Origin of the sequence: Mesorhizobium sp. Cs1299R1N1 (assembly GCF_037179655.1) — a bacterium.
Taxonomy (GTDB): Bacteria; Pseudomonadota; Alphaproteobacteria; order Rhizobiales; family Rhizobiaceae; genus Mesorhizobium; species Mesorhizobium salmacidum.
The window spans coordinates 334,488-390,299 of sequence record NZ_JAPYKR010000005.1; the positions used below are offsets into that span (position 1 = coordinate 334,488).

Consider the following 55,812-nt stretch of genomic DNA (forward strand, 5'->3'; position numbering starts at 1 on the left):
GCGCAGCGCATCCGCGGTCTCGATCTGGCCGCGATGCTTTCTCAACATATGGATGCGCGGATCGAAGGGCGCGTCGGAACCTTTCGCCGCGTCGGTCGAGAGCGCTCCGGCGACAAGCGCCGACTGGTAGAGCACTTCGGCCTCGAACAGGGCGGCCAGCGCATAGGCCGTCGAAAACTGCGTGCCGTTGAGCATCGCCAGGCCTTCTTTGGCGCCCAATGTCACGGGCTCCAGCCCGTGCGAGACGAACGCGACCTTCGCCGGGAAGCGGCCATGCGGAGTAAAGCATTCGCCGACGCCGATCATCACCGCCGTCATGTGCGATAGTGGCGCAAGGTCGCCGGAGGCGCCGACCGAGCCTTGCGCCGGCACCACCGGGATGACGTCATTGGCCAGCATCGCTTCGAGCAACTCGATGGTTTGCGGGCGCACACCGGAGGCACCCTGCGCCAGGCTCGCAAGTTTCAGCGCCATCATCAGCCGGGCAACGGCAACAGGCATCGGCTCGCCGACGCCCGCGGCATGCGAAAGCACGATGTTGCGCTGCAGGGTCTCGAGATCCTCGGCGGGAATGCGCACGCTGGCCAGCTTGCCGAAACCGGTATTGATCCCATAGACCGGCTCACCCTTGGCGACGATGCGCGCGACAGCTTCGGCGCTTGCCTTGATTTTTGGGCGGCAGGCACCGTCCAGTTTCGGCACGGCGCCACGGTAGATGGCGCGCCAGTCGGCCAGCGTCGCATCGCCGGGCTTCAGCGTCAGTTCTGTCATTGTCCTCTCCAGATGCGGGCATGCAGCGGGTTGAAGCCCATGCGGTAAACGAGTTCGGCGGGACGCTCGATGTCCCAGATCGCCAGGTCGGCGGATTTGCCCAGTTCCAGCGTGCCGGTCTCGTCGAACAGCCCCAGCGCACGCGCGGCTTCGCGGGTGACGCCGGCAAGACATTCGTCGACCGTCATGCCGAACAGGGTCGCCGCCATGTTCATGGTCAGAAGCAGCGAGGTCAGCGGCGAGGTGCCGGGATTGTTGTCGGTGGCCACAGCCAATCTGACGCCATGCTGGCGGAACAGGCCGATCGGCGGCTTCTTGGTCTCGCGGATGAAATAATAGGCGCCGGGCAGGATCGTCGCCACTGTTCCCGCCTTGGCCATCGCCATGGCGCCAGCCTCGTCCGTGTATTCGAGATGATCGGCCGACAATGCGCCATAATGGGCGGCGAGTTCAGCGCCATGCAGGTTGGACAGCTGGTCGGCGTGGAGTTTTACGGGCAAGCCGAGCGCCCTGGCCTTGTCGAACACGCGAGACATCTGCTCGGGCGAAAAGGCGATGCCTTCACAGAACCCGTCGACGGCGTCGGCCAAGCCTTCCTCGACGACGCCGGGAAGGATCGTTTTGGCGACGAGATCGATGAAAGCGTCCTTGTCGCCCTTGGCTTCGGGTGGCAGCGCGTGGGCTGCGAGACATGTGGTGCGAACCGTCACCGGGCGTTCATTGCCCAGTTGCCGCGCGCCGCGCAGCGATTTCTTCTCGTTTTCAAGATCGAGACCATAGCCCGACTTTATTTCAACGGTGGTGACGCCTTCGGCCATCAGCGCATCGAGGCGCGGCAGCGTCTGGGCAACCAGGTCGTCCTCGCTGGCGGCACGCAAGGATTTGACCGAGGAAACGATGCCACCGCCGGCCCTGGCGACCTCTTCATACGTGGCTCCGGCCAGCCGCATCTCGAACTCGTTGGCGCGGTTCCCGGCATGAATAAGATGGGTGTGGCAGTCGATCAGGCCGGGCGTGATCCAGCGGCCCTCGCAATCGATGATCTCGCCCTCGGCAAACGCCGACGGCATCTCGGATTGCGAACCCGCATAGACAATGCGGCCGTCGCGCGCGGCGAGCGCGCCTTGCTCGACGATACCCAGTCCGGCAGAATTTTCAGCCATGGTCGCCAGACGGGCATTGCGCCACAGGCGAAGCCCCCCTGCCGAGTTTTTGCTCTCTACGGCCATCATCTTTTCCGTTTCAATCGGTGGCGATTATGTATATACATATCGAAACGCACTGCAAGTGTCATCATCGCACACGAGACCGGGAAGCGGAGAGAAAAGTGACCGATATCTTTGCGGAACAGGCGGTTCTTCCCAACGGCTGGCACGACAATGTGCGGATCACTTTCGCCAATGGGCGCATTGCGGCCGTAGAGCCTGGGAGCACCGCGTCGCCTGGTGACGAACGCCATGCCATTCTCCTGCCAGGCATGGCCAATCTGCACAGCCACGCCTTCCAGCGCGGCATGGCCGGGCTTGCCGAGTTGCGCGGGCCCTCCGCCGACAGTTTCTGGAGCTGGCGCGAGGTGATGTACCGCTTCGCGCTGTCGATGACTCCCGACCAGGTCGAGGCGGTGGCGGCGCAGCTCTACGTCGAAATGCTGGAGGCCGGTTTTTCGCGCGTCGGCGAATTTCATTATCTGCACCATGACCGCGATGGACAACCCTATGCCAACCCAGCCGAGATGGCCGAGCGCATCGCTGCCGCGGCCGGCGAAACGGGGATCGGCCTGACGCTGCTGCCGGTGTTTTACGCACATTCCTCCTTCGGTGGTTGCGCGCCAAACGAAAGCCAGCGCCGATTCATCAACGATGTGAATCGGTTCGCCCGGCTTGTTGAGAAAAGCCGGGAATCTGTTCGCTCTTTGAATCAAGCGATTGTCGGCGTTGCCCCGCACAGTCTGCGGGCCGCGACGCCTGAGCAACTCACGGCGGTTGCGGCCATGGCGCCAAACGGGCCGATCCACATCCATGTCGCCGAGCAGGTGAAAGAAGTCGAAGACTGCCTTGCCTGGTCCGGCGCGCGTCCGGTCGAATTTCTGCTTGGGGCTGCCGCTGTCGATCAGCGCTGGTGCCTGATCCACGCCACCCATATGACCGATGCTGAAACCATCCGCATGGCCAGGAGCGGCGCCATTGCCGGCCTTTGCCCGATCACGGAGGCCAATCTCGGCGACGGCACCTTTGCCGCGCCTTTGTTCAGGGAGCATGGCGGCCGCTTCGGTGTCGGCTCCGATTCCAACGTGCTGATCGGCCTGCCCGACGAATTGCGCCAGCTCGAATATTCGCAGCGCCTCGCGCACCGCGCCCGCAATGTGCTGGCCGTGGCTGGCGGCTCGACCGGCCGCGCGCTGTACGACGCAGCGCTTGACGGCGGCAGCGTCGCGCTTGGCGCCGGTGCATCGCAAATCGCGCCTGGTGCATCCGCCGATCTCGTCTCGCTCGACGCCGGCAACCCCTCGCTGGCCGGCAAGACCGGCGATGCGATCCTCGACGCCTGGATTTTCGCCAATGGCAGCAAGGTCGATTGTGTCTGGGTGCATGGCAAGAAACAGGTCAGTGATGGCAGACATGCCAAGCGCGAGGCCATCGCTGAGCGGTTTCGCGGCGTGATGACAGCGCTTTCCGAGGGTTCAACCAGATGAGCATGGCTGAACCGACGGAGATAGACGACAGCGAGACCGTCTCGCTGCATCAGCGTATCCTTTCCGATATCCGGGAAAAAATCCTGTCCGGCACCTGGGTGCCCGGCCACCGTATCCCGTTCGAACATGAGCTGACCGCCGAATACAAATGCTCACGCATGACGGTGAACAAGGCTCTGTCGCAGTTGGCCAAGGCAGGTTTGATCGAACGCCGTCGCCGGTCGGGCAGTTTTGTCCGCCAGCCGCAATCGCAGGCAGCCGTGCTGGAACTTCACGACATCAGGATCGAAGTCGAGGCGCTCGGCCTGCCCTATCGCTACGAGCGGCTGGAACGCCTGAAACGGCGCAGCAATGGGGAGGACAGGACGTTGCTCGAACTGTCCGCCGCAGGTCCAGTGCTATGGCTCGAAGGTCTTCATTTTGCCGGCGAGCGGCCATTCGCGCTCGAGCAACGTCTGATCAATCTTGCGGCGGTTTCGGAAGCCGGGGACGAAGAGTTTCTGGAAATCGCCGCCGGGCCTTGGCTGATCGACCGCGTGCCGTGGAGCGAGGCCGAGCATCGGATACGCGCCATGAGCGCTGACGACGCCATCGCCGATGCGCTCGACATCGATCCCGGGGCACCTTGCCTGGTGGTCGAACGCCGCACCTGGAGTGCCGAGCACCCGGTCACCCACGTGCGCTTCATCTATCCGGCGGAAAGCCATACGCTGGTGGCAAGGTTCACGCCGTCGCAGGGGTGAGCGATCTCCCCCTCGTCGTGGGGGAGATCGGCAGTTCTGACGTCGCGCCTTTACAGCGCCGCGGTGATAATAATCTCGACCAGATATTCCGGGCCGGCGAGCTTTGCTTCGCCGGTGGCGCGGGCGGGCGTGTGACCCTGCGGCACCCACTTGTCCCATTCGGTATTCATCTCGGCGAAGGTGCCCATGTCGGCCAGCCAGATGATCGCCTGGACGATCTTGGTCTTGTCGGTACCGGCCTTGGCCAGCAATTCGTCGATGGTCGCCAGAATATCGCGGGTCTGCGCGGCGACGTTGCCGCCGGGTTCGCCGACCTGGCCGGCCAGGTAGACGGTGTTGCCGTGGATGACGATCTGGCTCATGCGCGGGCCAACATCGATGCGACGAATGCTCATTGCGAGTTCCTTCCGTTGTGATCGCGCCTCTTTAGAGTCGCCGCCCGCTTCGGGCAAGGCCGGCTGAACCGAAACCGCTTGAGCCAATTGCTCCATCCAGGGCCAGGCGCCTACACGGCGAGTTGACCACCGCGACGCAATTCCGCCGGATTGGCTTGTTGACTAATGTAATAACATCACATATCCAAACGGCCGCACCTTAGCCGGATTTGGTTTCCCACGGAACGATATGACCCAGACCTGCCTGACATTCCGTGACCTGACGTTGGGCTACAACAGCCATCCCGCGATCCATCACCTCGATGGCGCGATCCGCAAGGGCTCGCTGACGGCCGTGGTTGGGGCCAACGGCTCTGGCAAGTCGACGCTGATGAAGGGTATTGTCGGGGTGCTGAAGCCGATGGCAGGCGAGGTCATTCGCGCGCCGGGCGTGCGGGCGGCCTACCTGCCGCAGCAATCGGAACTCGATCGCTCCTTTCCCGCCCGCGTTGTCGATCTGGTCTCGCTCGGCCTGTGGCCGAAGCGCGGCATGCTTGGCCGCTATACCGGGGAAGATCGTGAGGCCGTCAGCCAGGCTTTGATGGCCGTCGGCCTCGGCGGCTTCGAGAAGCGGCCGATCGACACGCTGTCGGGCGGCCAGTTGCAGCGCACGCTGTTTGCCCGCGTGCTGTTGCAGGATGCCGACCTGATCCTGCTCGACGAACCGTTCAACGCCGTCGACGCCAAGACCGTCGGTGATCTCATTGCCTTGATCAAGCGTTGGCACGGCGAAGAGCGCACCATCATGGTCGTGGTCCATGATCTCGATCTGGTGCGCCAGAATTTTCCCGAAACACTGCTGCTTGCCCGTCAGCCGGTTGCCTGGGGCGAGACCCGGGAGACGCTGAAACCGGAGAACCTGCTGCGTGCGCGCCGCTTCCACGAAGCCTGGGAAGAGAACGCGCCCTGGTGCGAGCCTGACGAGCACGCTCATGACCATGACCATCATGGCCACGACCACGATCATCACCACGGCGCCGGACCGAGGGCTGCCTGATGGATGCGCTCTACAGCCTTTTCATCGCCCCTTTCGCCGATTTCGGCTTCATGCAGCGGGCGCTGTTCGGCTCGCTGATGCTGTCGCTCGGCGCCTGCCCGATCGGCGTCTTCCTGATGCTGCGGCGCATGAGCCTGTCGGGCGACGCGATGGCGCATGCCATCCTGCCGGGTGCGGCCGCGGGTTTCCTGTTCTACGGGCTGGAAATCCTGCCGATGACCATTGGCGGCCTGATCGCCGGCATCATCGTGGCGCTCGGCGCCGGTGCCGTGTCGCGCTTCACCATCCAGCGCGAGGACGCCTCGATGGCGGCCTTCTACCTGATTTCGCTCGCCATCGGCGTGCTGATGGTGTCGATCCGCGGTTCCAGCGTCGACCTCATGCATGTGCTGTTCGGCACGGTGCTGGCGCTCAACAACGAGGCTTTGACGCTGATTGGCGGCATCGTCGCGGTGACGCTGGTCAGCCTTGCCATCTTCTGGCGGGCGCTGGTGGCCGAATGCCTCGACCCGCTGTTCCTGCGTTCGGTCAGCCGCATGGGCAGCCCGGTGCATTTCATCTTCCTCGGCCTCGTCGTGCTCAATCTGGTCGGCGGCTTCCAGGCGCTCGGAACCTTGCTTTCCGTCGGACTGATGATGCTGCCGGCGGCAGCCGCGCGCTTCTGGACGACGCGCGTCGAACCGATGTGCGTGCTGGCCGTACTGATCGGCTTTGCCTCCTGCATCGCCGGACTGCTCCTGTCCTATCATGCGTCACTGCCATCCGGCCCTGCCATCATCCTGTCGGCCGGCGTCGTCTATTTCGCCTCGATCCTGTTTGGCACGCGCGGCATCCTGCGCGCCCGCATCATCCATCACCGTCACAGAACGGCCTGATCCCCCGCCCTAAAAGGAGACCCGCTTATGCTCAAATCGATCCGTGCCGCCCTGACGATGAGCGTTATAACATTTGCCGCCTTTAGCGCGTCATCGGCTTTCGCCGCGCCGCTGAAAGTGGTCGCCAGCTTCACAGTCATTGCGGATTTCGCCAAGAATGTCGGCGGCGACCGCATCGCGATCACCACGATCGTCGGTCCAGACGGCGACGCCCATGTCTACGAGCCGAGCCCTGCCGACGCGGTGGCCATGGCCAAGGCCGATATCGTGCTGGTCAACGGCCTGCACTTCGAAGGTTTCCTGCAGCGCCTGGTCGATGCCAGCGCCACCAAGGCCTCCATTGTCACCTTGACCAAGGGGGTGACGCCGATCGACTTCAAACCTGAATTCGCCGACGCCGATGCGGCCGAGGGTGCCGGTACCGGCGGCGGCAAGACCGTCGCCGATCCGCACGCCTTCCAGTCGATCGCCAATGCCAAGATTTATGTGAAGAACATCGCCGAGGCCTTCTGCGCGGCCGACAGCGACGGCTGTGTCAGCTACCAGACCAATGCCGCCGCCTACACCAGGAAGCTCGATGCGCTGGAAGGCGAAGTGAAGGCGGCGATCCAGTCGATCCCCGAGGCAAAGCGCGTCGTCATCACCTCGCATGACGCCTTCGGCTATTTCGAACACGAATACGGCCTGACCTTCCTCGCTCCGCAAGGCATTTCGACCGATTCCGAACCGTCGGCCGCCGATGTCGCCAAGCTGGTAGAGCAGGTGAAGCAGGACAAGGCCGCGGCCATCTTCGTCGAGAACATCACCAACCCGCGCCTGATCGAGCAGATCGCCAGCGAGACCGGTATCAAGGTCGGCGGCACGCTCTACTCGGACGCGCTGTCGCAGCCCGACGGCCCAGGCTCGACCTATATCGACATGATGCACAACAACATCCGTCAGATCAAAGGTGCCATTCTGGGCAGCTGAATTTGATCCGCACCCAAACCGGGTCGTATCGGCCTGGTTGGATTTTCTGGCGTGCCGTGTCTATTTGGCAGAGAATTCCGTCGATGCGGATTGCCGTGCCCACCGGGCAATGGCAAGACTGCCGCCAAACCAGATTGCGAGGATATGAGCCATGGAATATCGCCAGATCAGCGAGGACTATTCGGTCTCGGGTCAGATCCAGCCCGAAGATGTCGCCACCATCAAGGAAGCCGGCTTCAAGAGCGTGATCTGCAACCGGCCGGACGATGAGCAGCCCGGCCAACCTTCGGCGGACACGCTCAAGGCAACGGTCGAAGCCGCTGGCCTCGCCTTCCGCTACATCCCGGTGATCAGCGGCCAGATGACCGCCGAAAATGTCGAGGACCAGGCAGAGGCGCTCGACGAACTGGAGGGCCCGGTGTTTGCTTATTGCCGCTCTGGCGCGCGCTGCACCAATCTGTTCCTGGCGATACAACAGTCGAAGGGTTAGATCGGCAGCGCCCCGGTTTCCTTCAGCGTCTCCAGCACGATCGCCGTCTTCACATGCTGTACCGATTCGTGCGGCAGGAGCACGCCGTTGACGAATTCGGACAATGATTTGAGATCGGGCGTCACCACCTTCAGGATGTAATCCATCTCGCCGGTCAGCGCGTGCGCCTCCTGCACTTCCGGCAGGCGCGCCACCAATTCGCCGAAGCGCCGCGCATTGTCGCGGTTGTGGGTGGCCAGCGTCACTGAAATGACATTGACCAGCGAGAAGCCGAGCCTGTCGCGGTCGAGCACGGCGCGATAGCCCTTGATATAGCCATCCTCCTCCAGCCGCTGCCGGCGGCGCGAGCATTGCGATGCCGACAGGTTCACCCTTTCGGAAAGGTCGTTGTTGGTGAGCCGCGCGTCGCCCTGCAAGAGCGCCATTATCTTGCGGTCAAACTGATCAATGCGCGCATTGTCCATGGTTTTCTCCCATATCATGCATGTTTCACGCATAACATCACCATTTCAAGCGTTTGAATGCAAGCACCATGCACAGGCTCCGCGCTATGATGACGTTGGATGGCCTTTTTAGGCCAAGCAGCTTCCGGAGGAATTATCATGGGTCCCTTCCCACACGACGCCCCGCCCGCCACGATCAGCAAGGACAACCCTGCCGGCACCGATGGTTTCGAGTTCGTCGAATTCGCGCATCCGGAGCCCAAGAAGCTAGCCGAACTGTTCACCCGCATGGGTTATATGGCGGTAGCCAGGCATCGCACGAAGGACATCACCGTCTGGCGCCAGGGCGACATCAACTATGTCGTCAATGCCGAGCCCGGCTCGCACGCGATGAAGTTCGCCGACAAGCACGGCCCTTGCGCGGCCTCGATGGCCTGGCGGGTGGTTGATGCCAAACATGCCTTCGAGCATGCGGTGTCGAAGGGCGCCACGCCTTATGACGGCGACGACAAGGCACTCGACGTGCCGGCCATATCAGGCATTGGCGGTTCGCTGCTCTATTTCATCGAGGCCTATGGCAAGAAGGGCTCGGCCTATGAGGCCGAGTTCGAATGGCTGGGCGAACGCGACCCGCGACCGCAGGGCGTCGGCTTCTATTACCTCGACCACCTGACCCACAATGTCTATCGCGGCCAGATGGACAAATGGTGGGACTTTTATCGCAATCTGTTCGGTTTCAAGCAGATCCATTTCTTCGACATCGACGGCAGGATTACCGGCCTGGTCAGCCGCGCCATCACCTCGCCCTGCGGCAAGATCCGCATTCCATTGAATGAGTCCAAGGACGAGACCAGCCAGATCGCCGAATACCTGAAGAAGTACAATGGCGAAGGCATCCAGCACGTCGCTGTTGGCACGGACGACATCTACGCCGCCACCGACAAGCTCGCCGAGAACGGGCTGAAATTCATGCCCGGCCCACCCGAAACTTATTACGAGATGTCGTACGACCGCGTGAACGGCCATGACGAGCCGATCGAGCGGATGAAGAAGCACGGCATCCTGATCGACGGCGAAGGCGTGGTCGATGGCGGCACGACCAAGATCCTTCTGCAAATCTTCTCGAAGACCGTGATCGGGCCGATCTTCTTCGAGTTCATCCAGCGCAAGGGCGATGAAGGCTTTGGCGAAGGCAATTTCCGCGCGCTGTTCGAATCGATCGAGCAGGACCAGATCAAGCGCGGCGTCATCAAGGTTGAGGGCAAGGCGGCGTAAAAGTGAAAGCTCGTTTGCGGTTCGATCAGCGTTGACCTAAGTTCCGGCCATAAGAGGTCGATCTGTGAACGTCTCCATAGCTGCAGCCAGAGCCAAACTGTCGGAACTAGTGAGACGCGCGAAAGCTGGCGAGGAGATCGTGCTCACGCGGGGCGGGAAGGCCGTGGCGCGTCTCTTGCCGCCGCCGGTGAAGGAAGACCTTTTGCCACGCATCGGCGCCTTGAAGGGCTAGATTCGTATCGCCGATGATTTTGACGCCCTTGGCCCTGAATGGGCCGAGTATTCGAGATGACGGCTAGAGCCCCAGCCGCTCGACCTCTTTCTCCCTCAGCTTCATATCATAATCGAGCAGGAACTCGTCCAACTGCGGCGGCGCGACCGAGCTACCCGACAGCATGGCGTGGACCTGGCCGCGATGGTGGATGTCGTGCAGAAAAACGTGCGCCAGGATATCGCCGATCTTTTCTGGGATCATGCCGTCCTCGCGCCGGTCGGTGATGACGCGGCGATCGAGATCGGCCTCCGACAGGCCATCGCAGAAGGCGATCAGCCGCCGGTCGGCCGCCAGCTGCGCCACGCAAAGCTCCGGCGCAGCATCGAAAGGAACGAAGTCATCGTAGGCAGCGGCACCGACGCCGCCTTCTTCGAGAAAATCGAGATAGAGCTGATCGACCGCGAGGACATGGTTGAGCGTTGCCTTGATCGACGGAAAAAAGCTGGTGCGTTCGGTTTCGAACTCGCCGGGCTTCAGCGCAAGCACGGCGCGATAGAGCCGGTCGTTCGACCACAAATTGTTGCGCGCCATGCGGCGAAGATGCTCGAGCAGGGTCATTCTTCCTCCTTGCGCTCACCGCTCGTATTTCTCCACCGTCTGCTCGATGGCGCCGAAAATCGAGGCTCCGGTCTTCGACTTCATCTCGATGCGCACCGTGTCGCCGAAGCGCAGGAACGGTGTCTTCGGCTCACCCCCTTCAATGGTCTCGATCATGCGCAGTTCGGCGATGCAGGAATAGCCGGCGCCGCCCGCCGAGACTGGCTTGCCCGGGCCGCCGTCGAGTTTGTTGGATACCGTACCCGAACCAATGATGGTGCCTGATACCAGTGGCCTTGTGCGGGCGGCGTGAGCGATCAGGGCCGGGAAATCGAAGGTCATGTCGATACCGGCATTGGCGCGGCCGAACGGCTTGCCGTTGATGTCGGCGAGCAGCGGCAGGCTGACCTTGCCACCATCCCAGGCGTCGCCCAGCTCATCCGGCGTCACCGCGACCGGAGAGAAGGCGGAGGACGGTTTCGATTGGAAGAAGCCGAACCCCTTGGCGAGTTCCGACCCGGTCAGCGCGCGTAGCGTGACATCGTTGACCAGCATGACCAGCCGGATCGCGGCGCGTGCCTGATCGAGGCTGGCGCCCATCGGCACGTCATCGACGATGACGGCAATTTCGGCCTCCATGTCGATGCCGAAGGCCTCATCGGCCATGCGGATCGGATCACGTGGCGCAACGAAGGAGTCCGAGCCGCCCTGGTAGATCAGCGGGTCGGTCCAGAAGCTCGCCGGCATTTCGACGCCACGCGCTTTCCGCACCAGTTCGACATGGTTCACATAGGCGGAGCCGTCGGCCCATTGATAGGCGCGCGGCAGTGGCGAATGCGCATCGTGTTCGTGGAAGCGAGCTGCCGGCATCGCATTGTTCTCCAGCGATTCCGCGATTGTCGCGAGATGCGGCGAGATCCTGCGCCAGTCGTCGAGTGCCGCCTGCAGCGTGCGCGCCAGGAACGAGGCGTCGGTGTATTGCGTCAGGTCGCGCGAAACCACGACGAGTTTCCCGTCGCGCGTTCCATCCTTCAGCGTGGCAAGCTTCATGCGGTTCCCTCTCCTTGTGCAGCTTTCTCGCTGCTTAGCTCCACAACAAGGCCGTCACGGGCAATCGTCAAGTCGCCGGCCCATGTTTTCCTGACGGCGTCGATCCAATCCGCCTCGCCGATTTCGGCATCGTCGGCTGGAATGAGGTGATTGAGCACCAGCCGCTTTACGCCGGCATCGCCGGCGATACGACCGGCCTCCTCGGCAAAGGTGTGGCTGGCGAGCAGATGTTCCCTGAGCCGCGCGCCATTGCCGGTTCTGGCGACCAGCCGTTCGATGCCTTCTTCCAGCATGGCTTCATGGACCAGGATATCGGCACCTTCGGCGAAATCGGCGAGCGGCGGGAAGAAGGCTGTATCGGCCGAGAACACCACGCTTTTTGCGCCATGCTCGAAGCGCAGGGCAAAGCAGTCGGTCACTGGTGGGTGGTCGACGCGCAGCGCCGTCACCTTCAGGCCGCGTTGCTCGACCACAGGGCCCTCGCCGAATTCGTCTACAGAAACCAACTCGCGAATGTCGGGCCGGCCTTCATCGACGATGCGGATCTCGATATCGAATTCCATTGACTGACAAAAGCGCCGCCAGTAGTGGCCGACCCCAGGCGGGCCGAACACGGTGACCGGCGTCGCCAGGCCAGCCGTCCAGGCGGTGTGGATCAGCGGACCCAGTTCCAGCAGATGGTCGGAATGCAGGTGTGTGATGAAGATCAGGTCGAGCGCCTTCAGGCTGACACCGGCATCGACCAGCCCGCGCGTGACGCCAAGCCCGCAATCGACGACGATTGATCGCCCACCGATCTCGAGCAGCGACGAACTCGGCCACGGTCCGCCCGGCCGCAGCGCAGGACCGCCTTTCGAGCCCAGCAGCACCAGCCGATCCGGTATTGGCTTGCCGCTCAAGACCAGTCGCCCTCGGGCGTGCCGTTGAAGCGTTTCTTCAGGTCGGCCCAGCAATCGATGTAATTGTCCTGCCGGGTTTCGAGTTCGGCGCCGTAGCGGGTGAGCATCTGCGGAAAGCGGGTCTCGAACATGAAAGCCATGGTGTTGTCGAGCTTGACCGGTTTCAGGTCGGCGCGCGAGGCTTTTTCGAAGCCAGGCGCATCCGGGCCATGGGCCAGCATCAGATTGTGCAGGCTGATGCCGCCGGGAACGAAGCCCTCCTCCTTGGCATCGTACTGGCCGTGGATCAGCCCCATGAACTCGCTCATGATGTTGCGGTGATACCAGGGCGGCCGAAACGTATCCTCGGCCACCAGCCAGCGCGGCGGGAAGATGACGAAATCGATATTGGCCGTGCCTTCCTCGCCGCTCGGCGCGGTGAGCACGGTGAAGATCGACGGGTCGGGATGGTCGAACAGCAGCGCGCCGACCGGCGAAAAGGTCGCCAGATCATATTTGTAGGGGGCGTAGTTGCCGTGCCACGCCACCACGTCGAGCGGCGAATGGCCGATCTCGGTGACGTGAAAATTGCCGCACCATTTCACGATCAGCCGGCACGGCGTCTCCTTCTCCTCGAACCAGGCGCAAGGCGTCTTGAAGTCGCGCGGATTGGCCAGGCAATTGGCGCCGATCGGTCCTCGATCGGGCAGCGTCAGCTTGGCGCCGTAGTTCTCGCAGACATAGCCGCGCACTTCGGCGTCAACCAATTCGACCTTGAAGACGAGGCCGCGTGGCAACACGCAGATCTCGCCGGGCCGAAGCTCGATGACCCCCATCTCGGTGACGAAGCGCAAGCCGCCCACCTGCGGCACCACCAGCAACTCGCCATCGGCATTGAACAAATGGTCGTCGACCATCGATGTGTTGGCAACATAGACATGGGCTGCCATGCCGGTCTGCCCGAGCACGTCACCGGCCGTGGTAATGGTGCGCATGCCCTGGATGAAATCGGTCGGTTCGTTCGGCATCGGCACCGGATTCCAGCGGTACTGGCCAAGCGCCAGTTCATGATCGCCGACATTGGGGGCGGTCTTCCACAGGGGGTAGCTGGCGGCCTTGAAGCGGCCGGTATGCTTGACGCTCGGCCGGATGCGATAGAGCCAGGAGCGCTCATTGGTGCCGCGCGGCGCGGTGAAGGGCGAACCGGAAAGCTGTTCGGCATAAAGGCCGTAGGCCGGCCGCTGCGGCGAGTTGCGCCCCTGCGGCAGCGAGCCAGGCAGTGTCTCGGTCTCGAAGTCGTTGCCGAAGCCCGGCATGTAGGAAAAGGCCATCGCTTCCTCCCGGATTGACCAAACTGGTTGCATTTGTAACCATTGAAAATGTAACTATCAATCTTCGTTTTTCCCGGGTGAGGACAATGAACATTCTCGAACTCGAAAGCTTCCTGCCCTACCGGCTCTACCGTCTTGCCGATGCCGTCAGCCGCGAATTCTCGAAGGTCTATAAGGACCGCCATGGCCTGACCCGGCCCGAATGGCGCACGTTATCGGGCTTGGGACAGCGCGGCACGATGACCGCGACGGAACTTGGCGAGCAGTCGGCCATGCACAAGACCAAGGTCTCGCGCGCCGTGGCCGAGTTGGAACGGCGGCGCTGGCTGGTGCGAACACCCGACGAGAACGACCGCCGCGTCGAGCACCTGGCCCTGACCAAGACCGGGCTTGCGGCCTATCGCGAGATGGTGCCGCTGGCGAAGGCGTTTGAGAGGGAATTGCTGGCGAAGTTTGGCGTGGACGAACGTGCCGCGATTATGAACGGGGTGGCGGCGCTGGAGATGGCGTTGGAAGGAAAATAGAGTTGATAGGCTGGCAGGACAGAGGGGGGCGCGAAGGAACTCTGCGTCTCTATCGACGCGTCTCACCAGTCCATCACCACTTTGCCCGAACTGCCGCTCCTCATCGCATCGAACCCAACCTGGAAATCATCGATGCCGATGCGATGCGTGATTAGGCCGGTCACATCGAGCGGGCCCTGCACCAGGGCGATCATCTTGTACCAGGTCTCGAACATTTCGCGGCCATAGATGCCCTTCAAGTGCAGCATCTTGAAGATGACCTTGTCCCAGTCGATCTCGAAGCCGGTCGGCGCTATGCCGAGGATGGCGATCTTGCCGCCATTGTTCATGGTGTCGATCATGTCGCGGAAGGCGGGCGCGGCGCCCGACATTTCGAGACCGACGTCAAACCCCTCGGTCATGCCGAGCACCGGCATGACATCGCGCAGCTTTTCCTTCGAGGCATCGACGACATGCTGGACGCCGAGCTTTTTCGCCAGCGCCAGCCGCACCGGGTTGATGTCGGTGATGACCACCTTGCGCGCGCCGACGCATTGCGCCACCAGCGCGCCCATGATGCCGATCGGCCCGGCGCCGGTAACCAGCACATCCTCGCCTACCAGATCAAAGGACAGCGCCGTGTGGACGGCATTGCCCAAGGGGTCAAAGATGGCGGCGATCTCGTCCGGAACATCGTCGGGTATCGGCACGACATTGTGCTGCGGGATCACCAGATATTCGCCGAAAGCGCCAGGACGGTTGACGCCGACGCCGAGCGTGTTGCGGCACAGATGCCCCCTGCCCGCACGGCAGTTGCGGCAATGACCGCAGACGATGTGGCCCTCGCCCGACACGCGCTGGCCGATCTTGTATTCGGTGACCGCAGCACCAAAGTCGGCGACCGTGCCGACGAATTCATGGCCGGTGACCATCGGCACCGGCACGGTCTTCTGCGCCCACTGGTCCCAATTGTAGATATGCACGTCGGTGCCGCAGATCGCCGTCTTCTTGACCTTGATCAACACGTCGTTGGGGCCGATCTCCGGCACCGGCACCTCTTCCATCCAGATGCCCGGCTCGGCCTTGGCCTTCACCAGCGCCTTCATCATGTTCGACATTCTTTTGTCCCTTGAATCTCTTGATCCGGAATCGCTTTTCGGCGCCGGCCGTTCAGGAAATCACGCCCAATTCCCTACCGACCGCACCGAATGCCTCCACCGCGCGGTCGATATCGGCGCTGGAATGCGCCGCCGACATTTGGGTGCGGATGCGCGCCTGGCCTTTCGGCACGACCGGGAAGGAAAAGCCGATGACATAGATGCCACGCTTCAGCATGCGCGCGGCCATCTCCTGGGCCAGCGTCGCATCACCGAGCATCACCGGTATGATCGGATGATCGGCGCCTGCCAGCGTGAAGCCAAGCTTACCCATTTGAGACCTGAACCGCGCCGCATTGGCATATAGGCGCTCGCGCAAGGCATCGCCATTGCGGATCAGGTCGAACACCTTGATCGAGGCGCCGGCGATCGCCGGCATCAGCGTGTTGGAAAAGAGATAGGGCCGCGAGCGCTGGCGCAGCCAGTCGACGACCTGGCTTTTGCCAGAGGTATATCCGCCGGAAGCGCCGCCGAGCGCCTTGCCGAGCGTGCCGGTGATAATGTCCACCCTGCCCTCGACGCCGCAATGTTCGGCCGAGCCGCGGCCGTCTGCACCCACGAAACCGACTGCATGGCTGTCGTCGACCATCACCATCGCGTCGTATTTCTCGGCGAGATCGCAGACACCTCGGAGATTGGCGATGATGCCGTCCATGGAAAACACGCCGTCGGTGGCGATCAGGCGGAAGCGGCAATCCTTCGCTTCCTGCAATCGCGCCTCGAGATCGGCCATGTCGTTATTGGCGTAGCGGAAGCGTTTGGCCTTCGACAGCCTGACACCATCGATGATCGAGGCGTGGTTCAACGCATCCGAGATAACAGCGTCTTCGTCACCAAGCAGCGTCTCGAACAGGCCGCCATTGGCGTCGAAGCAGGAGCCGTAGAGGATGGTGTCTTCCAGGCCGAGGAAGGATGAAATTGTCGCCTCGAGTTGTTTGTGCTCTTCCTGCGTGCCGCAGATGAAGCGCACCGAGGCCATGCCGTAGCCGTAGCGATCGAGCGCCTGCGTGGCCGCCGCGCGCAGGTCCGCGCTGTCGGCAAGGCCGAGATAATTGTTGGCGCAGAAATTCAATACCTTCTCGCCGCCGACCTCGATTTCGGCCGACTGCATCGAGGAAATCACCCGCTCGGACTTGTAAAGGCCGGCGGATTTCAGCCCTGCAAGCTCGCTGTCGATATGGGAGAGAAATGCTGCGGTCATGATCAGGCCTCGTTTGACGTGGGCAGACTGTCGTCCCGCCGGCGCAAAAAATCCATCGCAAAAGCGACCGGATCAGGTGGCCGGGCAGCATCAGCCGGGATGCAATGGACATTGCCCAAGTGACGGCCCGGGAACTCATGGACTGACGAATGCTCAAAAGCGGTCTTGCGGCGAAAGAAGCCGATAACCATTTCGCGATTTCTCCGCGCCTCCCCCTTGCCGGCCGGCCGTTGACTTCCGGTCCTGTTAACGTTTGCAGTTCAATGGTGCTCATACAGAAATCCGTTGGCGAGAGGACCGCCCCCGAACATGTCTCAGCAGCCGGTGCAAACCGTTTCAGGCAAGCTCATACTGCTGATCAAAGCTGGCTACTGGCTGGCGCTGCTGATCATTGCCGCCATGGTGGCGGCCTCCTTCGTCCTGCTGCAGCAGACGATGGCCACGCAGCAGCACAACAACACGCTGCTCGACATCGTCGGCACGCAAAAAACGTTGTCGCAGCGCATCGTTTTCCTTGCCAGCGCAACAGGCGCCGCCTCGCGCGACAAGCAGCCAGCGCTGGTCAGCGCGCTGAAGCAGGCCACGGCTGAGTTCGAGACAAGTTATGATCTGCTGCTCAAGCAGACAGGCGCGGATCCGCAATCGCCTGCCAAGTTCGATCCGAAGTCGATCGAGAGCGTGCTTTTCGCCAAACCCTTCCATCTCGATTATTTCTCGGTTGGCCTGATCGCCAACGGCGATCGGCTGGTCTCGGCCTTTGAATCGCAACTCAACCAGCTCGACAATGGGGGCTACAAGGGCGGCGCCGAACGAGTCAACCTCGATGCCTCGGTCGCCAATGCCACGCTGTCGGGCTATGCCGCGCTTGGCCAGCGTATCAGTGCGGATGCCGACGAGCGCTCCGAGAAGCTGCTCACCCTCCATCGCACGCTGTTCTACGCCACCCTCGGTGTCATCCTGCTGGTGGCGCTGTTCATCTTCAGGCCGATGTCCAACGCGATCCTGCGCAAGACACGTGAACTGGTCGATGCGCGCAATTCGATGGCCTTCATCGCGGTGCATGACGGCCTCACCGGCCTGCACAACCGCACCTTCCTGACCGACCATTTCGAGACGCTGATCAAGGGCGCGCATCGCCGGCGCGAACGCCTGGCCGTGGTCCAGCTCGACCTCGACCGCTTCAAGCAGATCAACGATACGCTGGGCCACGCCGCCGGCGACTATGTCCTGGTGGTGACCGCACAGCGCATGCGCGATTCCTGCCGGGCGTCGGATCTGTGCGCGCGGCTTGGTGGCGACGAATTCGTGATGATCCTCAACGGAGCCGGCAACACCGAGGACATCAACATGCTGGCACGGCGCATCCTGGTGCACATCAATGAGCCCATCGTGTTCCAGGGCACCACCATTCTTCCGGGCGCCAGCGGCGGCATCGCCGTCTATCCGATCGATGCCGACAATGCGCAAGACCTGCTCGTCCATGCCGATCTGGCGCTTTACTCCGCCAAGAAAATGGGTGGCGGCAACTTCTCGTTCTTCTCAGAGGAACTGCGCCGCGAGCTCGACTACCGCAAGCAGCTCGAACACGACATCAAGGTCGCCATTTCCGAAAAGGCGTTCCAGGTCTATTTCCAGCCGCAGGTCTCGCTGACCGACGGCACCATCAGCGGCATCGAAGCGCTCGTGCGATGGAACCATGCCGAGCGCGGCATGATCTCGCCGGGCGAGTTCATTCCGGTCGCCGAGAAATGCGGCTTCATGCCGGAGATCGGCCGCATCGTGATCAGCAAGGCGATCAACGAGGCCGCTGAATGGAACCGTGCCGGGATTGCCTTCGGGCGGCTTGCCGTCAATGTCTCGGGCACCGAGCTGCGCGAGCACGATTTCGATGCGTTTCTGTTCGAGACGCTGGAGAAAGCCGGACTGCCGCCGCAGAAACTGTCGCTGGAAATCGTCGAATCCGTCATTCTCGACGACGAGAAGACAGGCATCGCGGCGAAGTTGCGCCACATCAGGGCGGCCGGCGTGCATCTGGAACTCGATGATTTCGGAACCGGCTATGCTTCGCTCAGCCACGTCAATCCCAATGAGATCGACCGACTCAAGATCGACCGCCGCTTTGTCCAGAACATCCACGAGAATGGCGACAACTCCAAGATCGTGCGCGCCATCACGGAGCTTGCCCGGGGGCTGGGCATCTCCATCGTCGCCGAGGGCGCCGAAACGGAGGCGGAACTCGATTCGCTGATGGCAATCGGCTGCGACCAGGTGCAGGGCTATTCGATCGCCTTCCCGATGCCGCATGAAAAGGCGCTCGAGTGGCTGACCGCCCGCATGCCGAAGAAAGCCAGGCTGACGGTATTGCAGGGAAGCCTGGCGTAGGTAGAGCCCGGCCAGCCTTGACAAGCAGCCGCGGAAATGGCGGCCTGCCCTGATCGCAACCGGGTAGCGGCCCCATGATATTCCTTCGGTTTGCCCTGGCAGCCATGTTGATGTCGGCGTTGCCGGCCTATGGCGCGGATCGCACCATCTATCTCACCTTCGACGACGGTCCGCTGAACGGCACGAGCAACATCCTCGACGTCTTGGAGGCGGCGCAGGTTCCCGCAACGCTGTTCATGGTCGGCATGCATGCCGAAGCCAGTGCGTCCAACAAGGCGTTGGTACGGCGCGCCAAGGCGATGCCGCTGGTGACGATCGGCAACCACAGCTACAGTCACGCCTACAATCACTACCGGCACTTCTATGGCGATACGGAAGGCGTGGTTGCCGACATGCTCAAGGCCAATGCCGTATTGGGCCTGAAGCCGGCGGTGCACGCCCGCCTGCCGGGTCGCGATGTGTTCCGGCTGCCTTCGATGTCGAAGAACGACAATTCGCTTGGACAGGCGCAAGCCGGGCGTGAGGATCCCGACTATGAGTTTGTCGCGGCGTCCGGCTTTTATCTCTATGGCTGGGACCATGAGTGGGTGCACAAGGACAGCGGTGAGCCGGTGCAGAGCGTCGATCATCTGGTCAGCGAGATCGATCATTTGTTCGGCTATGGCCATTTCGCCAAACCAGGCAAGTTGATCCTGCTTATGCACGACGAGATGTTTCAGGACGGCTTTGACGGCAAGACGCAACTGACCAAGCTGATCACCGCATTGAAACTACGCCACTATGCGTTTGGAATAATCCAGAGCTATGACGACTGAGCCATCAGGTCGGCACTGCTAGCTCCCCACATTCTCCCGCAACGCCGCGAGCACCTGCGCAAACTCCGCCAGACGCTCGTCGGACAGTCCGGTGCGAAGCCGCTTGTCGAAGACGAGCGCGGCTTGCCGCAACGTCTCGAACAGCGCTTCTCCCGCCGCCGTCAATTCGACCATGTGAACCCGTCGGTTGACGGGGTCGCGCCGCCGCGTCAGCAGGCCCTGCACCTCCATCGCATTGAGATGATGGGTCAGCGTCGCGCCCTGGATGCCGATCATGCCGGCAAGTTCGCGCTGATTGGCAAGCTCGCTCGACTTGACCGACAGCAGCGTGAGCCAGACCGGCAAGGTCCCCCCCGCTTCAACCAAGGCAGCGTCGAAGGCCTGGGCAACAAGCTTGGCGGTGCGGCCGAGATTCATGCCGACCGGCGGGCGGTCAAATGGTGTCATGATCTGACAGTAGAGCAAGCAGTGGAAACGTGAAACTGGGCTTCATGATTGACATCTAACTGTTAGATATCTAATTTTGTCTTATTGATGGCGTCACGACATGGTTGCGATGCGTGGGCGGCGGGCGAATGAGAGGAAATGCGGTCATGCAATATGTTTATATCGTCGTCATCGGCCTGCACGTCATGGCCGGCGTCTTCTGGGCCGGCACGACCATCGCGGTTGCCCGCGATCCGGACATCCGGGCAGAGCGGTTCTTTCGGCCGCAAATGGGCGCGGCCGGCTTGGCTTTCCTGACCGGTTTGCTGCTCTGGTATTTCTTTCATGAGGGTGCTTTCGGCTCGATGGAGAAGGTACTGGCGCTCGGCATTTTGACGGCGCTGATCGCCGCCGGCGTGCAAGGCGCGCTTGTGGGCTCCGCCAGCAGGCAGCTTGCCGGCGCCGATGCCGCGACCCAAACGGAGCTGCGCGCGAAAATGACCAGGGGCGAACGCATCGCCGGCGGGCTGCTGGTCATCACCGTGCTTTGCATGGCGACCGCCAAGATGTTTTAGAATCGCACGGCCGGTGAAAGCCGATCATGCGCGGCGCGCAACGGACCAGAGCGGCAGGTGGCTCTCCTTGCAAAGGCCGTTGCGCGCCACCTGATCGTGATCAAATCCTGATCCCGAACCGTATGCCGTCATAGACGGCGGCGTGGATGTTGCGCGAGGCGACCGCATCGCCGATGCGGAACACGACGAAGCCACCTTCCGAATTGCGCAATGGGAAGATATCGCCGCCGTTCACCAGCCGCTCATAATCGATCGCGCCGCCATTCCTCGACAGCGGCTTCAGCGACAGATAGAGGTCGTCAAGCGGCGCCGTGCCGTGCTCGACCACCACTTGGTCGACCCTGCGCTCCCCGCGCCAGCCATCGGCAAAATCCGAAGCGAGTTCCGCGACCAATTGATTGCCCTCGCGCCGCACAGAGCGCAGGCGTGTGTTGATGGTGATGGTGACGCCCCTTTCCTGGAAGGCGCGCATGTACGGCACGTGGTTCATACCGCCCATTTCGGGGGCGAAGAACCGCTCTGGCGAAACCAGTTCCAATTTCGAGCCGCTGTTGGCAATCAGTTCGGCCGCGCCCATGCCCTGATGGCCGCCATTGTCGTCATAGAGAAGAACATTCTCGGCCGGCTTGACACTGCCGGCCATGATGTCCCAGCTCGAGGTGACGAGATTGTCGCCGGAGGCCAGCGGCGGGTTCTGCGGCAGGCCTCCGGTGGCGACGACCACCACGTCAGGCGCCAGGGCCAGGACGTCGTCCTGCTCGGCCCAGGTGTCGTAGCGGATCTCGACGCCCAGCCGTTCGAGTTCGGCCAGACGCCAGTCGATGATGCCGATCAATTCCTTGCGGCGTGGGTTCTGGGTCGCCAGACGAACCTGGCCACCCGCTTGTGATGATGCTTCCAGGATCGTGACCTGATGGCCGCGCTCGGCCGCGACGCGCGCCGCCTCCAGTCCGCCGGCGCCGGCGCCGACAATCACGACTTTCCGCCTAGGCCCTTCCGTCTTGGCGATGATATGCGGGATATCCGCCTCGCGGCCGGTCGCCGCATTGTGGACGCACAACGCCTCGCCGCCTTCGTAGATGCGATCCAGACAATAGGTGGCGCCGACACAGGGACGTATCTCGTGCTCGCGGCCCTCCATCACCTTCCTGATGATGTGCGGATCGGCGATGTGGGCGCGGGTCATGCCGACCATGTCGAGCTTGCCGGTGGCGATCGCATGGCGCGCGGTGGCGACGTCGGAAATGCGCGCCGCGTGGAAGGTCGGGAATTTCGTCGCCGCCCTCACCTCGCCGGCGAAATCGAGATGCGGCGAAGACCGCATGCCGGTCACCGGGATCACCTTTGTGAGCGCCGCATCGGTCTCGATCGAACCACGGATGATGTTGAGGAAATCGACCTTGCCGGAGCCGGCCAGCCGCCTGGCGATCTCGACGCCCTCCTCCTTCGACAGGCCTTTCTCGAAATCCTCGTCGGCGACCATGCGGATGCCGACGACGAATTTCTCGCCGACCGCCGCTCGCACCGCATCGAGCACCATGTTGGTGAAGCGGAGCCGATTGTCGAGCGAACCGCCATATTCGTCATCGCGACGATTGGTGGCAGGCGACCAGAAGCCATCCATCAGATGGCCGTAGGATTCGAACTCGATGCCGTCGAGCCCGGCTGCCTGGCAGCGCTGGGCGGCCGATGCATAGTCGGCGACGATGCGCTCGATATCCCATTCCTCGATGGTCTTGGGGAAAGCACGATGCGCCGGTTCGCGCACCGGCGAGGCCGACAGCACCGGCAGCCAGTCGGCCTTGTTCCAGCCGGTGCGGCGGCCAAGATGGGTGATCTGGATCATCACCTTGCAATCGTGCTCGTGGCAGGCGTCAGCGAGTTCGGCCAGCCACGGCACGATGCGGTCGTCATAGACATGCAAATTGCCGAAGGCGGCCGGGCTGTCGCGCGAAACGATGGCCGAGCCTGCGGTCATGGTCAGCGCCATGCCGCCCTTGGCCTTTTCGGCATGGTAGAGCCGATAGCGCTGCTTCGGCATGCCGTCCTCCGAGTAGGCCGGCTCGTGGCTGGTCGACATCACCCGGTTCTTCAGCGTCAAATGCTTGAGCTGGTAAGGTTGGAGAAGCGGGTCGTTGCTGATCATCGTCTTCCTGCCGTTTTAATTTGTGCTAATGAGCGGCAAATCCAAGGAAAACCGCTTATGATCGATACCAAAACCCTCACCCAGCTCGGCACGCACGTCGAGACGCCACAGAGCCCCGAAGCCGCGATCCTGGAAACCGTGCCGTTTTCTCGCGGCGACGGACCGCCGGCGATCGTGCGCTTCACCTGCCCGGAATTCACCTCGCTCTGCCCGGTGACCGGACAGCCGGATTTCGCTCATATCGTCATCGACTACGCCCCCGATGCCGCCCTGGTGGAATCGAAGTCGCTGAAGCTGTTCATGACCTCGTTTCGCAACCATGGCGCTTTCCATGAAGACTGCACGGTGATGATCGGACGTCGCATCGTGGCCGCGACCAAGCCGCTCTGGTTGCGCATAGGCGGCTATTGGTATCCACGCGGCGGCATTCCGATCGACGTGTTCTGGCAGACCGGCTCTCCGCCGGAAGGCGCCTGGCTGCCGGACACCGGAGTCGCCCCCTATCGCGGGCGCGGCTAGTTCGGCCATCATTCGCACTGGTACTGGCTTAGCGCCCATTCGCCGGTCACCGACAAAAGGTCCGATATCTTCCATTCGCCGCCGACCTTCTTGAACTTCCATTCGAGGCGGTGCGGGTTGCCGCCGACGACGAAGGCGACGATGACCTTGGCCTGATCGCCATTGATCGCTTCGAGCGTCTTCAGGCTCTTGTCGATCTCGGCCTTGTCGTAGTCCGCATTGTCGAGCGCCATGTTAGGGTCCAGGCACTCGCCCTGTCCGGATTTGCGCAACGCATCGCTCTTGTCGAGCACGGTTTTAGCCGGGTCTGTGAAATGGCCGCGCTGGGCCGGATCCACCTCCAGGCCGACCTGATCGTAAAACGGCCGCACGACCGCTGTCGGCGATCCCGGCTGGATGGGGGCGGCAGGCTCGCTCGGCGGCCAGGCGACTGGCGGCGTCGCCGGCTCCGCGGCTCCGCCAGGCGCGGTTGCCGGCGGTGTCCGGCCGTCATCAGGCGCGGTCCCGGCAGGGGCATTTGCCGGCGGCGCGCCCAACAGGCCCTGAGCAGATGCGCCGTTCAAGCCAGCCGCCAGCAGGCACACGGCCGACAATGACAGGAGCGCGCGACCGGCCATTGCTTCACTCCGGATCTTGGCCCGCCATGCATTCGAGCTGGCTCAGCGTCCAGTTGCTGGTCTTCGATGCAATGTCCGATATCTTCCATTTGCCGTCGACCTTCTTCAGCGACCAGTGCATTTCGCGCTGCGCATCGTCTCCTTCCGGAAAAAGACTGAAGTTCGCCACCACTTGCGCCGTGTCGCCATCCACCGTCTCCGACAGCTTCAGTGTCTTGGAAAGGGTCTTCTGGTCGAAATCCTGCGCGTCGAGGCCGGGGTCGAAGTCGATACAGGCGACCTGGTCCGGATTTTTCTTGGTCGCCTGGTCGTTGAGGTCGAACAGTTTCGTCACCGGCTCGGTGAAGCGATCGCGGTATTGCGCGTCGGCCTCGAACTTGACCTGCGGGACATAGAAGAACTTCACGGCGTCGGAAGCCGGACCGGCCACGGCGACGGCGGGCAAGGCTATCGAAAGGGCGGCAAGGAGCACTGTCAGTCTCATGCAGAATCTCCGGCTTTTCATGGCTTGAAGCAACCAATACCACGCATCCTGCATATCGGCTTTTTTGCGGTTCATGAAGCCCGCCTGCGCACGCATCACGGCTGAAGCGGGTCATCTCGACGGGACGTGCAGGCCAAGCTTGCACTCAGAGGCCGAGCGCTGCCTTGCGTCCGTCATGGATGGCGAATGCCACCTGCCTGGAAGCGGTACAATCACCAATCGAAGTGTGGGCAATCTTGCGCCTTTCGAGTTCGATGGAAAGCATGTCGGCGGCCATATTCGTCGTGGCGAAGACCAACGCATCGGCTTCGATCTCCTGCTCGGTTCCATCGAGCAGCGAAGCGACCCTGGCCAGCCTGCCATCCCAGTGAACGACGGCGCTCTCGGTCACAAACCGCACCTTCAGCTTGGCGAGCGCCCGCCGCAGCGGCGCGTCGACGGCCATTCGCTGAAGCTCTTTGCCAACCAGGGCGTCCGGAGTCACGAGCGTCACATTGTGACCGTCCTCGGCGAGTTTCCAGGCGGTGCCGCAGCCTTTCCAATTGCCGCCATCGTCCAGCAAGAGAACATTTTTCCCCGGCCTCGCCTCACGGGCCATCACCGCTTCGGCCGAGAGCACCGGCCCGCCGCCCGGAATGCTGCCCCACTGCGGCAAGGCCCGCTGGAAAGCGCCGTCTGGCGGCATCGAGCCGGTCGCGACGACGACGTGATCCGCGCCTTCGCGCTCGACATCGTCGGCTTCGACATACTGCCCGTAGCGGATGTCGACCTGAAGCTGGCCGAGCTGGCGCTCGTACCAGTCGATCAGATCCAGAATCTGGGCACGGCGCGGCTGCAGGCCCGCAAGACGGAACTGCCCCCCAAGGCGGTCGGATGCCTCGGCCAGTGTCACCCGGTGACCGCGCTCGGCCGCGGCGCGCGCCGCTTCGAGCCCGGCCGGGCCGCCGCCGACGACCAGCACGCGCTTCGGCTGGGCGGCCGGAGCGAAGCGATCTCCGCCCCACTCCCATTCCCGCCCCGCGGAGGGATTGATGACGCAGCTGATCCAGTAATCACGGCTGCGCCGGCCCCAGCACATCTGGTTGCAGGACAGGCAGCCGCGAATGTCCTGCTGCCGTCCGGCGGCGGCCTTTGCAGCGAGGTGCGGATCGGCGATCTGCCCGCGCACGATGGAAACGAGATCGGCGCGACCTTCGCTCAACACGCTCTCGGCGTTCTCGGGGGTGCGGATATGGCTCTCGGCGGTGATCAGCGCGTGACGCACGGTGGATTTGAGCACGGACGCCAGGTCGGCACCGAGCTTTTCCGGATAAACAAAGGTCGGTATGATCTTGTAGAAATCGAAGTAGGAACCCGTTCCGCAAGTCACATAGTCCATCAAGGCATCGCGGTCGTGGAGGTCGATTATCTCGGCCAGCGCTTCGCGCTTCAGCGCCACTTCGACTTCCGGCTCATCGTTGATCGCAAGACCGATGATGAAATCATCGCCGCATTCTCGGCGAATCCTGGTCATCACCTCGCGGCTCATCCGGGTGCGGTTTTCAAGGCTGCCGCCCCATCGGTCGTCCCGGCGGTTCGACCAGGGTGTCCAGAACTGGTCCAGCATCGAATGGTACGCCGCCCAGACCTCGACGCCGTCGAAGCCGGCCTCGCGGCAACGGCGCGCCGCCTGGACAAAGCCGTCGATCGTTTCTTCAATCTCGGCTTCGGACATCCGATGCGAACCGTCGGAATCGTGGTAGCTCGGCAGGCCGGAAGGCGACCAACCGGGGTGAAACGAGTTGTCCGCGTCCGCGTGCTGGCCGACATGGTAGAGCTGCTGGATGGCGACGGCGCCGTTGCCGCGGATCGCCTCCGTCACCTTGCGAAAATGCGGGACGACGCGGTCATCGGATGGGCTGAAGTTGCCACGGGTCAGCACGGCGGCCTGATGCACGGGCATCGGCTCGACCACGATCATGCCGGCGCCGCCGATGGCGCGTTCCGCGTAATAGCCGACATGCCGCTCGGTCGGCAGCCCCTCCACCGCCATGTTGGCGGTATGGGCTCCGAACACGATCCTGTTGCGTAACGTCTTGCCGCGCAGAGTGGCCGGCGTGAACAGCCGGTTGAAGACCCGCCCAGACATGCACCGCTCCTTCAAAGCCTTGGCGGCGGCACCCAGGCGCCAGCGCTCGCAACCAAAGTCGATTCTTGCCGGAAAGCCGGCACCTCGGGGGTGCCGGCTTTGCCGCGATCCTTGAAGCTAGGCGTCCAGCCAGACGTTCTGGAGATCCATTTCGAAGGTCTGGTGGACGCCGTAGTTCTTCACCTTCTTGTTCGTATGGCTGTAGAGCTTCTGCCAGAACGGCTGGATGATGACGCCGGAGTCCTGCAGGATCTGCTCGACATCCTTCATCACCTCCTTGCGCTTGGCGACGTCGATCAGCGAGAGCGCCTGCTTGAGCTTGGCGTCGAAATCGGGATTGGAATAAGCCGATTCATTCCACGCCTCGCCGGTGCGATAGCCCAGCGCCAGCACCTGGACACCGAGCGGGCGCATGTACCAGATGGTCATCGAATAGGGATATTTCGTCCAGTCGTTCCAGAAGGTCGAGCCCGGCAGCACGGTGCGCTTGACCTTGATACCGGCGTCGCGCAGCTGGCCGGCGATCGCGTCGCCGGTGTTCTTCTGCCAGTCGTCCTCGATCGTGATCAGTTCATGCTCGAAGTCGGCCTGGCCGGCTTCCGCCATCAGCTTCTTGGCGCCCGCGGCATCGCGCTCCTTCTTGGGCAGGGCATAATATTCGGGATGGATCGGGCTGACATGGTGGTTCTCGCCGACCGTGCCGCGCCCGTTATAACCGAGCTGCAGCACCGCGTTGTTGTCGACCGCCATCTGCAGGGCATTGCGAACCCGCTGGTCGTCATAAGGCTTGTGCGTGATGTTGGTGCGGGCAACCAGCGTGGTGGCGGTCGCGACCTCCGATTTCTGCAGCCCCATCTTGTCGAGAATGTCGATGAAGTCGGCGGGCGATTCGAAGTTTACGTCGACCTCGCCGGAGTCGAAAGCGTTCACCGTGGCGTTGAAATCGGTGCCGTAATCGATGAACTCGACGCTGTCGAGCGGGGCTTCGCCACCCCACCACTTGCCGTTCTCGCGGCGCTTGACCACGGCCTTCTGGCCGACGTCGTAAGAGACCAGCTCGAACGCTCCCGTGCCGATCGGCTTCTTGATCGGATCGGCGCCATCGGCATCGAAATTCCGGTGCACGATAAGGGCGGGGTAATCGGTGAAGTTTGGAATGAGCGAAATGTCGGGCTCGCTGAGCTTCAGCTTGACCGTGTTGTCGTCGACCTTGGTGATCGCACCGTCCCTGGCCTTGCCGGTCTTGGCATCGATCAGCGCACCGACGCGCGCCGCCATCGAGTTGCCGGCGACGCCCTTCTCGCACCAGCGCGTCACATTGTGCACCACGTCATCGGCGTTGAAGGCATCGCCATTGTTCCAGGTGACGCCCTTGCGCACATGCAACGTGTATTCGGTGGCGTCGTCGTTGATGTCCCAGCTTTCGAGCAGCACCGGCTCGAAGGTGAATTGTCTGGTGTAGCGAACCAACGGCTCCAGCCAGCTGCGCGAGATGTTGGCCAGTTCCACCCAGTCGTAAGTACGCGGATCCTTCTGCGCCTTCACCGCCATCGAGACGTGCAGCGTCCCGCCCTTCTTCGGCTCCTCGGCCAGAGCTTGCGTCGGCGCGGCGAGGCCGATCATGCCATAGGCAAACGCCGTCGATGCGCCAAGCGCGCTGGCCAGCGCCAGGAACTCGCGCCGGTCCATGCGACCCGCCCGCGCCTCCGTTGCCATCGCTTCGATAGCTTGCGGCACACGATCGCCATTACTTTTGAAAACCGTCATGTCACTCTCCCCTTGTTGTTCCCGTCAGGTCTTTGTCTGTTGTTTTTCAACTAACGCTGTCGGGCAATTTTTCCTCGCGCCGCGCGATCAAATCCTTGAGACCGTCGGCGATGCCTTCGTCGAGTTTCGGCTCCTCATAATCGGCGAGCATGTTGCGCGCCTTCTCGCGGCCGCGCGTGTCGTGGTCCTTCGCCCCTTCCGCCTTCCATTGTTCGTAGGAGTTGAAGTCCATGATGCTCGGCATGAAGAAAGCCTTCTCGAAATGTTCGAGCGTGTGCTGGGTGCCAAGGAAATGGCCCTGCGGTCCGACCTCGCGGATCGCCGCCATCGCTTCCTTGAAATCGTCGAAAGGCAGGCCGCCCGCGTATTTGTACCAGCCGACGAGCTGTTCGCAGTCGGTGGCGAATTTTGAGTACCCGCAGGTGAGACCTGCTTCCAGCCAGCCGGCCGAATGCCAGATGTAGTTGGCGCCGGCAAGGATGGCGGCATGCATCAGCATGTTCGCCTCGTAGCCGGCCTGGGCATCGTTGAGCTTCGAGCCGACATGGAAGCCTGACGTGCGCCACGGCAGTTTGTATTTCCGCGCCAGCGCACCCATCAGATACATCATCTGGGCGGCTTCCGGCGTGCCGCCCATCGGAGCGCCGGTCTTCATGTCGACCGTGACCATGAACTGGCCGTAGATCTGGGGTGAACCCGGACGGATGAGCTGGGTGAAGGCCACGCCGGCAAGCGCCTCGGCGTTGACCTGCGCAACCGCGCCGACGGCCGACGCCGAGGTCGAGGCGCCGCAGAGCGCGAAGGGCGCCAGGATCAGCGGCTGATTGTGGCGCGCATACACCCTCATCGCGTCCAGCATGGTGGCGTCCCAGACCAGCGGCGAATTGCAGTTGGTGATTGCAACCAGCACCGGATTGTCGCGGACGAACTCCTCGCCGAACACGATGCCGGCCATCGCCATCGTATCTTCCGCCCGCTCTTTGGACGTCACGATGCCCATGAACGGTTTGTCGGAATATTTCAGCGCCGAATGGATGATGTGCAGGTGCCGCTTGGGCACGGCAATTTCCATCGGCTCGCAGATGATTGAACTCGACGAGTGCAGCGCCGGCGCCATGTAGGCGAGCTTGTGGAAATTGTTGAGGTCGGCAAGCGTGCCGTAGCGCCTGTTGTTGTCGAGGTCGCGCACATAGGGCGCGCCATACATCGGCACGAAGATCGAGTTCTTGCCGCCGACGCGCACCGTACGCTGGGGATTGCGCGCGTTGAGCGTGAACTCGGAGGGAACCTTGGAGACGAGTTCCATCAGCAGCGCGCGATCGATGCGGACCCGCGTTTCCCGGACATCGGCACCGGCGGCCTTCCACAAGGCGATGGCCTCGTCGTCGCGGAATTCGCAACCGACCTCTTCCAGGATCGAAAGCGACTCCTCGTGGATCAGTTCCACCGCCTCGTCCGGAACCATCTGGTACACCGGAATCTGGCGAACCAGGGTTGGGAACGAGGCGATCGGTGCCCCCCGAAGCGCCTTGCGCCCGAGACGGCCACCGCCACGGCGATGGGTCGGTTCGGTCAATTCAGCGGCGGGTGCGTTCATGAGACCTCCTAGCGTCCGTTCCAGCCAAGTTAGCGAGGTGAAATATGGCTGTGACGCTGGAAAATCCTGATCTCTTGTATAAGCTGTGCTTATGCGAAGCCTGCGCCACCTCCTGCCGTCCGCCGGCAGCCTGATCGTCTTCGAGGCGGCGGGCCGGCTGTCGAGCTTCACCGCCGCCGGGCGCGAGCTCGGCATGACGCAAGCGGCCGTCTCCTATGCGGTGCGCGGACTGGAAGAGCAGCTCGGCGCCAAGCTGTTCCAGCGTCGCCACCGGCAAGTCAGCCTGACGGAAGCCGGCGAGCGGTTCCATGCCGACGTCTCGCTGGGCTTGTCGCATATCCGCAAATCCGCCGAGGATCTGCGCCTGCAGGCGACCGGTGGCCATGTAACGCTTGCCGCCTCGACCGCTTTTGGCTCCTTCTGGATGATGCCGCGCCTGCAGCAGTTCCGCGACGAATTGCCGGGCATCGACCTGCGCATCCAGACCGCCGACCGTGATCTCGACATCATCGCCGAAGGTATCCCGCTGGCGGTGCGCGGCGGCGAGCCCAGGGAATGGCCGGACTACCACTCGCTGCCGCTCGCCGATGAGGAGATCTTCCCCGTCGCCGGCACCAGCTATCTGGCCAAGTTCGGCATGCCGGGGAGCGTCGAGGAACTGGCCACGCACCGTCTCATTCACCTCGAGGAGCCGTATCGTGAAGCGGCAAGCTGGGACGAATGGTTCCAGTCGGCCGGCGGCAGCCTCAGCAACACCGCGCGGGGCCTGCGCATCAATGATTATGGCCTGGTGATCCAGGGCGTCATGGAGGGACAAGGCATTGCGCTGGGCTGGCGCCATCTTGCCGAGCGGCTGCTGGCGACCGGCCTGCTGGTGCCGGTGACGAACCACGTGCTCAAGACCGGCAAGGCCTTCTATGTCGTGTGGCCGAAGAACCGCGAGCTCTCCGACAATGCCCGCAAGGTAAGAGACTGGCTGGTCGCGCAGGCGTAAAGTGGCCTCGCACGCACGGACCGAATCCGTGTAAGATCAGATCATGCCCATTCGCCAGCTTTCCGAAACGATGATCAACCAGATCGCCGCCGGCGAAGCCATCGAGCGTCCGGCGAGCGTGGTCAAGGAACTGGTCGAGAACGCGCTCGATGCCGGTGCAAGCAAGGTAGAGGTCGTCACATCGGGAGGCGGGCTGAACCTTATCCGCGTCACCGACGACGGCTCCGGCATTCCTGAGCAGGAGCTGGCGCTGGCGATCGCGCGTCACTGCACGTCCAAGCTTGCCGAGGACATCCACGACATCCGCTCGCTTGGTTTTCGCGGCGAGGCGTTGCCGTCGATCGGCTCGGTGTCACGGCTGTCGATTCGCTCGCGCACGGCTTCGGGCGACAGCGCCGCAGAGATCGGCATCGAGGGCGGCCGCATCCTGCCGGTCAAGCCCGCGGCCGCCAATCGCGGCACCACCGTCGAGGTGCGCGACCTGTTCTTCGCCACGCCGGCACGGCTGAAGTTCATGAAAGGCGAACGCGCCGAAAGCTCGGCCATCAGCGACGTGGTCAGGCGCATCGCCATCGCCTTCCCCACAGTGCGTTTCACGCTCGCCGGGTCCGACCGCACGACGCTGGAACTGCCCGCGACCGAGGACAGCGCGGAAGGCAGCCTGCGCCGCATCGCGCAGGTGATGGGCGCCGACTTTCCCGACAATTCCATTGCAATCGACGCGATGCGCGAAGGCGTGCACCTGACCGGCCATGTGTCGATCCCGTCCTTCACCCGCGCCAACGCGCTGCAGCAATATGCCTATGTCAATGGCAGGCCGGTGCGCGACAAGCTGATCGCCGGTGCCATTCGCGGCGCCTTCGCCGATGTCCTGCCGCGTGACCGCCACGCCGTGACCGTGCTGTTCCTTTCGCTCGATCCGGCCATCGTCGACGTCAACGTCCATCCGGCCAAAGCCGATGTCCGCTTCCGTGATCCGGGCCTCGTGCGCGGACTGATCGTCGGCGCGATCCGGCAGGCGTTGGCCGATGCCGGCATCCGCTCCGCCACCACGGGTGCCGCCGGCATGATGGCTGCGTTCCGTCCGGGCGCCGCACCCTATGATCACGGCGGCCCGACAAATGGCCATCGCAGCTACGAAGCAGCCTTCCGCGCGTCCGGCCCCGCGGGTTTCGACCCTTCGCGCTCGCCGCAGCGACCGCTCGACATGCAATTCTCAGGCGCCGGCTTTGAACGCGGCAATGCAAGAACCGCCGGGTTCGGTGAACCCGACCAGGCGGCGTTCGATGCCGGCCCGCTCGCCAGCGCCGATGCGCGTGCCGGGCAGAATGAGGCAACCGAGACGCTGCTCGGTGCGGTGCTGGGTGCCGCGCGCGCCCAGGTGCACGAGAACTACATCGTCGCCCAGACCAGGGATTCGCTCGTCATCGTCGACCAGCACGCGGCGCATGAGCGGCTGGTCTATGAAGCGCTGAAGAACGCCCTGCATTCGCGGCCGGTGCCCTCGCAGATGCTGCTTCTGCCCGAGATCATCGACTTGCCGGAAGAGGACGCCGAGAGGCTCGCCATGCATTCCGAAACCCTCGCCCGCTTCGGCCTCGGCATCGAGCGTTTCGGCCCGGGCGCGGTTGCCGTGCGCGAGACGCCGTCGATGCTGGGCGAGACCAATGTCCAGCAACTGGTGCGCGACCTCGCCGACGAGATCGCCGACAACGACACGGTCGAAACGCTCAAGGGGCGGCTGGACAAGATCGCGGCGACCATGGCCTGCCACGGCTCGGTGCGCTCCGGCCGGCTGCTCAAGGCCGAGGAGATGAACGCGCTGCTGCGCCAGATGGAGGCGACTCCGGGCTCAGGCACCTGCAACCATGGCCGCCCCACCTATATCGAGCTGAAGCTGGCGGATATCGAAAGGCTGTTCGGACGGCGGTGAACCGGCCCCAACGGGCCAGCCCTCATTTCATCTGCTGATATTTCCTTGTCCGTGAATTGAAGACGTAATCGACCGCGGTTCCGGCACCGCCGCCTTCAAAATTCACGGAAATGACGTCCTTGCCTTGCTCCACCCATTTCTGGACGTTCATGTAGATGATCGTTTTCAGCATGCCGGCACTGCAAGCGTCGTCATCGGCGAAGGTAATTTCCTGGACAACCTTGCGGCTGCTCTTTTTGATGACCTGCACTTTTTCCATGCAAAGGCCGCCACCGGTATTCGTGTAAATTCCCGAAAACCTGTGGGTGGCTGTCTGCGCCCAGAAGGGGATCTCGACAGTGCCGTCGATCTTTGCCTCGCCGGTGTCATCCAGGCTCGCTATTTTCTTGAGGGTGACGGGATATCTGTCCGTGCCCTTGCTCCAGCTTCCTGTCAAAGCGTTTCCATTGAGGTCGAGGGACAATGGGCACCTTGCGGTGTCGACAGGGGGCGTCGGTCCCTGCACTATTATCCGATAAAGCTCCTTATCGTCTGAAATCTCGCAAAGCACGAACCTGGTGCCGCTGACCGTGCCATACAGCGCAATCGGGATTTGCTTCGCGTCGTAGAAGTAGCTTCCATTGACCTTTGGCGCGCTGCCTAAGCTGTCATCTGTCTGTATGGAGAAATGGATAGGAGATGACCCGAGGAAACCCTCGTAGTTTTCCACGTGGTACCAACCCGCAATGGCTTTTGCGTTGAGCAGCAACAAGCAAACGACCGTTGAGATAAAGCGTCTTCCCATCCCAACCCCGCTGCGCTCCGCGACGACAATCCGCCAAGACTGCGTGACAGTTGCCTTGCGTCGCGGCAGCCGTCAACTGAAATCCGTGGTTCCTGATAAGTCAGGGAAAGATCGCAACCTTTTGAATTAGCGTTTCAAATTCACCACGATAACGCCGCCGAGCGCCAACGCACCGCCGAGAATGCCGAGCAGCGTCGGCACTTCGCCCAGCCAGAAGAAGCCGATCAGGGCCGACATCGGCGAGACCAGGTACAAGAAGTTCGAGGCACGCGCCGCCGGCAAGCGCGACAGCGCGGTCGCCCATGCCGCATAAGCGATCAGGCTTGGCACGATGCCGAGATAGATGACGGCGCCAAGGCCGGCGGTGTTCGCGACGGCGGCCTGCTGCAGAGCAGCGGGCAGGAAGGGCGCCAGGCAGAGCGCGCCGAGCACCATGTTGGACGCCGCGATGGTCAGCGGATGGTGACGGGCAAACAGCGGCTTCTGGACGATGGTGTTGACGGCCGAGCAGAGTGCCGAACCAAGCACCAGCAGCGCGCCGGCGTTGAAATGCAGGCCATGCCCATCGGCGATGGCGATGATGCCGATGCCGGCGAAGGAAATGACGGTACCGATCCAGGCCAGGCCTGAGAAGCGCTCGCCAAGCAGGGCCATCGCCATGATGGCGGTGAAGATGGGACTGACATTGATGATGAAGCCGGCTGCTCCGGCCGAGACGGTCTGCTCGCCAAAATTGAGCATCGCCGTGTAGAGCGCGACGAAAATGGCGCCGCCGAAGGCGAAGCGCCAGAAATCGCCGATCCTGGGCAGCGCCGGACGCTTGACGGCGAGGAAGATGGCAGCCGGCACGGCGGCTATGGCAAAGCGCAGGGCGCCAAGCTCCAACGGCTGGAAAGCGGCGAGCCCGGCCCGGATCGCCGGGAAGGCGGAGGCCCAGCCGATCACCGTCAGCGCCACGGCGATGGCGGCCGTGGTGTCCATCCGCTGTGTCGAATTCAACGTGCCTGTCGTTACGCTCATCTCATTGCCCTCGGATCCTTCGGTCTCGGCAGCAGAAAACGCCCTTTCAGGTCAATTGACAAACGACCAAATCGAGGGTCACCTGTGAGCATGGATCACAGCTCGAACAGCATGCTGCCGCTGGAGACATTGCGCGCCTTCGACGCGGCGGCCCGCACGGGAAGCTTTTCGGCCGCCGCTGAAAAACTCAACCTCACCCATGGCGCCGTCAGCCGGCAGATCGCCAAGCTCGAGGACTGGCTTGGCCTGAAGGTTTTCGAACGCGGCGCGCGCGGCGTGTCGCTGACCAACGAAGGCAATCGCCTGCATCTCAGGACCACCGAAGCCTTCGCGCTGATATCGGTCAATTCGGATCGGTGGGTGGAGCCGCGCGGCACCGCCGTGGTGCGCCTGGCCTCCATTCCATCGGTGAGCGGCTTGTGGCTGATGCCGCGCATGGCAACGCTGGAGAACGACCCTACCCGCCTGCGCATCGTGCTCGACGTCGATAATCGTCAGGCCGATCTCGCCGACGAAGGCATCGATCTGTCGGTCCGCTGCGGTCGCGGCCGCATCCCGGGCCGTGTCTCGGTGCAACTGTTCGAAGAACATCTCTTCCCGATCGCCTCGCCGGGCCTCGCACGAGAGATCGGCGCTGGCGACCCGGCCCGGTTGCTCAAATTCCCGCTGATCAACGATTCCGACGCTTCGGGCTGGCGCGCCTGGTTCGCCGCGCAGGACATGGATTACCGGCCGCGCCCGCAAGACCGCCGCTTCGAAGACTACAATCTGGTGCTCGATGCCGCAGCCCATGGTCTCGGCATCGCGCTGGCGCGGCCGCCGCTCACCGAGCACCAGATAGGATCGGGGCGCCTCGTCGCCGTCGACGATCGCACCGCGCTCAATCCCGTTTCCTACTGGCTGGATCGTCCGGTCGGCCGACCGCGCGCCGCCGCCGCCGATCTCGCCAGGCGCATTGCCGAACAGGCCAGGCTCGCGCCGGCAAGATTGGAAGCTTTCCTGCAGGATGACAATTAGGCTGCGACGCCTCTCGGAGACAATGCGTGACGGTCGCGGTCGGAAATCGCGCGATGCCTCTCAACGAAACAGAAAAAGCACAATCATGGTGGTCGCGGCCGAGACGATGGCCGTCACGATCGATATCGTCCACAGCGACGACGCAGCTGGCTCGGATCGCGGAGCATGGCCCGCCGGACGGATGGAGGCGCCGCGCGGTTGCGGCGCGTTGGCGTTGGCCGCGACCAGCACCGCGGCGGAAGCGACAGCAGGCGAAAATGTGGACGGGGCCGAGGCCGCTGCCAGTTTGGGTGTGCTGTCAGTGGCCATTGGCTGCTGCGGGGCGAAGCCGCGCCAATCCTGATCGGTGTTCGTCCCTGCCCCACGCGTCGACGTTCCTGCCGGTGCATGGTGGGTGGCGACGTCAGGTTCCATGACGGCCCGGTAAGCATCCTCGATTTCGGAGGATGACAGGCGTTGCGAGGTCTGAGCGGCCGGTCGCGGCAGCGAGCTTTGCAGCGCCTGGGCGGCGAACTGCGCCGATTGCACCATCGCGGGCGCCGGCGGCTGGACGAGCGCCTTGACCAGCGCCGCGGTCGCCGGGTCGGCCTTGGGCGAAGGCACCGGCTGGGGCATGAGTGCTTCTTTCAGCAAAGGCGGCATGCTTGCATTGGCGATGTCCATGGCGCTTCCCGACAACCATTGTGCCAAAGGGCAATATTACATGAGCATTGCGCCAAGCTTGACCTTGCCCACGATTTATGGCGATTGAATCCCGATGAACTCAAGTGCCATTGAATGATGAACCGTTTCGAAGGCCCCGGCGGCAAGGAAGCCCGCATCCGCTACCTCGATGGCGATTTCCAGGTCACCAGCCCCGGATCGTTCGTGCGCTGCGCGGTGACGGGCGAAAACATCCCATTGGACGAACTGAAATACTGGAGCGTTGCCAGGCAGGAGCCCTATGTGAACGCCGCCGCTTCGCTGCGCCGCGAAATCGAGGTGCATCCGGAACTGCGTAAGCGGGGTTAGCCTCTCAGCTTGCGCTGCCGCCAAGCATCGAGCGTTTCCTCGATGATGCGTTCGGGAACGTGGTCGAGTTCGAACACCGTGTCGATTTCCAGCACGTCGAGACGGTCGAGAAAACCCTGCGGGGCGCCATGGCGCAACCGGGCGGCGTCCTTGGCGGTGGTGATCAGGCCAAGGCCTTCGGCCCGCGCCGTCGCGGCCAGTTCGGCAAGCTCGTCCTCGGCGTAGAAGTGGTGGTCCGGAAAGGGCCGGGAAAGGATCACTTCGCCGCCGGCCTCGCGCACCGTGTCGAAGAACTTTTCGGGATGACCGATGCCGGCAAAGGCCAGAAACCGCTTTCCGGCAAGCCCCGCCTTGCTGCTCGGCTCCGTGTGGGCCTCGAAGATCGGCCGGCCGGCACGCGCTGCCCGGCGAACCACGGCATCGGCGGCGGTGCCCTCGCCCATCTTCAGCAGCCCGCTGGTGAAGACCAGCTGGTCGACGATTTTAGCCCTGAGCGGACCGCCCGGGATGACGCGGCCATTGCCGATCCCATAACGGGCATCGACCACGACCAGCGCATAATCGATGTGGATGCGGGCGCTCTGAAAGCCGTCGTCCATGATCAGAAAATCACAGCCGTGCTTTTCCAGCAGCAGCCGGGCGCCGGCGGCACGGTTCGGCGTCACTGCAACCGGGGCATGTTCCGCCAACAGAAGCGGCTCGTCGCCGACGTGCTTGGCGCTGTCATGACTGATATCGACGACATGCGGTTCGGCGAAGGAACCGCCATGGCCGCGCGACAGGAAACCGGGCTTCAATCGCATGCGCCTGGCCTGTTGGGCGAGCGCGATCGCCACCGGCGTCTTGCCGGTGCCGCCAACGGTGAAATTGCCGACGCACAAAACCGGCGCCTGGATCTTCTCGCGCCGGGCCCGCCGCATGCCGCGACCGGCGACCAGCGCGTAGACAGCCGACAGCGGCGATAGCGCCAGGACTTTCCAGTCCGGCTCTTCCCACCAGAATGGTGGTGCTTCCGAGGCCACGCTAACGCCCGTTCGCGCCCTTCAGGCGCGCCTTGACCACCAGCGGCTGGATATAGGGTTCGAGCGATTTGAGCGTGCGTGCCAGCGCGCCGCGCATCTCATCGACAGTCGCGATCCCCGCCGCCATCATCTCGTGGCGCGCCACTTCGTTGGTCAGGAGGAAATTGACGGCGCCAGCCAGCATGTCGCGGTCGCGCACCAGCTTGGCGCCGCCGCTGTCGAGCAGACGCTGATAGGCCTCGCGAAAATTCTGCACGTTGCGCCCGGCGAGAACCGCCGTGTCGAGCATGGCCGGCTCGAGCGGGTTCTGGCCGCCTTCGGAGGTCAGCGAACGGCCGACGAAAGCGATTTCGGTCAGGCGGAGATAAAGCCCCATTTCGCCGATCGTATCGCCAAGCAGGATATCGGTGTCGGGACCGATCCGGTCACCCTTGCTGCGCCGCGCAACCTTCAGTCCCATGCCGGAAATCTGCGCGGCGAGAGCTTCGGCCCGATCGGGATGGCGCGGAACGACGATCGTCAAAAGGCCGTGGTGACGCTTGTGCAGGGTCGCGTGGACTTCCGACGCGACCACTTCCTCGCCATCATGGGTCGAGATCGCCGCCCAGGTCGGGCGATCGCCGATCTGCCGCTGCAAAGTGGCGAGCGCCCGTTGGTCGACCGGCGGCGGGTTGGTGTCGACCTTGAGATTGCCCGACACCGTGACCGGCCGGGCGCCGAGCGCGCGAAAACGCTCGCCGTCGACATCGGATTGGGCAACGACATGGGCCAGATTCTCGAACAGCGCCTCGGCGATGTTGGCCCGCTTCTTCCACGACGTGAACGAGCGATCGGAAAGCCGGCCATTGACCAGCACCTGCGGCACGTGGCGCGCACCGAGTTCGAGGATGGTCATCGGCCAGATCTCGGATTCGGCGATGATCGCCAGATCAGGTTTCCAGTGATCGAGGAAGCGGCTGACCGCCGGCTTCAGATCGAGCGGCACATATTGGTGGATGATGCGGTCGCCGAGCCGCTCGTCCACGACTTGGGCGGAGGTCACCGTGCCGGTCGTCAGCACGATGTTGACGCCATAGTCGAGGATGCTTTCGACCAGCGGCACGACGGCCAAGGTCTCGCCGACGCTCGCGGCATGGATCCAGATCACCGGCCCCTCCGGGCGCGGGCGGCCGGCGACGCCATAGCGCTCGCGCCTTCGGTTGCGGTCTTCCTTGCCGCGCGAGGTGCGCCAGGCGACGTAAGGCCCGACCAGGGGATAGGCGGCTGCGCCGGCAAAACGGTATGCCGACAGCATGGTACGTGCCCAGCGGCCGCTCACCGCGGGCCGTCCACGAGACGGTAGGCCTCGGCGGTCGCGGCGTTGAGGGCGGCCGTCACTTCCTGGCGCTTGCGTTCCATTTCGGCATCGTCGGCATCCGCCGCCACAAAGATCGGCGTGCCGATGGTCACGGCGGAGCGGCCGAAGGGCAGGTTGATGGTGGTTTTGTCCCAGCTCTTTTCCAGCACCTTGCGGCGGCTGGTGGCGATGGCGACGGGCAGCAGCGGCCGGCCGGAGAGGCGAGCCAAAAGAACGATACCGAGCCCTGCATCGCGCGGGGTACCGTGGGGAATGTCTGCGATCATGGCGACGTTCTTGCCTGCGGTGAGCGACTTTTTGAGGGCGATGAGGGCCTTGGCCCCGCCCTTGTCGAGATGCCTGGCATTCTCGCGCCCGCCCGAACCGCGCACCGCCTCGATCCCGAATTTCTCCAGCATCAGGGCATTGAGTTCGGCATCGGCGCTGCGCGACACCATCGCGACCAGCGGCTTGCGCTTGGGGTAATAGGCCGGCGTCAAAAGATGCTGGCCATGCCACAGAGCAATGATCCCCGGCTCGAACTCGGCATAGGCGCCGCCCGCAAAGCGGGCCGATCCGGCGACCAGGGGGCTGGTCAGGCGAACCAGCCGCACGAACTGCGCGAGCAGGCTGGCAATGGCGTTCTTGACGAATCGGGATTGCGCGAGCGGCTCGCGAATCCTGCGCCAGAAGGCCTTGGTCGTGCGGCTGCCGCCCCTGCCCGTGGGCGCGGCCTCGCTGGCTGGCTCTTTCGCCAGATCACGCTCCATCGAACTCAACCGATGACCTTGCTATCGGGATCCAGCAGACGGTGCAGATGAACGACGAAATAACGCATATGGGCATTGTCCACGCTGGCTTGTGCCTTGGCTTTCCACGCGGTGTGCGCGGATTGATAGTCGGGATAGACACCAACGATGTCGAGCGCGTCGAGATCGCGGAACTCGGTGCCGCCAAGCTTCTTGAGTTCGCCGCCGAACACCAGATGCAAAAGCTGTTTCTTTCCGTCTTCCGCGGCCATGTCGGTCCTTCACATATCGTGAGTTTGTCACAGGTCTAGACCAAAGCCGCCGACTTTGGAACCTTCGAAAATGCTTTCAGCCATCCAGCCCGGCGATGACATCGACAAGCACCGCCAGCAGGTCCCCGCTGCCGGCGGCGAGCGCGCCGTGACGGATCACCTCGCCGGCATAGAGCGGCGCCCGGCCATTCGGGTCGAGCAGCTGGCCGCCCGCTTCGCGCAGGATGAGATCGGCGGCGGCAATGTCCCAGTCATGCGCGTTCGGCTTGACGAACGTTGCGTCGAGCGTCCCGTTGGCGATCATCGCCAGGCGGTAGGCGAGCGAGGGGATGTAGGGTGCCCGCTGCAGCCGCTTCTGCCAGCCGGCAGGCACCATGTCGATCAACTGCTTCAACCCTGAAATTTCAGCCTTGTCCTCAGGCTTGCGTACCGCGATGCGCTTGTCGTTGCGGAAGGCGCCCTGGCCGGGTAGCGCCCAGTAAGTCTCATCCATCGCCGGACATTCGAGCACGCCGGCGAGCGTGCGGCCAAGCTCAACGACGGCAACGCTGACGCACCATGTGGGCTGGCCTTCGAGGAAGCCGCGCGTGCCGTCGATCGGGTCGACAACGAAGGTGCGGCGCGCCGAAAGCCGTGCCGGATCGTCGGTCGTCTCTTCCGACAGCCAGCCATAATCCGGCCGTGCCGCAAGCAGCGTCTGGCGCAGATACGCATCGGCGGCATGATCGGCTTCGCTGACCGGCGAGGTACCACCCTTCATCCAGACCTGCGGATTGTTGCCGAAGTAGCGCATCGCGATAAGACCGGCCTCGCGGGCGGCGTCGCGCAGCAGCGGCAGGTCCTGATCGGCAGTGGTCAGGTCATGCTCCGGCAAGGGTCATGCCTTCGATCAGGAGTGTCGGGGCGGCGGTACCGAAATTTCGGTCGAGGTCATTCGCCGGCACCATGTTGAGGAACATCATCTTCAGGTTCGAGGCGATGGTGACTTCGGCGACCGGATAGGCAAGCGCGCCATTTTCGATCCAGAAGCCGGAGGCGCCGCGGCTGTATTCGCCGGTGAGCATGTCGACACCCTGGCCAAACACTTCGGTGACGTAGAAGCCGGTCTTGAGCGAGCCGATCAGGTCTTCCGGCGAGCGCTCGCCCGCCTCGATGGCAAGGTTCGTCGACGACGGCGAGACGGAGGAGCCGCCGCGCGCGCCGCGACCGTTGGTGGCGAGGCCGAGCTCCCGGGCCGCCGACGTCGACAGGAACCAGTGGTTGAGGACACCCTTTTCAATCATCAGGAGCTTCTCGCCCTCGACGCCTTCGCCATCGAATGGGCGCGAGGCCTGGCCACGGCGCCGCAACGGGTCGTCGGTGACGGTGATGGCGGCAGCGGCCACCTGCTTGCCCATCATGTCGCGCAGGAACGAGGTCTTGCGGGCGACGGAAGCGCCGTTGATGGCGCCGGCGATATGGCCGGCAATGCCGCGGGCGACGCGCGGGTCGAACACCACGTCGACGGGTCCGGTCGCCGCCTTGCGCGCGCCAAGGCGGCGCACCGCCCGTTCACCGGCCTTGCGGCCGATGTCCTCGGGTGCGTCGAGATCGGCAAAATGCTGGCGCGAGGAGAATTCATAGTCGCGCTCCATGCCGGTGCCCTCGCCGGCGATCACGCTGGCCGAGCGCGCAAAACGCGAGCCGACATAGTGGCCGAGAAAACCGTGCGAGGTGGCCAGAACCAGCCCGCCAAGCCCGGCGCTGGCATTGCTGCCGGACGAATTGGTCACGCCCTTGACGGCGAGAGCCGCCGCTTCGGCGGCAAGCGCGGCTTCCTTCAACTGGTCGGCCGACACTTCGGTCGCGTCGAACAGGTCCAGATCGCGCGTCTGCCTGGCGAGCAGCGCAGGGTCGGCAAGACCCTGGTAGGGATCCTCGGGAGACACCTTGGCCATGGCGACGGCACGCTCGGCAAGCGCCTTCGGATCGGACGCGGCGGTGGCCGATACGCTGGCCACACGCTGGCCGACGAAGACCCGCAGCGAAACATCGTCGCCCTCGGAAGCCTCGGTGTTTTCGACCTTGCCAAGCCGCACCGAGACGCCGGTCGAGCGGCCGCGCACCGCGACGGCGTCCGCGGCATCGGCGCCGGCGCGTTTGGCGGCCTCGACCAGGGCCGCGACGCGGTCCGTCAATTTCGCGGCGTCCAGCTTGTCGGTCATGCACTTGATCCTGTTTCTTCAGCCTGTCCGGAAGGCAGGTGCTGCCGCACCATCTATTGTTCCAATGCCGCTTGTGCAATGGCAGAAGGGCAATCAGGATGTCGCGACCAAACCGCCATCGAAGCGCCCGCAAAGAGCGGACGTCGCGGTTTTTGCCTATCTGGAGCCTTCGCCATGACGCCTTTCCATCTTGCCTTTCCGGTTCGTGATCTCGATGAAACCCGAACTTTCTATGGCGAGGTGCTGGGCTGCGCGATCGGCCGCTCGTCAGCGACCTGGGTCGATTTCGACCTTTACGGCCACCAGATGTCGGCGCATCTGCGCCCCGCGCAAGCCGCCAGTGACGGCAAGGTCGACGGTATCACCGTGCCGATCCCGCATTTTGGCGCTGTGCTCTTGATGGACGACTGGCAGCGCCTTGCCACTCGGCTGGAAGCGCGCGACGACATAGACTGGCTGGAGCGGCCAATGGTGCGTTTCAAGGGTGAGCCCGGCGAACAGGCGACATTGTTTATCCGCGACCCCTCGGGCAACGCCCTGGAATTCAAGGGCTTTCGCTCACTCGAGCAGGTTTTCGCGCATTGAAGTCAGAGGGGCAGCAGCCTGTCGTTCAAGATGCCGCGACCGGCGTCCAGATCACGTCCTCGATCTTGTGAGCGCCGGTCGCCAGCATCACCAGGCGGTCGAAGCCGAGCGCGATGCCGCTAGCCTGCGGCATGATGGCAAGGGCGGCGAGAAAATCCTCGTCGAGCGGGTAGCGCTCGCCATAGACGCGCTCTTTCTCGTCCATCTCTATGATGAAGCGCCGGCGCTGCTCGGCTGCGTCGGTCAACTCGCCAAAGCCGTTGGCGAGCTCGACGCCGCAGCAATAGAGCTCGAAACGTTCGGCGACGCGTGGATCTCCGAGGCCCGGCCGGGCGAGCGCCGCCTCGGCGACCGGATATTCGCACAGGATGGTCGCCCGCCCCTGCCCGAGGAACGGCTCGATCTTTTCCACCATCACGCGGCTGAACAAATCCGCCCAGCTGTCGTCAGGCGCGGTGCGCAAGCCGGCCTGGATCAGTGCGGCATGAAGCGCGTCCCGGTCCGTGCCGCCATCGACGGCGACCGTGGCCAGCAGATCGATGCCGGCATGGCGGCTGAAGGCATCCGCCACGGTCAACCGCTCCGGTTCGGCAAACGGATCGCAGTCGCGGCCCCGGAAAGAAAAGCGCGCGGCTCCTGCCCTCGTCGCGGCCAACGCCAGCAGCGCTGCGCAATCGCGCATCAGGCTCTCATAGGTCTCGCCGACACGGTACCATTCGAGCATGGTGAATTCGGGATGATGCAAGGGGCCGCGCTCGCGGTTGCGGTAGACCGGACCCAGGCTGAAAATGCGCTGTTCGCCCGCGGCGAGCAGCTTCTTGCAGGCGAATTCCGGCGAGGTGTGGAGATAAAGCGGCGATCGGGCGCCATCCGGCCCGACCGCCTCCGTGGCGAAAGCCGCCAGATGCGCCTCGTTGCCGGGCGAGACCTGCAGCGCGGCCGTCTCCACCTCGATGAAGTCGTTGCGGGCGAACCAGTCGCGCAAGGCAGCCGTCAGCCCGTTGCGCAGCATCAGGCGCGGACGGCGGTCGGCATGGACATGCGGCGTCCACCAGGGCGACGCGGCGGTCATGAGCGGATTGAAGGCATGCAGGTGCGCCCCATGTCAGTTCGCCCCATGTCAGTTCGCCCCATGTCAGTTCGCCCCGGGCCAGTTCGCATCGGGGGGCTGGCGGTTCGCGCCAAGATGCGCTAGGCCCCCATCCAGCGCCGCACAAGCCGGCAAACGCCAGTCAACTCTCGCAGGATTTAAAACCGTGGTGAAAGTCATCGCCAGTTCGCTCCGCAAAGGCAATGTCGTCGACAAGGACGGTAAGCTTTATGTGATCCTCTTTGCCGAAAACATCCACCCAGGCAAGGGCACGCCCGTGACGCAACTCGACATGCGGCGCATCGGCGACGGGGTGAAGGTGTCGGAGCGCTACCGCACCACCGAACAGGTGGAGCGCGCCTATGTCGAGGAGCGCGAGCACACCTTCCTCTACGCCGACGGCGAAGGCTATCACTTCATGAACCCGGAAACCTACGACCAGGTGGCGGTGTCGGAAGCCGTGGTCGGTGATGCGGCACCTTATCTGAAGGAAGGCATGCCGGTGCAGGTGTCCCAGTTCAACGGCATCGCGATCTCCCTGGTGCTACCGCAGCGCGCCACCTTCGAAGTGGTCGAGACCGAGCCGACGACCAAGGGCCAGACGGCATCGTCCTCCTACAAGCCGGCCGTGCTCTCCAACGGCGTGCGCACCACCGTGCCGCCCCACATCGCGCCCGGCACCCGCGTGGTGGTGATGACGGCCGATGGGTCCTATGTAGAGCGGGCGAAGGACTGAGGGGCAGTTTTTGATCAGGTACGGGCGGGCCGTCGTTTTCTCAGACCCCTTTTAGCGCCGATTGATTGCTTTGCTTGAAAGTATCTCTGTTGTTCTCGGAACGGGACGGCCGGGATGGATTTATTCCCTGCCGGTTATCAAGGTTTGGCGTTTGCCCTGCGGCCGTTTCTCAAAGACGACAATGCTGTCATAGACACAGATCGAGTCCGTTGAATTGGTGAACGCGTTCGCCGGCAACGCGCCGCGCGCGTGGTGTGCGTTTATCTCGTCGAGCTTCCCCTTGGCGAATTCCATGAACGAACCTGGCCTGCGGAGTCCGCCGCCGTAGGCGTCCCAATAACTCGTATGCGTGTCCTCGACCAAGTAGACACCGTTCGGCTGCACGTATTGGTAAAGATGCTCGAATGTCGCGATGACGTGATCCATCATATGGCTGCCGTCATCGACCACGACGTCGATAGGTCCATATTTCTCGACTATGCGATCGAGGAGTTCAGGGTCGTCCTGGCTGCCAATGAAAACCTCAACCTGCTCCGACTCGTGCACCTTGCAGGCTGGGTCGATATCGATCCCGACAATTCGCGCGCCCTCGCCGAAATAGGCTCGCCACATTTCGAGCGATCCACCTTTGTACACGCCAACTTCAACGACGACTGGCTTTCTATTTCTGAACCGCTCGAAGTGGCGTTCGTAAATGTCGAAATAGTGCAGCCATTTGTATATTTCCTTGCCGCTGTTGTTCAAAAAATACTGATGCAAGAACCCGCCCATCGTAGCCTCCTCAGCTTCGCAATCCGCCGGCTGTAGAAATTTTGATTGTGGTTGCCCGATCCCTTTGCCGCCAAGGTTCGCCTTGAGCCGCGCAAACACCGGCTCCCATTCATTTGCAACAAGGCAAAGCGCTTCGCCAAAGTTTGCCTCGATCTCGGCAAACTCCATGTTTGCAAAACGTCTACCCGCTTCGATGATCCATGAACGATCGTATCCACCACTGCCAAAGCCGGATATTACGGTGAGCCCGGTCCAGGGCGTGGCAATGGTGAACACGTCGAGTTCTGGGCGCAGCGCCTTGAGTGCCGGAACCAGCTTCCACACATCGCCGGTGTGGAATTGCGTCGTCGGCGGAACCTTTTGCGTCGCTTCGTCCAGGGCGGCAGTGTCGTGCACGAGCAGAACCGAGCCGGCATCGCAGTAGCGCTCGAGGTTCGCAAAATCGCGCAACACCTGATCGAACGTGTGCAAGCCGTCGATGAACCCGACACCAACCGGACGGCCGGCAAGCAGCGCACCCGCTCCGCCGCGATCAAAAAAGGCGTCACTCGTCTCTGGAAAAATGTGCGTTTGCGCACTGAGCGCCACGGTGGCGCGTGGATTGGGATCGATGCCTATTGCAAGAGTTGGAGCCTTGACCTTGGAAAGCGATACGCCGTCATAGACCCCTATCTCCACCACGACGGCCGGTTTCAACTCTGCGTAAAGACGCTCCAGCCAGTCGTAGTAGAAAGGCCCCGACATCCGCATGCTGGCGAGGCCGATATGGGCGCCAGTGCTATTGGCGGCTTGCGCCAATGCGTTGCGGTATTGAACCTCAGCCGTTTCGTTCTCGCCGACGGCTCGGTGCGCATCGCCGATCGCCGTAAAATACGCGGCATCTCGATCCGAACTCCGCCGCGAAAGAATGCCGGCGGACGCAAGGAGGCGGGACGCTGCAAGCTCGGCGGGTGCATGGCTGCTTGCCATGCGGACGATGTCCGCCGCCGCGTTGTAATTCCCGATCTCGAACTGGGCCTTGGCCACGCCGACCAGTGCCGCAGCTACCGGGTGCGTCGGCACGGGCTCCTCGGGTGGTTTCAATTGCGCTCTGAGGCCCGCGGCCACGGCAGGGCCGACGCCGTGTGGAGTTGCAATCATGGCGCGGGCAAGGTGCGGCACAAGCGCTGGAGGCAACGATCCCACGAACGCCGAGGGGGTGTGAAAGATAAAGTCCCCTGCTCCCCGCAAGGCGTCCCTTTCAGCCTTCCAGATTGCCCAGTTCTTGGACTGTTGCTCGAGGGGCGCGTTGGTGGATATCCCTCCGTGCAACTGGTGAAATGTAGCCTCTCCGAGCGTGAGGATGAGTTGTGCCTGCGGCAGCGCCATCGCACGTTCGAGCGTGTCGAGATTGACGAGGCCGCCTCCAGGATGGTTGAAGCGCTCGTCCATGCCATTGATGGCATGCCAATTCTCGCGATTCAAAAAGAGAGCATTCGCTTCGGCCAATGGCGAGAACCACGGATCGATCGACGACTCATCCATCGTCCCGACCTCGAACAGCCGATACCCATCGTCCGGCCACCGGATCGACTGCAAAAGCGAATCTTCGATGGCCTTTGTGTAGCCGTTCGTCAGCGCATTTGCCTGGATATCGCTTCCAAGATACCAGCCCGGCGCAGCCACGACCGCCGTTGGGGCCATGTCCAGGCCGATGCCGGCGAAACGCACAAATCCCGGCGTCACAATGCGCGCGCCGTCGATCATGACGCCGATCTTGTCACCCTTCGCCTCTCTTATCCCACGATTGACGGCAGCCGCGGGCGAGGGAGACGCGTCATCGATGCGCAGCACGCGAAAATTCGGCCCATATTCTCCGATCAGACTCTCACTCACGGCAGGTGAGGATCCGTTGTCGACGACGATGACCTCGTAATCGTTCGTGGTCACACCTTGCTGGTAGGGCGTAGCCAGCGAAAGTAAGGTTCTAGGCAGTTCAGCCGGGATGTTGAAGGCGACAACGACGATGGAGATGCAGTTCTGTTTCATCGCGTTTCCGTAGTCTGGTTGCCGGCAATTGGCTTCTGCCACCAACAACCGGTCCAATCTATGTCGTGTATCGTCGCTCCGATACGGTGACGCTCGCGGTAATCCTCAACCGCCTGCCGGCAAGGCGGAAGCGCAAAGTCGTCGATGATCGCGAAACCGCCCGGCGACAGCCTTGGATAAAGCGCCTCAAGGCTGTCCATGGTCGATTCATACATGTCGCCGTCCAGTCGAATCAGGGCGAATGGACCAGCTTCCAGGCCAGGCAAGGTGTCGCCGAACAAGCCTTTGACGAAGACCACCTGGTCATCCAGGAGATCGTAAGCAGCGAAGTTGGATTCCACCTGAGCCTGGTCGATCGCCAACTGGCGATATTCGTGCAGCGTGTCTCCCCTATCGGCCGGATAGTTTTCGGCGTCCGGCTGTGGCAAACCGTCAAAGGAGTCGGCGACATAGACTTTCCTGTCGGTGACCTCGTTGGCGGCCAGCACCCCCTTCATGAGAATACAGCAGCCACCGCGCCAGACCCCGGTCTCGATGAAATCCCCAGGCACGTTCTCATCGATGACCCTTTGGACGAGGTCTCGCACATTCGACAAGCGCTTGATGCCTGCCATCGAATGGGCAACCGTCGGCCAATCGCGACCCTGGAGGCGATCCTCGCGATTGAAGGGGGTCGACTCTCCCATTTTCGCGGGATCGATCACCTGCGAACCGGAGCCATAAATTGTGTTGGCAATGATCTTGATAAGGAGATCTGTGTAGAGACGGTTCATGGTCGATCTTTCGAGGCATCAAGGTTTTGAATCGAAACATGCTGTTGCGGATATCGAGCCAAAGAGCAAGGGAACGACCGCCATTGTGAGGCCACCCGACCAAACGGCGCTGGGCCACCTCAGGGTTTCCCGCATCTAGAGCCAGGTCACCGAAGCTCCCGGAACCAACTCACTCGGCCGCCGGTTACCTGCTCTTGCGTTTGCCGGCTCGCGCCTCCACCACACTCGCCACCTCCCGCTTCAGCCGATCCTTGATTTCAACGGTCTCGTTCATCAAGGCATCGATCTTCAGGAAATCGAGCACCCGGTATTTGGACACCGCCGGGCGGACCAGTATATCGGGCTGGCACTGTTTCAGCTTGTTGGCGATGATCGACTGCATCATCAGCTGCGTGGCGCCGAACATCAGGTCGACGGAGGTCGGCTGTTTTCGGTCGACCTCTTCCGGCGCGCCGACCACGTCGACGCCGATGATGATGTCGGCATCCTTCTCGATCAGATCGAACGGCACGGGGTTGTAGATGCCGCCGTCGATCAGCAGTCTGCCGTCCCGCATCACCGGGCGGAAGACGGCGGGGATGGCGGCCGAGGCGGCAAGGGCCGAGTGCAGGTCGCCATCGTCGAACACGGCGAGCTTGTGGCCGAAATAGTCCGTCGCTGTCACCTTCAGCGGGATTTTCAATTCGGCGAAGGTTTCGGGAATGGCTTCGGGCAAAAAGGCCTTGAGGATGCGCTCGACATTGAACTGGCTGACCCGGATGCCATTTTGCATGGCTTCCGCGATTGTGCCTGGCCGTGCCCGCCACATGCGGCTCGCCACCTGGGCGCGCCGGCCGAGGATCGAGCGGGCATAGTCGTGCATGTCCTTGCCGGTCATGCCCGAGGCCATGCCGGCGCCCATGACGGCGCCGATCGAGGAGCCGGCTATCGCCACCGGCTTGATGCCGAGTTCGTTTAGGGCCTCGATGACATGGATATGCGCCAGGCCGCGCGCGCCGCCGCCGCCGAAAGCTATGCCGAAAGTCGGGCTCATCCCTTGCCGGCTCCCGCTAGCGGCGGTCCGACCACCATGATGGTCGGCTCGGCGGTCAGCAGCTTCTTCGCCTCCGCCTTGACCTGATCCAGCGTCACCGCGTTGATATAGCCGGTACGGCGCTGCATGTAGTCGATGCCGAGATCGTCGAGCTGCAACTCGACCAGCGTCGCGGCGATGGCACTCGACGAATCCAGATTGCTGATGGCATAGGCGCCGATCAGATATTTCTTGGTCGCCGCCAGTTCGGCCTCGGTCGGGCCGTCCTGCGCCAACCGCTTGACGACGTCGCGTACGATGCCGAGCGTCTCGGCGGCGCGGTCGGAACGCGTTCCGGTGGTGACGATCAGCGCGTCGGCGTGGTCCTGGTTTACCAGCGAGGAATTGACGCTGTAGGCCAGTCCGCGCTTTTCGCGCACCTCCTGGAACAGGCGCGAGGTGAAGGTGCCGCCGCCAAGAATTTCATTCATCAGCGCGGCCGGGAAGAAATCCGCCGACTTGCGCTTCACGCCTGGCCAGGCGAGCTGCAGCGAGGTCTGCGGCAGGTCGTAATTGACCTCGATATGCTGCGCCAGCCTGGGCTCGATATCGGCGACAGGGGCGATCGCCTGGTTTGGCGGCAGATCGCCGAACACCATGTCGAGCTTCTTCTTCAGCGTCTCGGCATCGATGGCGCCGACCACGGCGACATGCAGGCCGCCGCGCGCGAACACCGCCTTGTGCAGGGCCTCAAGGTCGGCCTGCGTGATGGCGGCGATGCTCTGCCTGGTGCCCTGGTCGGAGCGCGAATAGGGGTGGTCGCCATAGACGGCGCGCGCCCATCGATTCTGCGCCACCGTGTCCGGGTCGTTCTCGTTGGCGATGATGCCGGACAGGACCTGGGCGCGGATGCGGTCGATCGGCGCCTGGTCGAAGCGCGGCTCATTGACCGCCAGCCGCAACAGGTCGAAGGCTTCGTCGCGCTGTTCGGCCAGCATGCGCATGGAGCCGTAGATGCCGTCGCGGGTCGCGTCGAAGCTCATTTCGGCGCCGGCATCGTCGAGCTTGATCTGGAAGGCTTCCGAATCGAGCGGGCCGGCGCCCTCATCGAACAGGCCGGTCATCAGATTGGCCAGGCCTTCCTTCCCCACCGGATCCTGCGTCGAGCCGCCGCCGAAGACGAAACGGATGGCGACGACCGGCACGGAATAGTCCTCCACCAGCCAGGCCGTGACGCCCTTCTGCGAGGTGACGGACTGGATCTCCATGGCGTGGGCGGCAAGCGCCGGCAGGATCAGGAAGAGGATGGAGAGGAATAGGGTTGCGATAGCATGCAGGGCCTTCCCTTCTCCCCTTGTGGGAGAAGGTGGATCGGCGCGCAGCGCCGAGACCGTTGAGGGGTGGGTGACGGAGTGCCGCCAAGCTGGAGCACCCCTCATCCGACCTCGCTTCGCGAGGCCACCTTCTCCCACAAGGGGAGAAGGGGGAGCCTCGCGGGGAGAAGTCAACGCGCACCTAAACTCGTTCATCATCATCAATTCCCCGCCTGTTGCTGCGGCAAGAGATAACCGGTGGTCGAGCGGCCCAACACCAGATAGCGCGCGGCAACGGCCTTGACCTCGTCGGTGGTGACCTTGCGGATGCGGTCCGGCCATTGCTGCACGTCCTGGACATTGCCGCCGGTGGCGAGTGTCGAACCATAGATATTGGCCATGGAGTCCTGCTTGTCGCGGGCAAAGATCATTGACCTGACATAGCGGTCCTTGGCTTTTTCGAGCTCATCAGGGGTCACGCCATCGCTGGCGATGCGCGCCACCTCGGCATCGACCGCGGCTTCGACGTCGGCCAGCTTGGCGTCGCCGCGCGGCGCGCCGTAGACGGTGAAATTGGTGTCGTCGAGCATGGTGCCCTGGAAATACGCGCCGGCGCTGGAAGCGATGCCCTGCTTTATGACGAGCGCCTGGTAAAGCCGGCTGCGGTTGCCACCGCCAAGGATCTCGGCGAGCAGATCGAGCGCTTCGGCCTCGCCAGGCTTGGCTGTGTGATAGGAGGGCACGACCCATTGCGTCGAGAAACTCGGCACGCTGACGCGGGCGTCGGAGAGCGTCACGGTGCGCCTGGTGTTCTGCTCCGGTTCGACCGGGCGGACGCGCGGCGGCAAGTCCGGTCCGCGGGCAACCTTGCCATAGGTCTTTTCGGCCAGCGCCTTCACCGTTTCCGGTTGGACGTCGCCGGCCACGATCAGCACGACGTTGTTGGGCCGGTAATATTTGTTGTAGAAAGCGACGGCGTCGGTGCGGTTCAGCTGTTCCATCTCCTGCATCCAGCCAATAACCGGAATGCGATAGGGCTGGTTCTGCCACAGTGTGGCATCGACCTCCTCGTCGAGCACGGCCTGCGGATTGTTGTCGATGCGCGAGCGGCGCTCCTCCAGGATCACATCGCGCTCGGTCTTGATGACGTCGTCGGTGAGGATGAGGTTGCGCATGCGGTCAGCCTCGAAGCTCATCATCAGCTCAAGATCCGACGGCGCCACCGTCTCGTGGAAAGCGGTGTAGTCGTAGGAGGTGAAGGCGTTGTTGGAGCCGCCAATGTCGGAGACGGCGCGGTCGAACTCGCCGGCTTCGTGATGGGCCGTCGCCTTGAACATCAGATGCTCGAAGAAATGAGCGATGCCGGATTTGCCCGGCGGCTCGTCGGCGCTGCCGATCTTGTACCAGACCATATGGGTGACGATCGGCGCGCGATGGTCGGGAATGACGACCACTTCCATGCCGTTGTCGAGCAGGAAGTCCGTGACCTTGAACTCGGCCGGCACAGTGTCTGGCAATACGGCGTTGTCCGCCAGGACAGGGTCGGTCATGAACAAAGCCAGCGACGTCGCCAGCAGCGTTGCCCTCAGCCACTCAGTCCTGGATGTCATCGATGGCTCCGGTTTCATGCAGCGACGATAGGCAAGGCGCTGGCGACAAGCAAAGTGAATTGTTGGTCATGTTGACGGCAAAGGCGGCGGCAAAGAGGCCACTGCTGAAAGAGGCCTGTCAGGCAGCTTCGATGAAGCGGATGACGGTCTCGCCGTAGTTGCGCTCATCAAGCACGGAAAAGCCCGGGCCCGGCTCGAAGGGAACCGACGCCGTCTCCTCGACCACGCAGAGCGCCCCGGGGCGCAGCCAGCCGCCGGCCATGGCCGACCGCAGAGCGCGCTCGCCAAGGCCCTTGCCATAGGGCGGATCGGCAAAGACGAGACCGAACGGCGCCAGCGTGCCCGCCTCGCCAAGGCCCGTTGCATCGCGTCGGAAGATCTTGGTGCGTCCGGTCAGGCCGAAGGCCTCGACGTTGTCGCGGATCAGGCCACGGCCCTCCGCCGATTCCTCGATGAACACGCCATAGGATGCACCGCGCGACAGGGCCTCCAGACCAAGCGCGCCGGTGCCGGCGAACAGGTCGAGCACGCGCGCGCGCTCCAGTTGCCCGGCAAAGCGATGCGCCAGAACGTTGAAGACGGCCTCGCGGGTGCGGTCGGTCGTCGGGCGGATGGCGCCGCTGCGGGGCGTCGCCAACGGACGCCCGCGAAACTCACCGCCGACGATTCTCATCTTGTCCGGGGGCCCTTGGGGCCACGCGGCCGCTCACCGCCACCGGCGCCTCCTGGACGCTCGCCACGCGGCTTGCCGAATGGCTTTGCGTCGCCTGGTTTGCCGGCGGGCTTGCCATAAGACGGCTTGAACGAGGCCTTGCGCGCCTTGGCCTCGGCCGCCTTGGCCGCATCGGCCTCCGCCCTGCCCTTGCCGATCGGCCGGGCTCCCGGTGCCATCCAGACATTGGCCTTGCGCTGGCCTGGCGGCTCGATCGGCCGCTGCTCGCGTTCGGATTTCTTGCCGCCGCCACGAGGCTTGTCACCGAAACCGCCGCGCGGCTTGTCGCCGAAACTTCCACGCGGCTTGTCGCCGAAGCCGCCACGCTCCGGTCGCGGACCGCGTTCCCCGAAGCTCTTTTCTGGCCTCTCGCCCCTGTCAGGGCTTGTCGACAGCTTGCCGAGCGCCTCGTCGCGGCTGCCTTCCCGGCGTTTGCGGTTCTTGATCAACCCGCCCTCGCCGATCGGCCGCCGCTCGCCGTCTCTCGTAAATTTCGGCCGCTCGGGCTCGGCCTCACGGACTTCGGTACGCCGCACCGGCTGGTTGGAAAACGGTTTTGTTATCTCGGCGTCGAAATTGGCACCGGATTCCTCGACCAGGCGCTCGCCAAGCTGGTCGCGCAGCACCCGGCCCTTGATTTCCAGCACGTGACCCTCGGCGAGATCCTCGAGCTGGAACGGGCCGTAGGAGATGCGGATCAGCCGCGTGACGTCGAGGCCGAGCGCGCCGAGGATGTTCTTGACCTCACGGTTCTTGCCCTCGCGCAGGCCGATCGTCAGCCAGGCATTGGACCCCTGCTCGCGATCAAGGCTGGCTTCGATGGCGCCGTAGAAGACGCCGTCGACGGCAATGCCTTCGCGCAGGCCGGCAAGCGCGCTTTCCTCGACCTTGCCGTGGACACGCACACGGTAGCGGCGCAGCCAGCCGGTGGCCGGCAGTTCTAGTACGCGCGACAGGCCGCCATCATTGGTCAGCAGCAGCAGGCCTTCGGTGTTGATATCGAGCCGGCCGATGGTCATCAGCCGCGGCAGTTCGGCCGGCAGCACGTCGAAGACGGTCTTGCGGCCTTCGGGGTCGCGGTTGGTGGTGACGACGCCGGCCGGCTTGTGGAACAGGAACAGCCGCGTGCGTTCGATCGGGGGGATTTCCATTCCGTCGAGATGGATGATGTCGTTGGGAATGACGTTGAACGCCGGCGAGGCCAGCACCCGGCCATTGACCTTGACGCGGCCGGCGGCGATCAACTCCTCGGCGTCGCGGCGCGAGGCGAGCCCGGCACGTGCCAGACGCTTGGCTATGCGCTCGCCGGCTTCTTCCGTTGCTTCGGTTGTTCGCGGACGTGGCTTGAAGCCGCCGCCCGATGCGCCTTGTGGTCGGTCTCCGAAATCACGTTTGGGTCTGTCGCCTCCAAAGTCTCGCTTTGGACGATCGGCAAAATCCCGCTTCGGACGATCTGCGAAATCACGCTTGGGACGGTCGAAGCGCTTTTCGCCGCCCTCCGCCGAAGCAGAAACCGGACGGTCGCCACGTGGCGCGTAGGGCTTGCGCGGCCCTTCGCGCTTTTCATACGGCTTGCGTTCGCCCTCGGCCGCCATCGGGCGGTCGCCACGCGGGGCGTAGGGCTTGCGCGGCCCTTCGCGCTTCTCATACGGCTTGCGCTCGCCCTCGGCGGCCATCGGACGGTCGCCACGCGGGGCGTAGGGCTTGCGCGGCCCTTCGCGCTTCTCATACGGCTTGCGTTCGCCCTCGGCCGCCATCGGGCGGTCGCCACGCGGGGCGTAGGGCTTGCCTTCGGGGCGCGGTCCCTTGCGGAACGGCTTGTCGCCGCTCTTGAAGTCGCGCTTCGGGCGCTCGCCTTCAGCGGCTGCCGGCCGGTCGCCGCGTGGGGCATAGGGCTTTTTCGCACCAAAGGACGGCTTCCCGCCCTTGCCGGCGTCGCGACCACGTGCACCTGCCGATTTCGGGCCACTCCTGCCCGGGCCGCCTTTGCGCGGGGATTTCTTGTCGTTGTCGTCCATGTGGCCTTTGTCCGTTTGCGCTGCTACAGCGTGGCGCATCCGTTCGGCGCGCAACGAACGCTGTAGCATTTTTGATTTGGCGCATGATCATTCCCGAAAATCGAGTCCGATTTTCAGGTTGATGCGCTCCATAACAGGATCACCGCCGGGTGGCGAGGATATAATGGGAAGACAAACCGCTTGAAGAGGCCGGATTTCATGGCGCTGGCGCTAAAAGAGGCCGAAGCGGCAGCCTTGCGCGGCGAAGTGCCGGTCGGCGCGGTCATTGCCAGTGGCGGCACGGTCATTGCCAGTGCCGGCAACCGCACGCGCGAGCTTGCGGACCCGACGGCGCACGCCGAAATGCTGGTGATCCGTGAAGCCTGCGGCAAACTCTCGAGCGAGCGGCTCACCGGCCACGATCTCTATGTGACGCTGGAGCCCTGTGCCATGTGCGCCGGGGCAATCTCATTCGCCAGGCTGCGCCGTCTCTATTTCGGTGCCGCAGACGAAAAGGGCGGCGCCGTGGTCAACGGTGTGCGCTTCTTCGCTGCACCGACCTGCCACCACACGCCCGACATCTATCCGGGCATGGCCGAGACCGAAGCAGGCCTGCTGCTGAAGGATTTTTTCAGGGGACGTCGAGACTGAGCCAAGGCCGCCGCAAGATCAGCGGCGCGACTGTTCCTACAGCGACGGCAACCAGTCGAACCAGCCGCCCTTCTTGCCCTCGGCCTTTGCCTTGAGGCGGCGCTCCTTCTTGTACT

Annotated in this window: 56 protein-coding genes (2 of these 56 running past the window's edge); 20 read left to right on the forward strand and 36 right to left on the reverse strand. The window is 63.3% G+C overall.

From position 1 onward, the window contains the following. Both hutH and hutI read right to left on the reverse strand, forming a co-directional pair. Positions 1-771, reverse strand: the 5' portion of a protein-coding gene (gene hutH, locus O7A70_RS13765) for a histidine ammonia-lyase (protein WP_337140790.1). The gene continues 765 nt to the left of window position 1, outside the view; the window shows 771 of its 1,536 coding nt (coding positions 1-771); it begins with the start codon at positions 769-771; its stop codon lies beyond the left edge, outside the window. Next, positions 768-2,000 (reverse strand): imidazolonepropionase, encoded by a 1,233-nt coding sequence (gene hutI / locus O7A70_RS13770; protein ID WP_337140791.1) that lies wholly within the window; start codon positions 1,998-2,000, stop codon positions 768-770. The genes hutH and hutI overlap by 4 nt, the downstream gene beginning before the upstream one ends. A 98-nt stretch (positions 2,001-2,098) precedes the next feature. On the opposite strand from hutI, the gene O7A70_RS13775 reads away from it, so the two are divergent. Then, positions 2,099-3,463, forward strand: coding sequence for a formimidoylglutamate deiminase (locus tag O7A70_RS13775; RefSeq protein WP_337140792.1), 1,365 nt, complete (start codon positions 2,099-2,101; stop codon positions 3,461-3,463). A 2-nt stretch (positions 3,464-3,465) separates the two neighbouring features. Continuing rightward, positions 3,466-4,206 (forward strand): histidine utilization repressor, encoded by a 741-nt coding sequence (hutC, locus tag O7A70_RS13780; protein ID WP_337140793.1) that lies wholly within the window; start codon positions 3,466-3,468, stop codon positions 4,204-4,206. A gap of 50 nt (positions 4,207-4,256) precedes the next feature. Here the strand turns inward: hutC and O7A70_RS13785 are convergent, their stop codons facing one another. Then, positions 4,257-4,601: a RidA family protein gene (locus O7A70_RS13785; protein WP_027143113.1), complete on the reverse strand. Its 345-nt coding sequence runs from the start codon at positions 4,599-4,601 to the stop codon at positions 4,257-4,259. Between the two features lie 229 nt (positions 4,602-4,830). Here O7A70_RS13785 and aztA point away from each other — a divergent pair, with 229 nt between their 5' ends. From aztA to O7A70_RS13805, 4 genes are all read left to right on the forward strand, one after another. Beyond that, entirely contained in the window at positions 4,831-5,637 is an 807-nt protein-coding gene (gene aztA, locus O7A70_RS13790) for a zinc ABC transporter ATP-binding protein AztA (protein ID WP_337140794.1), read from the forward strand. Beyond that, positions 5,637-6,512 carry a zinc ABC transporter permease AztB gene (gene aztB, locus O7A70_RS13795; protein ID WP_140714263.1) on the forward strand — a complete coding sequence of 292 codons (876 nt, stop codon included), beginning with the start codon at positions 5,637-5,639 and terminating at the stop codon, positions 6,510-6,512. Before aztA ends, aztB begins: the two co-directional genes overlap by 1 nt. Before the next feature lie 27 nt (positions 6,513-6,539). Further along, entirely contained in the window at positions 6,540-7,481 is a 942-nt protein-coding gene (gene aztC / locus O7A70_RS13800) for a zinc ABC transporter substrate-binding protein AztC (RefSeq protein WP_337140795.1), read from the forward strand. A 151-nt stretch (positions 7,482-7,632) separates the two neighbouring features. Next, a complete protein-coding gene (locus tag O7A70_RS13805) occupies positions 7,633-7,971 on the forward strand; it encodes a TIGR01244 family sulfur transferase (protein ID WP_337140797.1) in 339 nt (112 codons plus the stop codon). Here the strand turns inward: O7A70_RS13805 and O7A70_RS13810 are convergent. Beyond that, complete coding sequence (locus O7A70_RS13810) at positions 7,968-8,435, reverse strand: Lrp/AsnC family transcriptional regulator (protein ID WP_337140799.1); 468 nt, start codon at positions 8,433-8,435, stop codon at positions 7,968-7,970. The two genes, O7A70_RS13805 and O7A70_RS13810, sit on opposite strands and share 4 nt — an antisense overlap. A gap of 138 nt (positions 8,436-8,573) precedes the next feature. Here O7A70_RS13810 and hppD point away from each other — a divergent pair, with 138 nt between their 5' ends. Together hppD and O7A70_RS13820 are read left to right on the forward strand one after the other, a co-directional pair. Beyond that, positions 8,574-9,689 (forward strand): 4-hydroxyphenylpyruvate dioxygenase, encoded by a 1,116-nt coding sequence (hppD, locus tag O7A70_RS13815; RefSeq protein ID WP_337140800.1) that lies wholly within the window; start codon positions 8,574-8,576, stop codon positions 9,687-9,689. A gap of 64 nt (positions 9,690-9,753) precedes the next feature. Then, positions 9,754-9,921 (forward strand): type II toxin-antitoxin system Phd/YefM family antitoxin, encoded by a 168-nt coding sequence (locus O7A70_RS13820; RefSeq protein WP_337140801.1) that lies wholly within the window; start codon positions 9,754-9,756, stop codon positions 9,919-9,921. A 63-nt stretch (positions 9,922-9,984) separates the two neighbouring features. On the opposite strand, the gene O7A70_RS13825 is transcribed toward O7A70_RS13820, so the two are convergent. Genes O7A70_RS13825 through hmgA form a run of 4 tightly spaced genes read right to left on the reverse strand, consistent with a single transcriptional unit; the run spans position 9,985 to position 13,759 of the window. After that, positions 9,985-10,521, reverse strand: coding sequence for a DinB family protein (locus O7A70_RS13825; protein ID WP_337140802.1), 537 nt, complete (start codon positions 10,519-10,521; stop codon positions 9,985-9,987). 15 nt (positions 10,522-10,536) lie between these two features. Beyond that, the gene (locus tag O7A70_RS13830; protein WP_337140803.1) at positions 10,537-11,550 is read right to left on the reverse strand and encodes a fumarylacetoacetate hydrolase family protein; all 1,014 of its coding nucleotides are present in this window, start codon (positions 11,548-11,550) and stop codon (positions 10,537-10,539) included. Further along, positions 11,547-12,434 (reverse strand): MBL fold metallo-hydrolase, encoded by an 888-nt coding sequence (locus tag O7A70_RS13835; protein ID WP_337140884.1) that lies wholly within the window; start codon positions 12,432-12,434, stop codon positions 11,547-11,549. The genes O7A70_RS13830 and O7A70_RS13835 overlap by 4 nt, the downstream gene beginning before the upstream one ends. An 11-nt stretch (positions 12,435-12,445) precedes the next feature. Then, positions 12,446-13,759 (reverse strand): homogentisate 1,2-dioxygenase, encoded by a 1,314-nt coding sequence (hmgA, locus tag O7A70_RS13840; protein WP_337140804.1) that lies wholly within the window; start codon positions 13,757-13,759, stop codon positions 12,446-12,448. Between the two features lie 86 nt (positions 13,760-13,845). On the opposite strand from hmgA, the gene O7A70_RS13845 reads away from it, so the two are divergent. Next, positions 13,846-14,283 carry a MarR family winged helix-turn-helix transcriptional regulator gene (locus O7A70_RS13845; RefSeq protein ID WP_337140885.1) on the forward strand — a complete coding sequence of 146 codons (438 nt, stop codon included), beginning with the start codon at positions 13,846-13,848 and terminating at the stop codon, positions 14,281-14,283. Positions 14,284-14,345: 62 nt separating this feature from the next. Here the strand turns inward: O7A70_RS13845 and tdh are convergent, their stop codons facing one another. From tdh to O7A70_RS13860, 3 genes are read right to left on the reverse strand one after another with little or no spacing between them, the layout of a single operon-like run. Next, entirely contained in the window at positions 14,346-15,380 is a 1,035-nt protein-coding gene (tdh, locus tag O7A70_RS13850) for an L-threonine 3-dehydrogenase (protein ID WP_337140806.1), read from the reverse strand. 52 nt (positions 15,381-15,432) lie between these two features. Then, positions 15,433-16,620: a glycine C-acetyltransferase gene (locus tag O7A70_RS13855; protein ID WP_337140807.1), complete on the reverse strand. Its 1,188-nt coding sequence runs from the start codon at positions 16,618-16,620 to the stop codon at positions 15,433-15,435. A 2-nt stretch (positions 16,621-16,622) separates the two neighbouring features. Further along, the gene (locus O7A70_RS13860) at positions 16,623-16,811 is read right to left on the reverse strand and encodes a hypothetical protein (RefSeq protein WP_337140808.1); all 189 of its coding nucleotides are present in this window, start codon (positions 16,809-16,811) and stop codon (positions 16,623-16,625) included. A gap of 118 nt (positions 16,812-16,929) precedes the next feature. On the opposite strand from O7A70_RS13860, the gene O7A70_RS13865 reads away from it, so the two are divergent. Together O7A70_RS13865 and O7A70_RS13870 are read left to right on the forward strand one after the other, a co-directional pair. Next, positions 16,930-19,002, forward strand: a complete 2,073-nt coding sequence (locus tag O7A70_RS13865) for a putative bifunctional diguanylate cyclase/phosphodiesterase (RefSeq protein WP_337140809.1) — start codon at positions 16,930-16,932, stop codon at positions 19,000-19,002. Positions 19,003-19,076: 74 nt separating this feature from the next. Further along, the gene (locus O7A70_RS13870; RefSeq protein WP_337140810.1) at positions 19,077-19,817 is read left to right on the forward strand and encodes a polysaccharide deacetylase family protein; all 741 of its coding nucleotides are present in this window, start codon (positions 19,077-19,079) and stop codon (positions 19,815-19,817) included. A gap of 18 nt (positions 19,818-19,835) precedes the next feature. On the opposite strand, the gene O7A70_RS13875 is transcribed toward O7A70_RS13870, so the two are convergent. Then, complete coding sequence (locus tag O7A70_RS13875; RefSeq protein ID WP_245262090.1) at positions 19,836-20,234, reverse strand: MarR family winged helix-turn-helix transcriptional regulator; 399 nt, start codon at positions 20,232-20,234, stop codon at positions 19,836-19,838. 176 nt (positions 20,235-20,410) lie between these two features. Between O7A70_RS13875 and O7A70_RS13880 the strand changes: the two genes are divergently transcribed. After that, the gene (locus O7A70_RS13880; protein WP_027143187.1) at positions 20,411-20,818 is read left to right on the forward strand and encodes a hypothetical protein; all 408 of its coding nucleotides are present in this window, start codon (positions 20,411-20,413) and stop codon (positions 20,816-20,818) included. A gap of 100 nt (positions 20,819-20,918) precedes the next feature. Here O7A70_RS13880 and O7A70_RS13885 read toward each other — a convergent pair whose 3' ends face one another. Beyond that, positions 20,919-22,964: an NADH:flavin oxidoreductase gene (locus O7A70_RS13885; RefSeq protein WP_337140811.1), complete on the reverse strand. Its 2,046-nt coding sequence runs from the start codon at positions 22,962-22,964 to the stop codon at positions 20,919-20,921. A 57-nt stretch (positions 22,965-23,021) separates the two neighbouring features. Between O7A70_RS13885 and queF the strand changes: the two genes are divergently transcribed. Continuing rightward, positions 23,022-23,483, forward strand: a complete 462-nt coding sequence (gene queF / locus O7A70_RS13890) for a preQ(1) synthase (protein ID WP_337140812.1) — start codon at positions 23,022-23,024, stop codon at positions 23,481-23,483. A gap of 8 nt (positions 23,484-23,491) precedes the next feature. Here the strand turns inward: queF and O7A70_RS13895 are convergent, their stop codons facing one another. The 5 genes from O7A70_RS13895 to O7A70_RS13915 all read right to left on the reverse strand — a co-directional run bounded on the left by O7A70_RS13895 (position 23,492) and on the right by O7A70_RS13915 (position 30,076). After that, complete coding sequence (locus tag O7A70_RS13895; protein ID WP_337140813.1) at positions 23,492-24,100, reverse strand: hypothetical protein; 609 nt, start codon at positions 24,098-24,100, stop codon at positions 23,492-23,494. A 4-nt stretch (positions 24,101-24,104) separates the two neighbouring features. Beyond that, the gene (locus O7A70_RS13900; RefSeq protein WP_337140814.1) at positions 24,105-24,584 is read right to left on the reverse strand and encodes a DUF3828 domain-containing protein; all 480 of its coding nucleotides are present in this window, start codon (positions 24,582-24,584) and stop codon (positions 24,105-24,107) included. Positions 24,585-24,729: 145 nt separating this feature from the next. Further along, positions 24,730-26,712 (reverse strand): oxidoreductase, encoded by a 1,983-nt coding sequence (locus O7A70_RS13905; RefSeq protein ID WP_337140815.1) that lies wholly within the window; start codon positions 26,710-26,712, stop codon positions 24,730-24,732. 117 nt (positions 26,713-26,829) lie between these two features. Further along, a complete protein-coding gene (locus tag O7A70_RS13910) occupies positions 26,830-28,479 on the reverse strand; it encodes an ABC transporter substrate-binding protein (RefSeq protein ID WP_337140816.1) in 1,650 nt (549 codons plus the stop codon). A 46-nt stretch (positions 28,480-28,525) separates the two neighbouring features. Next, positions 28,526-30,076, reverse strand: coding sequence for a trimethylamine methyltransferase family protein (locus tag O7A70_RS13915; protein ID WP_140714232.1), 1,551 nt, complete (start codon positions 30,074-30,076; stop codon positions 28,526-28,528). Between the two features lie 91 nt (positions 30,077-30,167). Between O7A70_RS13915 and O7A70_RS13920 the strand changes: the two genes are divergently transcribed. Beyond that, positions 30,168-31,070 (forward strand): LysR substrate-binding domain-containing protein, encoded by a 903-nt coding sequence (locus O7A70_RS13920; RefSeq protein WP_337107559.1) that lies wholly within the window; start codon positions 30,168-30,170, stop codon positions 31,068-31,070. Positions 31,071-31,113: 43 nt separating this feature from the next. Continuing rightward, the gene (mutL, locus tag O7A70_RS13925) at positions 31,114-33,003 is read left to right on the forward strand and encodes a DNA mismatch repair endonuclease MutL (RefSeq protein ID WP_337140817.1); all 1,890 of its coding nucleotides are present in this window, start codon (positions 31,114-31,116) and stop codon (positions 33,001-33,003) included. A 22-nt stretch (positions 33,004-33,025) separates the two neighbouring features. On the opposite strand, the gene O7A70_RS13930 is transcribed toward mutL, so the two are convergent. Continuing rightward, positions 33,026-33,754 carry a hypothetical protein gene (locus tag O7A70_RS13930; protein ID WP_337140818.1) on the reverse strand — a complete coding sequence of 243 codons (729 nt, stop codon included), beginning with the start codon at positions 33,752-33,754 and terminating at the stop codon, positions 33,026-33,028. A 159-nt stretch (positions 33,755-33,913) separates the two neighbouring features. After that, positions 33,914-34,807 (reverse strand): DMT family transporter, encoded by an 894-nt coding sequence (locus tag O7A70_RS13935; RefSeq protein ID WP_337140820.1) that lies wholly within the window; start codon positions 34,805-34,807, stop codon positions 33,914-33,916. 90 nt (positions 34,808-34,897) lie between these two features. On the opposite strand from O7A70_RS13935, the gene O7A70_RS13940 reads away from it, so the two are divergent. Then, on the forward strand, positions 34,898-35,824 hold the full coding sequence (locus O7A70_RS13940) for a LysR substrate-binding domain-containing protein (protein WP_337140821.1): 927 nt from the start codon (positions 34,898-34,900) through the stop codon (positions 35,822-35,824). Between the two features lie 60 nt (positions 35,825-35,884). On the opposite strand, the gene O7A70_RS13945 is transcribed toward O7A70_RS13940, so the two are convergent. Then, positions 35,885-36,487: a hypothetical protein gene (locus O7A70_RS13945; protein ID WP_337140822.1), complete on the reverse strand. Its 603-nt coding sequence runs from the start codon at positions 36,485-36,487 to the stop codon at positions 35,885-35,887. A gap of 114 nt (positions 36,488-36,601) precedes the next feature. On the opposite strand from O7A70_RS13945, the gene O7A70_RS13950 reads away from it, so the two are divergent. Continuing rightward, positions 36,602-36,835 carry a DUF2093 domain-containing protein gene (locus tag O7A70_RS13950; protein ID WP_337140823.1) on the forward strand — a complete coding sequence of 78 codons (234 nt, stop codon included), beginning with the start codon at positions 36,602-36,604 and terminating at the stop codon, positions 36,833-36,835. On the opposite strand, the gene lpxK is transcribed toward O7A70_RS13950, so the two are convergent. The 6 genes from lpxK to O7A70_RS13980 all read right to left on the reverse strand — a co-directional run bounded on the left by lpxK (position 36,832) and on the right by O7A70_RS13980 (position 42,418). Beyond that, the gene (lpxK, locus tag O7A70_RS13955) at positions 36,832-37,857 is read right to left on the reverse strand and encodes a tetraacyldisaccharide 4'-kinase (RefSeq protein WP_337140824.1); all 1,026 of its coding nucleotides are present in this window, start codon (positions 37,855-37,857) and stop codon (positions 36,832-36,834) included. The genes O7A70_RS13950 and lpxK overlap by 4 nt on opposite strands. Position 37,858: 1 nt before the next feature. Further along, positions 37,859-39,175 (reverse strand): lipid IV(A) 3-deoxy-D-manno-octulosonic acid transferase, encoded by a 1,317-nt coding sequence (waaA, locus tag O7A70_RS13960; protein WP_337140826.1) that lies wholly within the window; start codon positions 39,173-39,175, stop codon positions 37,859-37,861. Continuing rightward, positions 39,172-39,963, reverse strand: a complete 792-nt coding sequence (locus O7A70_RS13965; RefSeq protein WP_140714217.1) for a lysophospholipid acyltransferase family protein — start codon at positions 39,961-39,963, stop codon at positions 39,172-39,174. Before O7A70_RS13965 ends, waaA begins: the two co-directional genes overlap by 4 nt. Positions 39,964-39,968: 5 nt before the next feature. Continuing rightward, positions 39,969-40,214, reverse strand: coding sequence for a DUF4170 domain-containing protein (locus tag O7A70_RS13970; protein ID WP_337128335.1), 246 nt, complete (start codon positions 40,212-40,214; stop codon positions 39,969-39,971). A gap of 76 nt (positions 40,215-40,290) precedes the next feature. After that, positions 40,291-41,088: a 3'(2'),5'-bisphosphate nucleotidase CysQ gene (locus O7A70_RS13975; protein WP_337140828.1), complete on the reverse strand. Its 798-nt coding sequence runs from the start codon at positions 41,086-41,088 to the stop codon at positions 40,291-40,293. Then, positions 41,075-42,418: a TldD/PmbA family protein gene (locus tag O7A70_RS13980; RefSeq protein ID WP_337140830.1), complete on the reverse strand. Its 1,344-nt coding sequence runs from the start codon at positions 42,416-42,418 to the stop codon at positions 41,075-41,077. The genes O7A70_RS13975 and O7A70_RS13980 overlap by 14 nt, the downstream gene beginning before the upstream one ends. Before the next feature lie 174 nt (positions 42,419-42,592). On the opposite strand from O7A70_RS13980, the gene O7A70_RS13985 reads away from it, so the two are divergent. Next, a complete protein-coding gene (locus tag O7A70_RS13985; RefSeq protein ID WP_140507312.1) occupies positions 42,593-43,003 on the forward strand; it encodes a VOC family protein in 411 nt (136 codons plus the stop codon). Positions 43,004-43,028: 25 nt separating this feature from the next. Here the strand turns inward: O7A70_RS13985 and epmA are convergent, their stop codons facing one another. Then, positions 43,029-44,075 (reverse strand): EF-P lysine aminoacylase EpmA, encoded by a 1,047-nt coding sequence (gene epmA, locus O7A70_RS13990; RefSeq protein WP_337140831.1) that lies wholly within the window; start codon positions 44,073-44,075, stop codon positions 43,029-43,031. A 184-nt stretch (positions 44,076-44,259) separates the two neighbouring features. Between epmA and efp the strand changes: the two genes are divergently transcribed. After that, positions 44,260-44,829: an elongation factor P gene (gene efp, locus O7A70_RS13995; protein ID WP_084636569.1), complete on the forward strand. Its 570-nt coding sequence runs from the start codon at positions 44,260-44,262 to the stop codon at positions 44,827-44,829. Between the two features lie 120 nt (positions 44,830-44,949). On the opposite strand, the gene O7A70_RS14000 is transcribed toward efp, so the two are convergent. The 7 genes from O7A70_RS14000 to O7A70_RS14030 form a co-directional block, all read right to left on the reverse strand. Next, complete coding sequence (locus O7A70_RS14000; protein ID WP_337140832.1) at positions 44,950-47,628, reverse strand: class I SAM-dependent methyltransferase; 2,679 nt, start codon at positions 47,626-47,628, stop codon at positions 44,950-44,952. After that, the gene (locus tag O7A70_RS14005) at positions 47,625-48,332 is read right to left on the reverse strand and encodes a TylF/MycF/NovP-related O-methyltransferase (protein ID WP_442921184.1); all 708 of its coding nucleotides are present in this window, start codon (positions 48,330-48,332) and stop codon (positions 47,625-47,627) included. The genes O7A70_RS14000 and O7A70_RS14005 overlap by 4 nt, the downstream gene beginning before the upstream one ends. Before the next feature lie 253 nt (positions 48,333-48,585). Beyond that, complete coding sequence (locus tag O7A70_RS14010; RefSeq protein ID WP_337140834.1) at positions 48,586-49,434, reverse strand: patatin-like phospholipase family protein; 849 nt, start codon at positions 49,432-49,434, stop codon at positions 48,586-48,588. Continuing rightward, entirely contained in the window at positions 49,431-50,852 is a 1,422-nt protein-coding gene (locus O7A70_RS14015; RefSeq protein WP_337140836.1) for a M16 family metallopeptidase, read from the reverse strand. Before O7A70_RS14015 ends, O7A70_RS14010 begins: the two co-directional genes overlap by 4 nt. A 95-nt stretch (positions 50,853-50,947) precedes the next feature. After that, the gene (locus tag O7A70_RS14020; RefSeq protein ID WP_337140837.1) at positions 50,948-52,336 is read right to left on the reverse strand and encodes a M16 family metallopeptidase; all 1,389 of its coding nucleotides are present in this window, start codon (positions 52,334-52,336) and stop codon (positions 50,948-50,950) included. Between the two features lie 118 nt (positions 52,337-52,454). Next, positions 52,455-53,009, reverse strand: a complete 555-nt coding sequence (gene rsmD, locus O7A70_RS14025) for a 16S rRNA (guanine(966)-N(2))-methyltransferase RsmD (RefSeq protein ID WP_140772631.1) — start codon at positions 53,007-53,009, stop codon at positions 52,455-52,457. Further along, a complete protein-coding gene (locus O7A70_RS14030) occupies positions 53,006-55,066 on the reverse strand; it encodes a pseudouridine synthase (protein ID WP_337140838.1) in 2,061 nt (686 codons plus the stop codon). Before O7A70_RS14030 ends, rsmD begins: the two co-directional genes overlap by 4 nt. A 180-nt stretch (positions 55,067-55,246) precedes the next feature. Between O7A70_RS14030 and O7A70_RS14035 the strand changes: the two genes are divergently transcribed. Further along, positions 55,247-55,696 (forward strand): nucleoside deaminase, encoded by a 450-nt coding sequence (locus O7A70_RS14035; RefSeq protein ID WP_337140839.1) that lies wholly within the window; start codon positions 55,247-55,249, stop codon positions 55,694-55,696. Between the two features lie 36 nt (positions 55,697-55,732). On the opposite strand, the gene O7A70_RS14040 is transcribed toward O7A70_RS14035, so the two are convergent. Further along, positions 55,733-55,812: the end of a hypothetical protein gene (locus tag O7A70_RS14040; RefSeq protein WP_337140840.1), read on the reverse strand. The gene runs 598 nt beyond the window's last position; only the last 80 of its 678 coding nucleotides appear in the window; the start codon falls outside the window, past its right edge; its stop codon occupies positions 55,733-55,735.

Coding starts and splice junctions, on each gene's coding strand:
- O7A70_RS13900 (WP_337140814.1), bottom strand. CDS start 24,584: ATGAGACTGACAGTGCTCCTTGCCGCCCTTTCGATAGCCTTGCCCGCC.
- O7A70_RS13940 (WP_337140821.1), top strand. CDS start 34,898: ATGGATCACAGCTCGAACAGCATGCTGCCGCTGGAGACATTGCGCGCC.
- O7A70_RS14020 (WP_337140837.1), bottom strand. CDS start 52,336: ATGACATCCAGGACTGAGTGGCTGAGGGCAACGCTGCTGGCGACGTCG.
- O7A70_RS14015 (WP_337140836.1), bottom strand. CDS start 50,852: ATGAGGGGTGCTCCAGCTTGGCGGCACTCCGTCACCCACCCCTCAACG.
- O7A70_RS13985 (WP_140507312.1), top strand. CDS start 42,593: ATGACGCCTTTCCATCTTGCCTTTCCGGTTCGTGATCTCGATGAAACC.
- O7A70_RS13875 (WP_245262090.1), bottom strand. CDS start 20,234: ATGAATCTCGGCCGCACCGCCAAGCTTGTTGCCCAGGCCTTCGACGCT.
- O7A70_RS13895 (WP_337140813.1), bottom strand. CDS start 24,100: ATGGCCGGTCGCGCGCTCCTGTCATTGTCGGCCGTGTGCCTGCTGGCG.
- O7A70_RS13880 (WP_027143187.1), top strand. CDS start 20,411: ATGCAATATGTTTATATCGTCGTCATCGGCCTGCACGTCATGGCCGGC.
- aztA (WP_337140794.1), top strand. CDS start 4,831: ATGACCCAGACCTGCCTGACATTCCGTGACCTGACGTTGGGCTACAAC.
- hutI (WP_337140791.1), bottom strand. CDS start 2,000: ATGGCCGTAGAGAGCAAAAACTCGGCAGGGGGGCTTCGCCTGTGGCGC.
- O7A70_RS13805 (WP_337140797.1), top strand. CDS start 7,633: ATGGAATATCGCCAGATCAGCGAGGACTATTCGGTCTCGGGTCAGATC.
- O7A70_RS13830 (WP_337140803.1), bottom strand. CDS start 11,550: ATGAAGCTTGCCACGCTGAAGGATGGAACGCGCGACGGGAAACTCGTC.
- O7A70_RS13915 (WP_140714232.1), bottom strand. CDS start 30,076: ATGAACGCACCCGCCGCTGAATTGACCGAACCGACCCATCGCCGTGGC.
- O7A70_RS13945 (WP_337140822.1), bottom strand. CDS start 36,487: ATGGACATCGCCAATGCAAGCATGCCGCCTTTGCTGAAAGAAGCACTC.
- O7A70_RS13865 (WP_337140809.1), top strand. CDS start 16,930: ATGTCTCAGCAGCCGGTGCAAACCGTTTCAGGCAAGCTCATACTGCTG.
- O7A70_RS13980 (WP_337140830.1), bottom strand. CDS start 42,418: ATGACCGACAAGCTGGACGCCGCGAAATTGACGGACCGCGTCGCGGCC.
- O7A70_RS13910 (WP_337140816.1), bottom strand. CDS start 28,479: ATGACGGTTTTCAAAAGTAATGGCGATCGTGTGCCGCAAGCTATCGAA.
- O7A70_RS14000 (WP_337140832.1), bottom strand. CDS start 47,628: ATGAAACAGAACTGCATCTCCATCGTCGTTGTCGCCTTCAACATCCCG.
- O7A70_RS13920 (WP_337107559.1), top strand. CDS start 30,168: ATGCGAAGCCTGCGCCACCTCCTGCCGTCCGCCGGCAGCCTGATCGTC.
- hutC (WP_337140793.1), top strand. CDS start 3,466: ATGGCTGAACCGACGGAGATAGACGACAGCGAGACCGTCTCGCTGCAT.
- mutL (WP_337140817.1), top strand. CDS start 31,114: ATGCCCATTCGCCAGCTTTCCGAAACGATGATCAACCAGATCGCCGCC.
- O7A70_RS13870 (WP_337140810.1), top strand. CDS start 19,077: ATGATATTCCTTCGGTTTGCCCTGGCAGCCATGTTGATGTCGGCGTTG.
- O7A70_RS14010 (WP_337140834.1), bottom strand. CDS start 49,434: ATGAGCCCGACTTTCGGCATAGCTTTCGGCGGCGGCGGCGCGCGCGGC.
- epmA (WP_337140831.1), bottom strand. CDS start 44,075: ATGACCGCCGCGTCGCCCTGGTGGACGCCGCATGTCCATGCCGACCGC.
- O7A70_RS13860 (WP_337140808.1), bottom strand. CDS start 16,811: ATGGTTATCGGCTTCTTTCGCCGCAAGACCGCTTTTGAGCATTCGTCA.
- O7A70_RS13885 (WP_337140811.1), bottom strand. CDS start 22,964: ATGATCAGCAACGACCCGCTTCTCCAACCTTACCAGCTCAAGCATTTG.
- queF (WP_337140812.1), top strand. CDS start 23,022: ATGATCGATACCAAAACCCTCACCCAGCTCGGCACGCACGTCGAGACG.
- O7A70_RS13810 (WP_337140799.1), bottom strand. CDS start 8,435: ATGGACAATGCGCGCATTGATCAGTTTGACCGCAAGATAATGGCGCTC.
- hmgA (WP_337140804.1), bottom strand. CDS start 13,759: ATGGCCTTTTCCTACATGCCGGGCTTCGGCAACGACTTCGAGACCGAG.
- aztB (WP_140714263.1), top strand. CDS start 5,637: ATGGATGCGCTCTACAGCCTTTTCATCGCCCCTTTCGCCGATTTCGGC.
- O7A70_RS13905 (WP_337140815.1), bottom strand. CDS start 26,712: ATGTCTGGGCGGGTCTTCAACCGGCTGTTCACGCCGGCCACTCTGCGC.
- O7A70_RS13825 (WP_337140802.1), bottom strand. CDS start 10,521: ATGACCCTGCTCGAGCATCTTCGCCGCATGGCGCGCAACAATTTGTGG.
- O7A70_RS13785 (WP_027143113.1), bottom strand. CDS start 4,601: ATGAGCATTCGTCGCATCGATGTTGGCCCGCGCATGAGCCAGATCGTC.
- aztC (WP_337140795.1), top strand. CDS start 6,540: ATGCTCAAATCGATCCGTGCCGCCCTGACGATGAGCGTTATAACATTT.
- O7A70_RS13970 (WP_337128335.1), bottom strand. CDS start 40,214: ATGGCCGCGGAAGACGGAAAGAAACAGCTTTTGCATCTGGTGTTCGGC.
- rsmD (WP_140772631.1), bottom strand. CDS start 53,009: ATGAGAATCGTCGGCGGTGAGTTTCGCGGGCGTCCGTTGGCGACGCCC.
- hppD (WP_337140800.1), top strand. CDS start 8,574: ATGGGTCCCTTCCCACACGACGCCCCGCCCGCCACGATCAGCAAGGAC.
- O7A70_RS13950 (WP_337140823.1), top strand. CDS start 36,602: ATGATGAACCGTTTCGAAGGCCCCGGCGGCAAGGAAGCCCGCATCCGC.
- tdh (WP_337140806.1), bottom strand. CDS start 15,380: ATGTCGAACATGATGAAGGCGCTGGTGAAGGCCAAGGCCGAGCCGGGC.
- O7A70_RS13935 (WP_337140820.1), bottom strand. CDS start 34,807: ATGAGCGTAACGACAGGCACGTTGAATTCGACACAGCGGATGGACACC.
- O7A70_RS13845 (WP_337140885.1), top strand. CDS start 13,846: ATGAACATTCTCGAACTCGAAAGCTTCCTGCCCTACCGGCTCTACCGT.
- O7A70_RS13965 (WP_140714217.1), bottom strand. CDS start 39,963: ATGGAGCGTGATCTGGCGAAAGAGCCAGCCAGCGAGGCCGCGCCCACG.
- O7A70_RS13855 (WP_337140807.1), bottom strand. CDS start 16,620: ATGACCGCAGCATTTCTCTCCCATATCGACAGCGAGCTTGCAGGGCTG.
- O7A70_RS14030 (WP_337140838.1), bottom strand. CDS start 55,066: ATGGACGACAACGACAAGAAATCCCCGCGCAAAGGCGGCCCGGGCAGG.